This is a genomic window from Paenibacillus sp. FSL P4-0338 (genome assembly GCF_038002365.1).
Lineage (GTDB): Bacteria > Bacillota > Bacilli > Paenibacillales > Paenibacillaceae > Paenibacillus_AQ.
This window is the reverse complement of the sequence record NZ_JBBOCG010000001.1, coordinates 115,344-173,014: the sequence shown is the minus strand read 5'-3', so window position 1 is coordinate 173,014 and position 57,671 is coordinate 115,344. Positions and strand designations below refer to the sequence as shown.

Here is a 57,671-nt window from a genome sequence, read left to right as displayed (position 1 = left end):
TCCTCCTGCGGAGGCATGTCCCCGCTCATCATCCGCTGTTGCAGCTCAATCTGGCTCTGGCGGAAGTTGTCTAGCATCTGCTTGCTCTCCGGATCTGCTTCGATCACCTTCATTGCACTGGTAATATCCGATACCTCACTGCTGTCCTTAATAGCACGCGCCAATTCATGCGCCTTATCAATCACGTTCATTTTATTTCCTCCTCCAAGTTATGTTCGTCTCTGCTTCGCTTCAAAAGCCCCTGCTCATCCAGCAGGCAGCCCCAGGGGCTGTCTGAGCCCAAATTTGGCAACCGCCATAGTGCTGCCCGGGCATGCCTACTTCCTTCTGTGCTCCCGCCCTCCGGTCCAGGCGCGCCTGCCAGCCCATGGCTACCGGCGATATTAATCCGCCCGGCACGGCTTTTTCGGGAATAGGTCAATCACCAAGGGTCAGATGTCTCCATATGATGAATGATATGTAACCCTCAAGATTCATATTGCCGGCACCATGCTTGCCTACCGGAAGGAGATCCACGATGTCTAAGCTAAAGATCCCGGTTCAAACGGTCCACTCGGGCATCCTGCAGGAAAATGCTGTAATGCTAGGCGACAAATCCATGAAGAGGCTCAAAATACCGGCGCACGGAACCATTCAGCTGAACTTCGGCTCTTTCCGGCAGGAGGTTACTGTAATTCCTGTCCCCAAATCCGACAGCCTGCGTGTAAGTGAGGCACTCGGCCGGCGGCTTGGCTTAAGACAGCGCTTGACGCTTAACGCTTCCTACAGCGCCGGCAGCCGCATTCTGCGTCTGGGACCGATGATTGGCGTCCTGGTGAGCCGGGACCACCCCGAACAGCCGGAGCGGGTCTTCGGCCAGATCACCATGTTCTGCCGGGAGCTGACTCATGCCTGCCATGCACAAGGCGCCTATGTCTATTTCTTCACCCCGGAAGCGCTGGAATCACGCACCACTACCATCCAGGGCTGGGTCTACGATGAGGGCTGGCGGAAGCTGAGTCTTCCTGTTGCCGATGTGATCAACAATCGGCTGACCACGCGAAAGGTAGAGAATAAACCTAGCGTACAGCATTTTTTGGCAGATGTAAAATCCCGCTATGGAACCCACTTCTTCAACGAAAAGTTCCTAGACAAGACAGAGGTATTCGAGGCACTGGCCCAGGACCCCGCCCTGCAGCGGTATTTACCTGAATCGCATGCCCTGAACGGCTTCGCCATATTGAAAAGGATGTGCAGCAGCTACCCCAGCGTGTTCCTGAAGCCGGTACGCGGCAGCCTGGGCAAAGGCATTCTGCGCATTTCCAAGGAGGAAGGCGGCGGTTACCGGCTGCTGTCCACCACTGCGATGGGCACACGTAAGCAGAGCTATACCAGTCTGGCGAATCTTTTTGGGTCCATTGCCCCCAAGATGAAAACCACCCGCTTCCAGATCCAGCAAGGTCTCTCCCTGATGGAGCTGGGACGGCGGCCGGTCGATTTCCGGGCCCTGGTGCAGAAGAACGGCACCGGCAAATGGAGCGTCACCTCCATTGTGGCCCGGACCGCCGGAAGTAATCATTTCGTCTCCAATCTTGCCCGCGGCGGCACGCTCAGTACAGTCAAGGAGGCTGTCGGCAAAAGCAGTCTTCCCGCTGGTGTCAAAGAAAGCACCCAGGTTCAGCTGCCCAGAGCGGCGCTGGCCATTGCAAGAGGGGTTGAGACTTATATTCCCGCCCATTTCGGGGAGCTCGGCATCGACCTCGCGCTTGACCAGTCCGGCCGAATCTGGCTGCTGGAGGTCAACTCCAAGCCGTCCAAGAACGACAATACACCGCTGAATGACCAGAAAATCAGACCCTCAGTCAAACAAATGATTCTATACTGCCGCTATCTGGCCGGGTTATAAGGAGGACATCATGACCACAACAGCAATGGGGTTCCTTGGCATTATGACAGGCCGTCGCCACGGGATTCCTCCCATCGCAGAGCCGGAGTTCTGCAGTCAGCTCTGCCGGGCGGCCCCGCTGTATGATCTGAAGGTCCTGATCTTTCATCCGGAGGGGGTAGCGGCGGACGGCTCCTATGTCAGCGGATATCAATGGCAGAACGGACAATGGGAGCCTGTGCAGGCTCCGCCGCCCGACATTCTCTATAACCGCTGCTTTTACCGGTCACCGGAGGAGAAAAGAACTGCAGCGGCGGCTCTGTCTGTATTGACCCGCTGTCTGCCCTGGTCACGCGGACTTCCTGATAAATGGGGAGTCTACGAGATACTGCGGCGCAGCCCCGCCGCCGCTGCCCTGCTGCCGGAGACAGAGAACTACAGCAGCCGCGAAGCGCTTGGAAATATGCTCGCCGGATGGGAATACGGCGTTTTTCTGAAGCCCAGAACCGGCTCCCACGGCAAACGCACCGTACACGCTGTACTGCTCGGCAGACGCGAAGGCGGCGGAGTGAAGGTGCGGGGCAGAGACAGGAATAACGAATCTTTTCAATATGTTTTCGGTACGCTGGACGAAGGTCTGGACTGGATCGGCCGCTTCATCGGCCAGCACCGCTACATCATACAGCCTTACCTGCATCTCACCGGCAGCGGAGGACAGCCGTTCGATGTACGTGTGCTGATGCAGAAGAATGGCACTGGTGCCTGGACCCTGACCGGCATGGCCGTCCGGCTCGGCACCCGGGGATCACTGACCTCCAATCTGCATGGCGGAGGCACGGCCGTTCCCGCCCTCCCTTTCCTGCTGGATGAATATGGCGGGGCAGGTCGCGAGCTGCTGGAGGAGCTGACTCAGGCATCTGCACTCCTGCCTCCGCTGCTGGAAGAATCCTGCGGCAGACTCGGGGAGCTGGGCCTTGATTTTGGCATCGATGCCGGAGGAAGAATCTATCTGCTGGAAGCTAATTCCAAACCAGGGCGCACGGTATTCCGGCTGACGGGCGACCGCCGGGCTGCTAGACTCGCTGCCGAGAACCCGCTGCGCTATGCGCGCCATCTGCTGCTTACATCAAGCAGCCACCACAAGCTGTCTCACGGGCAGCTTCGTTCACACGGGAGAATGATATCTATGGTTCCAAAGGAGGATTCATAAATGGGTCTCACTTTTTGCAATGTACATTTCACCAAGCAGCCTGATCGAGTAGTATATGTCTCGGGTGAACTGATGAGAAGCCTGAAATTATCCGGCAAGAAAAATATCCGCCTGCGCCTCGGAAAAGATGCCATCCCCGCCATGATCAAGCCGATCAAGCGTGCCGGCAAGCATCTCTTCCTGGCCTCAGGCGTCAAAAGCGCCATCAAGGTCCCGAAGTCCGGTGGCATCTACCTGCGCAATCTGCAGAATGACGAGGTGCAGCTCGGACCGCTGGTCGGCGTGCTCTCAGATGGACCCGCTTCTGCTGGGCAGCCCTTCGGCTCCCGCACCGGCTTCATCAAGCAGCTGCTGCGCGAAGGCAGCAACAAATGCTACATCTTCGCCTTCATGCCTCGGGATATCGACTGGCAACAGGAGCAGGTCAACGGATATTTCCTGACGGCAAGCGGCCGCTTCGAGCGCAAGCTGGTGCCCCTGCCGGATGTAGTCTATAACCGCCTGCCCAGCCGCAGAGCCGAGACCTCCCCTTACATCAACCAGCTGCGCGAGCGCTTTGGACGCAAGAAGATTCCTTATTTCAACTGGAGCTTCTTCAACAAATCGGATATCTACAAGCTGCTGGAGAATGACGGGGCAGCGAACCGCTTCGTGCCTGAAACGCACAGTAATCCAAGCTCCGAACAAATGCGGGATATGCTGGACCGTCACCACTTCGTCTACTATAAACCCTCGGCCGGCAGCCTGGGACACGGCATCTACAGGCTGACCTACCTGCCGAAGAAAGGGTATTTCGCCCGGTACCGCAAGAGCGGCAAGAACGTGCTGCTGCGCTTCACCAGCTTCGACAGCCTGATGCGGATGCTGCGGGGCCGCCATGGACAGAGCATGCAGAACTATGTGGTCCAGCAAGGTATCCGTCTCATTGAGATTGACAACTGCCCAATTGATTTCCGCTTCCATATGCACAAGAACGGCAGCAATCAATGGGTCGTCGTCGGCATCGGGGCCAAAAAAGCTGGACGGGGCAGTGTCACCACCCATCTGAAGAACGGCGGAGCGCTACTGACCCCGCAGCAGGCCCTCGGCCGTGTGTTCGGGGCCAGATCGGATGAAGTGCTCCAGCGCGCCAAAACCACTGCCGTCAAGCTCGCAGAATCTCTGGAGATCCAGCACCGCCATCTGCTCGGCGAGATCGGATTCGACCTCGGTATTGATCAGGATGAGGATATCTGGATGTTCGAGGCTAATGCCAAACCGGGACGCTCTATCTTCCGCCACCCCTCCCTGCGCGCTGAGGGCAAAGCTTCCATTGAGCACATCCTGGAGCATTGTCTGTATCTCAGCAAATTCCGCAGGAGGGATGACTTGTGAACAGCCGGATACCCGATCCCAGCAAGCCTGTAATCGCCATTCTCACCACCAGTGACCGGCTTCAGCAGTTCCGCGGCAACCGCAGTAACTTCCGCGACATTATCCGTACCGGCAGAGAAATGGGCTACCTCGTCTATGTCATCACGGTCCGAGACCTGAAGCTGAATGAACAGATTGTGACCGGCTACGTGCCGTCCGCCAGCGGGAAGCTCTGGTATGCCATTCCGGTTCCGCTGCCCCAGGTCATCTATAACCGTATTCCTAACCGCGAGGAAGAGGAGAAGACACAGGTTGTGCGCAAAATTGCCGAGTGTCTGGAGCATCCCGAAATCTCGCTGTACAATCCGAGCTTCTTCAATAAATGGAATCTCTTCGAGTGGCTCAAGGAATCCAAGGCCACCTCAAGGCATGTGCCAAAAACCCGCCGCCTGCGCAGCGCAGCGACCCTTACCGCGATGCTGAAGAATCATGAGAGCCTCTATCTCAAGCCGGAGAAGGGCAAGGCGGGCAAAGGGATCATGCGGCTGAGATACCGCCCGGACACTCTGCTTCCCTACCGGCTGCAGATTCAGAGCGGCAAAAAAAACACGACCTACAAGGCCGCATCCGTAGAACGGCTCTGGGCCCGGATCGGCCGGGAAAAAGGGTCCGCCCGCTACATTGTCCAGCAAGCCATCGTGCTTGCCGGACACCACGGCCGCCCCTTCGATCTGCGGGTGCTGCTGCAGAAGAACGGCCGGGGCGCCTGGGCGGTAACCGGCATCGGTGCACGGCTGGCCGGGGCCCGCAGCATCACCACCCATGTGCCGCGCGGCGGCAGCATTGAAGACCCCTCCAGCATGCTGGAGGGAACCTTCGGGCCAGAGCAGGCGGAAACTATCCTGAAGAATGTCTCTACCACGGCGCTGCTGGTTGCCCGGCAGATTGAGCGGGCTTCTTCCAGCATGCTGGGCGAGATGTCGATGGATCTCGGGGTCGATGAAGAAGGCGGAGTATGGTTCTTTGAAGCCAATTCCCGCCCGATGAAATTCGACGAGCCGGCGATCCGCAAGCTGTCACTCGAACGTATTTTTCAATATGGCAATCATCTGTCCCGCCAATCCAAATAATCCATTACCCGTCAAAGGAAGTGACACCATGCAGATATCCTCACTCTATGACAGCAATCCCGTACAGTGGGAATCCAGGCGAAACGGATTGCTTGAGTTCCTGAGGGAGTATGGGGAGCAGCGGATTACACTTCGCGGATGCAGGAGGCTGGCCCGGCTGACACCGGATCAGCTCGCCCTGCCGGGGGTCTCCCTGCTCGTTGCCACTGTGCGGGGTCAGAACGGCCGCCAGCTCGCAGGCGTCAGCTTCGTGTCCGGCTTCGGCAAGGAGGCCTGTGTAGTCGCCGTTCATCCCCTGTACCGGAACAGGCATACGGGCACAGCCCTGCTTGCTGCACAGCTGGAGCGCCTTGGGCAGCTGGAATGCCATGTCGCCTGCGACAATGCAGCCAGCCTCAAGATGTGCTTCAACAGCGGGCTTGCCGCTGTTGACCTGGTTAGCGGCCCTACAGGCAAGCCCACCCTGCTCTTGCGTTCCCCGAGGAGCGCAGTTGATCCCGCCATTCTCCCGCAAGGAGGTGAACTCCTGTGCCAGAGCCCGTCCTAGGCATCCTCACCCTGTATCTGAACGACGCCAAGCAGCTCGAAGAGAAGAGTGTATACCGGAGGATGATTATAGAAGGCAGCCGGATGGGATTGGATGTTTTTGTATTCACCCCGGCAGATGTACATGTAAGCAAGGACCAGATTCATGCCATGGTCTATGATGTCAAAAGCGGAGTATGGTCGCGGAAATGGCGACCCTTCCCGAATATGATCTATGACCGCTGCCGGATTCAGCGCAGCCAGCGCTTCCAGCAGCTGCTGCGCTTCCGCGCGCGGTACGACCATCTGACCTTCCTGAACCGCCCGCTGCGCAATAAATGGACGGTGCACCAGACCTTCTCCCAGCGGAGCCGTTTCCGGTCCCATATGCCGGAGACGCTGCTCTACCAGTCCTCTACCGATCTGCACCGGATGCTGAAAGTAAGCCCCGTCGTCTATGTGAAGCCGATTAACGGCACCGGTGGGCGCGGCATCCTGCGGATCGAGCGTCAGCGTGAAGGCAAGTCTCTCTTCGATATCCAGGGACGCCGCCAGAGCCGCCAGATCATCGCCCCGCGCAAGGTGTCGCTGAACCGGCTGGAGACCATCGTCCGCCAGTGGTGCATCGGCGGTAAATTCCTGGTGCAGCAGGGCATCCCGCTGCGGCTGCCCAGCGGCCGGTTCCACGACTACCGGATGCTGGTGCAGAAGAACGGCCAGGGCGACTGGGAGTTCACCGGTATGGCCGGCCGGGTGGGCGCCGCCCGCAGCGTCACCTCGAATCTCCATGGCGGCGGTCATGCCATGAAGGCAGAGACGCTACTGAAGCAGTGGCTTGGCAGCGAAGAGCGGGCCGACAAGGCCATGCGTGCTGCCGAGAAGCTGGGGATCGAGGCGGCCGCCTATCTCGAAGACAGCTTCGGCGCCCTCTGCGAGCTGGCCCTGGATCTGGCCATCGACCGCGAGGGCAAGATCTACGTGCTGGAGGTCAACCCCAAGCCTGCCCGCGAGGTCTTCGCCCGCTCCGGCGACAACAGCACCTACCGCAAAGCGCTGGTCCGCCCGCTGGAATATGCGATGTGGGTGTATAAGAATAAGAATACGCCTAGTTCTTCTAAGGTGGTTGAGGAGTAGGGGTTTTATTTGATAGCAAAGAACCCCCTCTGGATCTGAGGGGGTTCTTTTTATGCGCAGATTTTACAATCCATCCACGTCTCTTGGAATTGTCTTTAATAATCGCTAAAAGTACACTTTAATCAATGTCAAATAACATATTTCTGACCATTCCGAAAATTCTTTTCATTGTAATAACCCCTCATTATTTCAAATTAACATCTTCTTTTCTTACTTTAATCAAATAATACAAGATCAAAATGAACTGAAATATAAAAATGCTAAATGGGAGCAGAATGAGCATTTCCACCTGATATTCAGGAAAGAATTTAATCTCAACCACTGCTTGCTCATACTCTCCGCTCCTTTGTATTGCTTTGGAAAATAAAATTAATAAAGAACTCGGTAAAACAGTTAATAGAAACCAGGTGATATGATATTTTATTCTCCGTGTTCTTACATATAAAAACGAATTAACTAAAAGTAAAGAAAGTGGCACAAGGTACATCTTTATTGAAAAATTCAATAGCTTAATTCCCCAACCCTCTATTCTTATCCTTAGAAAATAAATTAAGAATAGCTGTAGTCCAATAGCCAACAGTACATAGAGAATGGCTTGGAGTATTGTTTTTAATGCTCTCACATTTCATCACCCGCGCCTTCTTATTTACTTTTAGACAAAGCTTGTTTAATATCAAAGTCCTTAATTGAGATCATCCCCCTAATATGTAAGCGATTACAAAAGCTTAAAATCCATTAATTTGAATAAAAAAGATTAATATCCCTTTAATGTGATTATCGAGAATTCAAAGGATGAAGTGAATAGTAGGCGGTGCTTTTTATGAGAAAATCTCAAGGAATAGAGGAGAAGGTAATAAAATATCACATTTGATATTTCCCTATAACTTGTATTACCGCCTTTTATAACACTTGCCGGAGACGCTGCTCTACCAGTCCTCTGCCGATCTGTACCGGATGCTGAAATCCAGCCCCGTTGTCTATGTGAAGCCGATCAACGGCACCGGGGGGCGCGGCATCCTGCGGATCGAGCGTCAGCGTGAAGGCAAGTCTCTCTTCGATATCCAGGGACGCCGCCAGAGCCGCCAGATCATCGCCCCGCGCAAGGTGTCGCTGAACCGGCTGGAGACCATCGTCCGCCAGTGGTGCATCGGCGGTAAATTCCTCGTGCAGCAGGGCATCCCGCTGCGGCTGCCCAGTGGCCGGTTTCACGACTACCGGATGCTGGTGCAGAAGAACGGCCAGGGCGACTGGGAGTTCACCGGCATGGCCGGCCGCGTGGGCGCCGCCCGCTCCGGCGACAACAGCATCTACCGCAAAGCGCTGGTCCGCCCGTTGGAGTACGCGATGTGGGTGTATAAGAATAAGAACACGCCAAGTTCTTCTAAGGTGGTTGAGGAGTAGGGGTTGTTAATTATATAAATGACAAGTGCCCCTCCGTATATGACAGAGAGGCGCTTGTCGTTTACATTTTTCCGAATTTTAGTGCAACATGTAATTGCCTACATTTAAATCAGCATTTTAGTGAACGATTTTGAAAATATGCAGCATCATTCATAGCTACTTCTTTGAAATATGGTATTGAAAATAAGAAGAATTCACTAAAATCGACAGGTAATACATCAATTTCAATTAACTTCAAGCTGTCATTAAGATCAACAAATTCGATAGATAAGATCTGTTTACCAGGCACTGTTAGCGTTAAAGGGATCTCTGCAACACCATCATTAAAATGAACATCTATTTCCGTTGTTCCTGTAGCCGAGAGTTCTACATCACCGAATTGTCCGGAAGATTCTTTACTTGAAATTGTGTATCCCGACACCTTAACTTTAATATTTCCATCAAATAAATAAGCTTTAGCACCCTCATCTCCATAGACATTTCCATAGACGCTCAATTTAACAGTTGTTGGTTGATTGACTCGGATAGTTGATTGAGATAATTCAACAGAGGAATTAAGTTGTTTATTAACTCTAAGCATCATTCCCTTTACTTTGACCCAACCCCCACTGGACCACTCCGACCATAGGTGTTCATCATTCACCCTTACCTTCACTTGGAACACCTGTCCTGCTGGCAGTGGTGTACTTACCGTCCAAATGTTAGTGTCCCCTGTTGTCGGTTGCTTCACTTCACCCGAATCCACCACTACTACTCCATTGGCATCCAGAACCTGTACCTGGTATGCTGCAAAGTTTGTTCGCGCTGCATCTTTTTGCGTCCACTGGAATGCCGGATTACTCACGTTACTCTCAGACGGAGCACTTTGACTGCCCAGTGGATACGTCAAGTTTACTTGTGGCGCTGTATTGACCTGTACTAGCGCTGGGGTCGTTCGGTCCGTGGTAGTCCCATCTCCCAGTTGCCCTTGGCCGTTCCCACTCGCTTTTCCCCATGCATACACATTTCCATCTGCTCGAGATGCTACAACATGGTTTTCCCCTACCGCTACTGCTTGAATTTCACTTAATCCTGCTATCTGGACCGGTGCTCCATTCGTCCAGTTCCATACACTTCCGTCTTCTGCAATCGCATAGTTGCTTGAACCTCCCGCAATGCCTTGAATTTCACTTAATCCGTTCACCGGGGTTAAGGTTGCATAACTGCCTCCCCATACCGCCACACTTCCGTCTTTCTTCAGTGCTATGCCGTAATTCGGCATTCCGTTTGAAACAGCAATACTTGCTATTTCAGTAAAGTCCTTTATCTGTACTGCAGTACTTTGATAATCACTCTTCCCTGGTATTCTGTTGCCACCAGCATATCCCCAAGCCCATACTGTTCCTGCACTTGTTAACGCATAGGCATATCCCTTTCCAGCTACTAGTTGACTAACTCCGCTTAGACCAACTACCTGCACCGGTGTTGCTTGGTTCCTGCTTGCTCCATCTCCTAATTGGCGGGAGCCGTTGTCTCCCCACGACCATACCGTTCCATCGCTTTTTAGCGCATAGCTAGTGGACTCACGGGCTGCAATTCCAATGATTCCACTTAGATTCTTCACTTGAACAGGCACCAGGCTGTTGGTCTGGCTTCCATTCCCCAGTTGACCACTGCTATTATACCCCCATGCCCACACTGTTCCATCACTCTTCAGCGCCAGACTGTGTCGGTCACTTGCAGCTACGGAAAGCACATTTGTCAGCCCCGGAACCTCCACTGCTGTCGTTTTGTTTGTCGTTGTTCCATCCCCGAGTTGACCAATATAGTTACTTCCCCAGGCTAACACGTGTCCATTGGTGTTCACTTGCAGATTGTGATTTTCACCTGCGGATAAGGTCAACGGGTGGAGTTCCGTGCTATTCTTTACTTTGACCCAACCCCCACTGGACCACTCCGACCATAGGTGTTCATCATTCACCCTTACCTTCACTTGGAACACCTGTCCTGCTGGCAGTGGTGTACTTACCGTCCAAGTGTTAGTGTCCCCTGTTGTCGGTTGCTTCACTTCACCCGAATCCACCACTACTACTCCATTGGCATCCAGAACCTGTACCTGGTATGCTGCAAAGTTTGTTCGCGCTGCATCTTTTTGCGTCCACTGGAATGCCGGATTACTCACGTTACTCTCAGACGGAGCACTTTGACTGCCCAGTGGATACGTCAAGTTTACTTGTGGCGCTGTATTGACCTGTACTAGCGCTGGGGTCGTTCGGTCCGTGGTAGTCCCATCTCCCAGTTGCCCTTGGCCGTTCCCACTCGCTTTTCCCCATGCATACACATTTCCATCTGCTCGAGATGCTACAACATGGTTTTCCCCTACCGCTACTGTTTGGATTTCACTTAATCCTGCTATCTGGACCGGTGCTCCATTCGTCCAGTTCCATACACTTCCGTCTTCTGCAATCGCATAGTTGCTTGAACCTCCCGCAATGCCTTGAATTTGGCTTAATCCGTTGACCGGGGTTAAGGTTGCATAACTGCCTCCCCATACCGCCACACTTCCATCTTTCTTCAGCGCTATGCCGTAATTGTTTTGCAGTGATCCTTCCGAAGTTGCGATACCAGCAATGTTCGTCAACCCGGTCAGTGGTGATGCTGCAATATATCTAAAAGTATACCAGTCCGGAAAGCTCCAACCCGGCATATTGTTGTTAACAACAGATCCCCAACCCCATACCGTACCTGTGCTCGTTAAAGCATAAGCATGTCCCCAGCCAGCTATTATGTCACTAACCCCACTTAGGCCTTCTACCTGCACCGGAGTTGTTCGGTTCCAGCCAGTACCATCTCCTAATTGGCGGGTGCTGTTCTCTCCCCAAGCCCATACCGTTCCATCGCTCTTCAGCGCATAGCTAGACATTGAATTTGCATTAGCTGAAATTTTAATTATCCCACTCAAGTTCTTCACTTGAACAGGCACTAGGCTATTGTTCTGGCTTCCATTCCCCAGTTGACCACTGCTATTATACCCCCATGCCCACACTGTTCCATCGCTCTTCAGCGCTAAACTATGGTACGGACCAGCAGCTACGGAAAGAACATTTGTCAATCCCGGAACCTCCACTGCTGTCGTTTTATCTGTCGTTGTCCCATCCCCAAGTTGACCGTAATAGTTTCCTCCCCAGACCAGCACGTGTCCATTGGTTTTCACTTGCAGGTTGTGATACAGACCTGCTGCAACAAGGCTTTTGGGAGTTTGAACAACAAATATTCCATTAAATGAAGAGTTTGTTGCTTCATCTCTTGCAACAATAGTAAATGTGTAAGATCTATCAGAAATTAAATTACTAAATGTAAATTCAGTATTAGAAGTACTATTAATCAGTTCAGAATCTTGATAAATATCATAACTAGTGACACCTACATTATCTGTTGAAGGTAACCAAGAGATCTTAACTTGATTATAATTATATGATAAGATTTCAAACCCATTAGGTGTGGAAGGCTTCACCTTATCAACCTTAGCATCACCCACAACTTCCTCACTCTGGTTAAATGCATTATCTACCGATCTAGCAAATACATTATATAGACCATCAACATCAAAAATCACAGGAATGGTGTAATCCTTCCATGCTCCGTCATGCCCTATCTTATATTGGTACTTTTGAAATCCGCTGTTAGGAAATCCTTTATCCGTATCAGTTCCACCAGCTAAGGTAACAGTAACAAATTCATTAGTCCACTTTAAGGGTTTTACCGTCAATGTTGGTTTAGGCGGATTAGTTCTATCAATCTTCGCTTCCCCTGAAACTTCTTCGCTGAGATTAGAAGCAGTATCTACTGATCGAGCGGTAATCTTAAATAATCCCTCAGTATCGATAATAATGGGGGTGTTATAATCCTTCCACTCACCACTATCGATCTTATATTGATACTTTTGAAATCCACTATTCGGAAAACCCTTATCCGTATCGGCTCCACCGGACAAAGTTATGGTAACTAATTGATTCGTCCATTTTGACGGTGCTACTGTCATAGTTGGTTTAGGCGGATTGGTCTTATCAACTTTAGCCACACCTGTTACTTCTGCACTAAGGTTAAATACGTTGTCCACTGATCTTGCGTAAACATTATAAAGACCTTCTGAATCGATCACAAAAGGAGCAGTATAGTCTTTCCATTCCCCGTTTGAATTGATCTTGTATTGATATTTTTGAAAACCGCTATCTGCATCAGTCCCACCGTCTAATGTAATCGTGACAAATTTATTCGTCCATGTTGTTGGATCGACTGTCATTACGGGCACAGTAGGATTGGTAGTGTCTACCTTGACGGTTTCAGTTAGTACCTCAGAGTCATTTCTATTCTTGTCTCGAACATAAGATTTGAAATTATAAATCCCTGTATTAGGCAGTGCTAATGGTTCTGTGTATTCTTTGTATTCGGATTCGTTAAGGTTATAAAAGTATTTGTAAATACCGGAGGCATTATCTTCTCCTGATAAATTGTAATGAACATTCTTCCCATACCATTCATTTACGCCTTTAACTCCAGTAACGTGTGAGGTTAAGGTAGGAATTGTTTCGTCTTGGGTTCCTCCAAGATCCAGTTCAACAGTTGGGTTGATGCTACCTTCGAAGTTACCGTCACCATTTTGATCAATCTGAAGTATGACTTGCCCGTTCTGATTAACATCTGCTTTAAATACTGAAGTGGGAGTAACCGCAACATTATCAAAACGCAATGTTCTATTTTCAATATCTTTTTCGTTCGCCCATACAATGGAGAAAGTTAATTCACCATATCCTGTACCAACAATACGAACTTTATAGTCTTCTACATCATTCAATAAAGCAATTTTTGTTTCGCCGTCAGTAAAATAGTTGGCATCAGGGATATTTGATTCAAAGTTATCAGGACCAGTTGATCCTGTATGTTTTCCTGAAGAATCGTAGACATGCAGTTCTACAGGGCATTCAGCTTTAATTTTCAACGTTTTTGTTTCCTGTTTATTTCTGCGTATTTTATCTGATACAAGTTCATTCGGCCTGCCCTTTAAAATATTCAGAATTTGCTTCTGTACGTCTACACTTGTAGCAAGGCCTATATGAGATCTTTGAATATAAAAAGTTCGCGACGGATCAAGCATAAAACCAGCCGTTGCACTGGAAACAGGCACGGTATTATCACCTTGAACATTTTTCACATCACTGAGAATAATATTTGGATTCGAATGAGTATAAAAGGTAAGTGTACCTGCAGTAGGCTTCTGATCACCCACAAAATAATATGAATCTACTTGCTTAAGAGTATTTACCGGATCTAATGTCGAATGGAAATTAGTTGCTTTATCAAACAAAATATCATTTGACCAGCTTCGGCTATTCTTTAGAAAATTTGCTGTATCGTTAAAATTGGTGAACTTAGTAGTTTTAACTCTCGATCCTGTAGACTCTGGATATTCTTGCGTCTGTAAATATCCATTTGTTTGAGAGGTGAAATATTTTTTTGAAGGCAGTAATTCATAGAGGGATGGAATATTAGGCTCAATAGAACGGATTGAACTACTTATAGCCATGTTTTTATATTCATCATCTGTGATATTTCCAGTTTCAAACATATAAGCAGCCTGAGGGGTTCCTTGAAAAGGGGTCCCTAAAGTGATTAATTTTTTTATTAAGTGACCATTCCCTTGTCTTATGTATTCAGTAGCAACGATTCCCCCCATGCTATGAGCGACGATATAATAATTGCTATACGGAGAAGCTGCGCGCTCAATATCAATTCTAGCCTTTAATTCTTGTGCATTAAATGTTGAGCCCTTCCTCCAATCATAAGCAAAATCGACAACATGATATCCAGAATTCTTAAAAAAACTTATAATCCCACTATAATAATCTTTAACACTATTACCAATACCTATATTTTCAATACTTTGTCCGCTTGTGTTCATTTTCAAATTATTTATGTTACTCCATATATATTGTTTGCCACGAGAATCTGGCATCCAAATCTGTTCTTCACCATGATACAACTCGCTTCCCATTGTTCCTGGTAAAAATATTATTCTATCTTTATAAACAGTAACAGTACATTCATTGGTATAGTATTCTTGATCTGTCGGCTTTACAACAAATCTATATTTCCCTTCTTCTTTGGGTTCATAAGAAAAACTCCCCCCCCAACTCGATTGTTTATAAATATATTCCGATTGTTCTTCGCCATTTATGTATATGTTAATGAGTACTGGGTGGGCCTCATCATGAAAACTATAATTGATGTGTATTTTCTCTCCAAATTTCACAACAGCATCATCTGGATATACGGAAGTACTAAATATTCCGATTGATGATTCTTCGGATAAATTGTTACTATTTAATGATTTCTGGACTGATTCAGCATATATATAGTGTTGACCTATTCCCAATGAATTAAATAAAGAAAGGAAAACCACAATACATATGCTAATCGAAATTATTTTTTTCATAAAATTCACTACTCCTTTAAACTATTTTTTTCTATCTTAATTATTTAGTATCTATCTTGATCATTCCTACGCTCAACTTTCCAAACAAAAAAAAGAATAAATTGAATTAATATAAATATTTTAGGTAATAATGCAATTAATTGAAATTGATAACCTGATAAAAAATTCGAACTCGAATTATCAACAGTCACTTTAAAAATTATTAATAATAATAGCGTAGGAAATAGATTAACAAAAAACCATATCTTCTTATATTTCAATATATTGTCTTTAAAAGAAATAGTATGATTAAAAAACATAAGGCTCACAGGAAGGGCATAAGCTCTTATTATTTGCCCCAATATCTCATGATTCCAACCTTCAATACGGAGATCAAGAAGGTAAACAATTAGAAGATGCAGCAAAACAATTATTAAAGTATGAAATAATGCTCTGAGGATATGAGTAATAAACTTTTGCATATGATCCACCTTTCAAGAAAACACATTTCCATTTTTCATTCTCAATATCCTAATATCATACACTTAATAATATATGGTTTAAATTTAAAATTTTCCCTTTATGGTTTTTGTCAGTTTCTCTCCTTAATTATGTATATCTTTTCAAATAATTGATCACCCATAGCACAAAAATAAAAATTATTTGTACTACAATGTATATAACAGGAACGATAATTACTAATTCAAAAAAACCACTGTCAAAATTCAAATCTATAAAATTATTTTCAGTAGGTTCATATTCTTTACTGTTATAAAAAAGAATTAGAAGACTAACACTAGGGATTGTGCTTATGCAAAGCCATATTAGGTTATATCTAATCTTCTTTGTTATTAATGAAATCATGCAGGTTGCATACAAGAGGAGAATTAGAACGAAAGAAACAATATATGCTTGTCGTACCGCCTCTTCCTCCCATGCTTTTGATTTCAGATTCAAAAAACGAAAACGAATAACAAATAAATGTAAAAACACAATAAATATCACTTGTGAAAAAGCACTTTTTCAATTTATTCACACCTCACAATTAGGTAATATAGTTACCCTTATGCTGCCGTAATCCTCTAATCGGAACAGATTATCCCCTGGTGTGAAACGGTAATAATTATTCAGGATGCTGCCATGGAGGTGGTTGCAGAGCAGCTTGACAAATTCCGTTATAAATACCATCTTTTATTTAATTGATTATTTAATCTCTAACCCTAAGTCCTCGCATATTTTATAAGGTTCACAGTAACTAACACTTTTATCTATATCTATTACAAAATCTATCAGCAATCTTTCATTACTTTTCTCGCAAATTTTCAACCTAACATCTTCTCCATATGTTAAACCAAGTAACTCGTCGACATCTTTTTTCTTAATCTCTTCATTGGTAGTTTTATTCACTACGACAACGTTAATACTTCTTATATCCTTGAATCTCTCCCTACTCTTTTCAACATCAACTGAATACGGTAGTTTTTCTTGTTCAACCATAACCTCTACTTTTTCAATAAACTTTTCATTGTTCGAAAAGCTAATGTTAGAAAGTTCTTGCTGTACTGATGATTTTGATTCGATAATCCAAGGTGCAAGAAAAAAAAAGAGAAACGTAGTCCCAAAACAAATAAGAAGTAAAAGTGGTAATTTTTTTTCTATTAGGTGTTTTGCAAAAAAAAGATAGGCTATGATACATAACAACAAAAGGGTAGCGTAAAAAAATAAAGAATCATAGTGAGTTACAGTAAATAGATTGCCACCACCAATAGAAAAGGCAATCCCTATAACTAAAAACCAAATACCTACACCCATGACTGCGCTTAAGGCAACAAAAAATAAACTCATTATCATGGTATTCTCCTTTGGCGAGGTTACGCGGCTTTCTATCACCCCATGATAACTAATCTTGACCATATTTAAATTTGTACTGCTCTCCTTCCTCTAAATTCCTCATTCATCAACCAATTAGAAATATCGGGTTAAATTGAAATTTTTTCCTTCACTTAGAATTATCGGTTTTTCCCTATTAATCTTGTATATTAATGTTAAATTCCGGAGGTAGAAAAATTGAAAAAGACCCTTTTCCTACTGATACCGTTGTTATTATTGGTCCTTGCATTCTGCAGCACTAATAAACGCAATCCAAATCTTTATCTTATTCCAAACAATTATGTGGGTTGGGTGCAGATTATTTATAATCAAGAGGGGTTTAACGCTATCGAAAAGAATAACGGAAAAAATATTTTTACCATTCCTGAATCTGGAGTATTAAAAACATCCACCCCAGATCCTGAATACGGGATATCTTTCGAAGAATTTTACTACTATGATGAACAAAATAAGCAGCAAAAATTAGATGTCGATCAAATGATCCACCATCACACTATAGGCGACGGCGAGTCGGTTAGCAGTTCCGGTAAAATCGAGGGGCCTACGGTGCAGCGCTTTTTTGTAGGAACAGAAGCTGAGCTTCAAAATCATCCTGCTCCTGACTATCCTGTTGAACTAATGAAACCTGCTTCGTCTAATGGTCCAAGACCTTAAACGCTTTGATATTGAAATAGGACATTTCGATTGGTGATACGCAGTGCTCCCGAACGTTCAAGGGCTCCTTGTAGATAATCGCAGAGTTCATCGAACCTGCCCGTTAGGATACGTAACTGGTCTTCGCTAAAATAGGATGCAACATATAAAATAAGCGGTGCAGCCGATTGTATGACAATATCATTTTGCAATATGTATTGGGCTGTTACCTTAAAATATTTGCTGAGGATATCCTGGCCATTCTCCAGGTTGAAGTTTTGCACGGCTTCGTTAAAGAAAGACAGCCTGCCGTCAAACTCCAATATCAGCTGCAATAGTTCTCTATAATTGTTCGCGCTTACAGTTGAGGCGTATGCCGTTCCATCAGGCACCAATACACGGTTGATTTCAGAGAAAATCTTCTTGTGGTCCTGAAAATGGTACAGCAGGTGATTCGCAATCAAAACCTCAAATGAATGGTCCGGCCAAGGCATCTTCTCTGCATCTACGATTTCATATTGAAACCGCTCTAGCGGATCATGAATATTCCCTTTTGCCGTTTCTATCATCCCTCTCGAGGCATCAGTCAAGACAATTTCTGATCTAAGCGGAACTTCTCTCCGTTTTTTCGCCCACAACACACCGGTTCCGCAACCGATTTCTGCAATCTTCAGACCCTCGGTAAGTCCCAAATGCTCGAATACCCATTCATGCCAATCCACCTTATGCTCACAATACTGATATAGCTGTATCCTTGCATTCAAGCGGTGTTCATTGGAGTACTGGTCTTCAGAAAATTTTTGGACATGAGAAAATAATTCATCCCTGTTCATTATCGTATAAACCTCCCATTTTCTCTTTTCTCATTTTAAACAAATAATAGAGCGTTAAGATAAACTGGATAACATAGTTACTAAAAACCAGTTGATTTTGTACTTTATTCGCCGATTGCGTGAAATTATAATAGCATTTACACTGCATAATATCAGCGGTATGATGTACACCCTAATGGTTTCTTCTAATAATGCAGTTCCCCATCTCTCCATTTTTATCTGCAGATAATAAATCAGGATTAAGTGTAGTCCAATAACCAGCAGCACGTAGAGAATGGCTTGGAGTATCGTTTGTAACGCTTTCATCTTTCATCGCCCTTCATTGAGCTTTTCACTTTACTTAAGTGTTCGCTCAAACTCTCAGGATTAAATTCCCGCTCCTTACCGTCTGCATCAATCATAGTAATTTGCTCAGGCGGTTTCTCCAGACTTTTCCCTCTAACTAACAACTGTCCTTCCCCTTCGATCTCGTACTTTCTGATATACACTCCTGAACCGATATCCTCGAAAGCATACTTGTCAAAATCACTCCAATGTAGTGAGTCCACTCTTTCAGATAAGCTCTTTAATACATTTATTGGAATAGATCCGCTTACGCTTACTTCCGGGCCATACGTCTCCTTCCAATGCTCAAGCCACTGCGGATACTCCAACCCCTTGATCTCTTCTAGCGTCCTCCCTTCCATTGAATACTCGCCGCCTGCGACTACAAGATTCTTGGTTGTGCTTAGCGGAGCAGAGCTACCGCCTATAACCTCATGATCGGCGAGCATAACATTCACAGAAATTTTGTATTGATCTGGGGGATATTGCTGCGCCAGCGGATGATTCTTCACTATGAATTCATAGGTTGTAATCTCCTTTCCGAAGTAGATGCTGGCTTCTTCATCCTGTACTGCCCAGAGCTGCATATCTTGCAGGCTCTCGAGCCTCTGCGGCTCCAGCGTATATCTTGACGTCTCGCCTTCAGAGGCAACGTGGTATAGCCTAGCGCTTCAATATAACCGGCGGCGGTCTGCTCATCTGTCTGTTCCCCTCGAATGTTCTGGTTATTGCTACAGCCAACCACGGACAGCAGCACGAGACCTAGAACAAGGGATACAACGGCATAGGTAGTTAGTTTTTTCATGTAGATAATACTATCATAAAATACTTTATTTGGGATGTAGATTCAAAGAACTTGTCAATCATCTAATTACACACCTTGTATAACCAATACACCTATTGTATACTCCGATTAAAGGAGCGATGACATGCGAAAAATGAAGCGAATCACGTTAATCACAGGGATAGGACTAATGAGCCTGATTGGGATTGCTGTTCTTGCGGTCAACTCTTTTGTAATCCAAAGACCGGTCACTACAACCGCTGTCATCGCAGAAGTGAAGCCATACGAGTGGAATAAGGTCAAGCTGGGCGGGAATACCCTTTCCAGTGATGGATCAGAGTATTTCATCTGGACTAAGACCGGTGAGAGCAACAACTGGATCTTCTTTTTTTCCGGTGGCGGTGTCAGCTGGGATGCCCGGAGCGGTGCACATCCTATTAAGCTCATGAACTTTATTAAAGGCGGAGATACAGGCAACTATTTCGCTGATATTCCGTTCTATATGCTGACTTTGCTGGGCGGGATGATGGATACGGACAACCCGGATAATCCGTTTCACGGCTGGAATGTGGTCTACCTCCCTTATTCAACAGGCGACTTCCACATTGGTAACCGCACCGCTACGTATCCGCGTGAGGATGGGAGCAGCTTCACCATGCGGTATAATGGGCGTAATAATGTGCGCAGCAGCCTTGACTGGATCTATGCAAACGTGGCTAAGCCCGATAAGCTGCTGATTGCAGGGGAAAGTGCGGGGGGATTCGGGTCAGCCTTCTGGGCGCCCGAGATTGCTTCACATTACCGGGATGCTGAGATTTTCCATTATGCAGACAGCTCCTTCCTGAAGTCAGACAAGTGGCCGCAGGTGATGGAGCAGGAATGGGACTCGGATTTCACTGCAAACTTCGGGTATGCGCCAGAGGCAGATATTATCGGGGCTGCTTTTCGGGCGAATGGCCGGCTGCTGCCAGCAGGTACGGTGCTTTTACAAGCCTACTCGGTATATGATGAGATTCTAATCCACTTCCAGAACAAGATCAACGACTACAATGGCCCACGGAACCAGAGTCTTATTAAGGCATGGTCAGAGGAAATGCGGCAGTCGGTAGCTGCTCTAGCTGCAACGGTTCCTAATTATTATTACTATCTGACGGATTACGGGCTGAATGCTGAGAACGGGACGACCCCGCATACTTTTGCCACCCGGGAGACCTTTTATCAGGCGGAGCAGGATGGTGTGAAGCTTGTGAAGTGGCTGGGGGATGCGGTCAATCAGCAGAAGCGCTATTCGGTAGGCAGCAAGTTTCTGGAGACGCAGGCAACCGCGCAGGAGTAGGACCAGCAGCAATATTTTCGCAGGTAGACAGGAGAGAAGATCATTGAATTTACGTGAAAAGCAAATGCAAATGACCAAAGGGCTCATTAAGGAGGCCGCGCTGGGCCTGTTCTGTGCTCAGGGAATCGAACGAACGGATATGACGCAGATTGCCGGACAAGCCGGTGTCTCCCGCCGAACGTTATACCTTCATTATAAGGACAAGGAAGATTTAGCCGCTGAGCTCTATGTGGATAATCTGGAGCGGATGTTTGGCAGGCTGCTGTTTGATTTTGATTTTGCCCTGCCAGTTCCCTCCCTGGAGAAGATTCTGGATCAATATCTCGCGCTTAGAGAGCATGAGGAGGCGTTGATCTATTATGATGCGATTTTTGGAGTGTATTATAGCACCCTGTCCAAAGATCCGGCGGAGTTGCCTGATTTCAAGAGAGCTATGGAGGTCTGGTACTCCCGGTACATAAACCTTGAGACCGCAGCGGCGGCTCCAGAGTATCAAAAAAAGTGGCTGGATCTTCTGCAGAAGTCCACCCACCTGTATTTCATGTATTTACAAAAAGCCGTTATTCTATCCCATCAGCGGGGCGGTGCCGTGACGGAGGAAGACCGGGCAGCGGACCGGCAATTCAAGGATTTCATTATGGCTGGCGTGCGGGCAACCTGACGATAATCGTTGTTCCCTCTTTGGCCGCACCGTCTACCTCGATACTGCCTTGATGCAGGGAGATGATTTTTTTAACAATAGCCAGCCCCAGACCGTTCCCGTTGTTACTTCCATTGCGCGACTTGTCTACTGTATAGAATCTTTCGAATACGGCGCCCCACTCTTCCGGGGATATTCCGATGCCATTATCACTGATAGTGATTGCAACTTCCGCTGCACTGCTGTCTATACGGATGCGGATCTTCCCGCCTTCAGGCGTGAACTTGATGCTGTTGCCGAGCAGATTCATCCATACCTGCTTCAACTGGTCTTCATCCCCTATAATATGAACAGCTTCCGGCAGCTCCAGATCGATAACGATGCTCCGGGCGGACCATTGCGGCTCACAGGTCACCACGATTGTTCTGATCTGCTCGTCAAGCCGGAAGGAGACTGCCGCGAAGGGGTGATGCTCGGAATCCAGAGAAGCAAGCTTCAGCAAATTATCACTTAGCCGTGACAGACGCCCACTCTCCGCAATGATGATATCCAGATACTCCTTACGCTCTTCCTCCGCAATCAAATCATTGTTCTGCAGCGCCTTGGCAAAACCGGATATAGAGGTCAGCGGTGTCTGAATTTCATGAGAGACATTGGAGACGAAATCCTGCCTCATCTGCTCCAGCTGCTTCAGTTCTCCCGCCATCTCCACATAGCTCTGTGTCAGCTCCCCGATCTCATCCACACGGTTCCTCGGAAGATCCACTTCGAAATCACCTTTGGCCAGTCTTCTGGTGGCGTTGGTCAAAGCCTTGATCGGCTCTACCAGGTATCTGGCAGCCACAACAATACATACACTGCCCAGCACAAGCACAAGCAGCAGCACGAAAAGAACCAATCGGTTGACGATATTTTCGTTCTCGGCAGAGTACTGAAGGAACATCGCATGCCACTCCCCCTTGAGCATAAAGGGCATTCCGATGAACGTATCATTATCTTCTGTGGAGGAACGATAGACCTTGCCCTGCAATACTTGCCGGACAGCCTCTGGGGTGATGGTCACAGCCGGACTATCCGAGAGCCCGTAAAAGGTATGTTCTCCCGAAGGATGGTACAGGTGAATAGGATGTGCGGATACCTTAACCATACTATTCAGGAACTCGTCCGTATCTGTAGGCTTGGCGTCATCATAGCGGTGAATAATCTCCCTGCCCACTGTGAACATCTCGTTCTGTCCCTCATAGCTTATCTGCTTCTGAAATACATACAAACCAATGAAAAAGGAACAGATCAGACTAAAGACAATAATGCCGAGAAACGTGAGAATGATCCGAATATACAGGGTTTTGATCATGGCTCAGGGATCAGGCGGTATCCGAGACCCCGGGCGGTTTCGATTTGAAAACCCTCGCCATTGCCGCTGAATTTCTCCCTCAGCCGGCTGATATGCACATCTACAGTCCGGCCGTCCCCTTCATAATTGAGCCCCCAGATTTGCTGAATTAGCTGTTCTCTGGTGAAGATCTGCCTGGGGTGGCTGACCAGCAGAAACAGAAGATCAAATTCCTTCAAAGGCAGCGAGACCGGCACTTCACCGCGTGTAACCTGAAAAGTCCGGCGGTTAAGCACCACATTGCCAAGCTGCACGGACTGGGAAGTAACGACCAGCGAGCGTTTGAGCAGCGCTTTTACCCGCATGACCAGTTCAACCGGATCAAACGGCTTGGTCAGGTAATCGTCCGTTCCGAGCTGAAACCCTTTAATCTTGTGGGCAGACTCCGCTTTGGCCGTCACCATGAGGAGGGGGAGATTGGCATCCGAACGCCTGATTTCCCTGCACAGCTCCCAGCCATTCAGTCCGGGCATCATAATATCCAGGATGACAAGATCGATCTGTGTGTCCTCGATTATGGATAAGGCCTTAGTGCCGTCACTGGCTTCTCTGAGGTCGAACCCTTCCTTGCGCAGATATAGAGACATCAGCTTCCGGATATTGTCATCATCATCCGCGATAAGTATAGTAGCCACGATCACCCTTCTCTCTTAAGCGTTATCCAAACTGCCAGCCGAGCAGATTCCAATGATAGAAGAAGATCATCAGCACGACAGCCGAAAGCGTCACTAACGTATAATGCACCCGCCTAATGGCGGTCCAATACTTATTTCTCCAAACCTGTATAGTCGAGACCAGCAACGCTAAGGTCAAGCCCGCCAAAAGGATTGGCATCCCCAAACTGAGAGACAGCAAAGGACTGATACTGGTAAACTTCTGCATCGTGTCCATGGACATCACTACCATGAACAGAGTAATAAAAGATAACAGCGCCCAACCGGCAGTTCCTGAAGATAATCGGACGGCCCGCTTTTCTGCGAGCGTCATTGCCTTGAACCTGCGATTGAAGAGGATTGGTCCAAGCAATGCGGTGATGAAAAGGACTGCCAAGACCCCAACGACGATAAGCCAAAACTTACTCTGATCCAAGAGCGGCGTCCGCTCCAGCGGCATATCCGGGGCCATGTCCAGGAGCATATGAGTAACCTTGCCAGACTCATCCGTACGGAAGCCGATCTGATCGGTCCCTCCCTCAAGCTGGAACAGGTTAGGACTAATTTCTCTATACAGCTGTTGTTCACTGCCGCTTCCCAAGGATAACTTATTACCCGCAATCGAAACATTCAGCTGGGCAAAAAAATTGAAGAACTTGTCAATATCACTGCTGTTGTGGCGTGTAAATTGATAGGAGCCGGCATATTTCTGCACAGATTCCGCAGAAGCGGCGAACTCCGGCTGCTCCACCTCCGGAGCAGGATAATAACGGTTGAAGAAGGCCTGGAGCAGATTGGACGCAGCTTCGCTGCCTTGACCGCCATTGTAGGATAAGAAAATACCCAATTGCTTGGCAGGTGCAAGATAGAATTCTGTATTGAACATGGGATCGGAGCCGCCATGCGAGATTAATGTTACCCCGTTCACCCGCTTCTCTGCGAATCCGAGTGCTACACCCGGCAGGCGCTTATCAAATTGGAATGCTGTTGAATGCATCCGCTCTGCGGTTGCGGGCTTCAAAAGCTGCTGTTCGCCGTATTTCCCGTTCTGCAGATGCGCAATCATGAAGTGCGCCATGTCTACAGCGGATACGGTAGCCGAGCCGGCAGGACGAAAGCCGCCCTCGAACGTAGGTGTGCCAGGAATAAAGCTGCCGGTCTCACTATTGTACCCTACCACTTGGTAAGGGATGAATGACTTCGGCAGAGGCTCCACAACCGTCGAATATTTCATGTCCAGCGGATCGAAAATATACTTCTGAATATAATCATTATAGGGAATTCCACTGACGTCCTCCACAATCATACCTGCAAGCGTGGCTCCGTAGTTAGAATAGGAACTCATCACACCGGGCGGTCTGATCCGGGCGAGCATATGCTTATTGAGCGTTTCTGAGATGGACCCGGGCAATTCGGCAGGATCAGTGGTGATCTGATAACCGACTCCGCCCTCTTCAAATCCTGCTGTATGAGTCATCAAATGACGCATGGTGACGGGCTCAGGATAAGTGGCAGGAATCTTCACGGATTTCAGATAGGTGTTAATGTCCGTGTCCAGATCAATCTTTCCCTGCTCTACCAATTGCATCACCGCTGTCCAGGTAAACAGCTTGGTCGTTGAAGCGATTCGGAACATGCTGGTTGCAGGATCAACCGGTAGCGCTTGTTCCAGATTAGAGCTGCCATACCCCTTGGCCAAAATAATCCTGCCGTCCTTGACGACGGAGATAACCGCTCCCGGAATTTGCAGCCGGTTCATATACTCTTCCATCATCCCATCCACAAAGGCGGTCAGTCCTGCCGTATCCTCAAGCTTGGCGGGCGCTTCCATCCGGGAACCCGGTAAAGATGCTTGCCCTGTCTCCGCCTTGGCATGTTTCCCGGGAAATATAAGGCCTGTAGCTAATCCCAGCACAGCCAATATTGCCAGAGTAGCGATCAGCCTGTTTTTCATAGATATTAACATTATTATCCTCCGCATCATCTTTATATTGAAGGTTGAATTTCAACCACCTAACACTTATAGAGATTATCAGAGTAGTGTGAATGGAACGTTAACAGGATTTGCACAAAAACGCCCCTCAGCCAGTTGGCGGCTTGGGACGTTCTTCGTGTGAGTTAATGATTGTCTGCACATTAGGTCCTTTAACTCAATTGCATACTCGTAAGACAGGTATCATCACTCTCAAAAGTGGAAATCTCGGACTTGGCCTCTTTGCCGTCATGAGTAATGGTCATCTTATAGTTCTGATCACGCGGCAGCCATAGGTCGATGAAGCCGTTCGGCTGGGACTTGACGGTCTGGTTCATGATCTCCTTACCGTCCTCGTCTACGACTGTTACCCCGAAAGATTGTTCGACCATCTCTCCCTGACAGCCGGTCAGGCTGTGGGTCGCACAGGGATGTGTATTCTGCACATAAGGAGCAACCGACAGGAAGAACTCATCCTCCGGCAGCCTATAGACTGCTTCGTTAGAACCGCCGCTCTCCACGATCAGCTGGGTTGAGGTAATCGAAGCGGACTCCGCCGTCAAGGTGCGTGAGCTGAAGTCAGCCACCATTTGCTTGATGTCCTGGCTGCTGCCCGGAGTTGTAGCAACCTCCGTTGTCTTCCGTTCACCGCTACCCGAATACAGGTAGATTCCCAGCGCTGCAATAACCGCACAGGTGCCCGCTACTATTTTATTGTTCATGTAAGATTCATCTCCTTGTAGATGGAATTCAGCCCATTTCTTCCCGCAGATCATGCTCCATGAACAGAATATCACGTTTCATTTCCTTCATGCTAGCTCTGGAGATCCGTCCGGCCTCGAACATCAGCTGAATGTTATCACGCTCTAGCTGAATGCCCGCGCGTGACAACTCGTGCAGCGACTCTTCGAACTCCCGCTTCGTAGCAGAGAGAGACTCCTGCCGGGTCAGTCTTAGCCGACCCCGCTCATAACGAAGAATCAGGGAGCTAATGACCTCAGGCTCCATCTCCCCCGTATTCTGCAGCTCTCTCAGCTGTTCAAGAACGTAAGCAAAAATCCCGGACTGCAGCCGGTTCGATTCCTCACGCCGCTCCTGCGCGTTTAAGCGGACCTGCTGAATGACACCGGTAATTTCTTCCCAGCTTTTGAACGGAATCAGGTCGTTCTTGTACTGCGGATCACGGGTGTATATGAACAGCTGCCGGTTCAGCCGGTTCAGATAGCGGTAGGCCGTGTACGGGTTCACTTCGTGCTGCTTGAGCGCATGCATGATGTATTCCCGCTGCCACTTGAGTGCTGTCACCCCAAGCTGCCGTTCCATTTCCTCAGCGTCATCCTTCTTCTTCAGCAGGCGGATTCTGGCATTGTAGGTTCCGGTCAAATGATTCAAAGCCATCCGGGACTGGGACTGATCTGTAGCCTGCTCCTGCAGTCCGGCAACTACATTGCGCAGAATTTCGATTTTGGCCTCAGCCTCCTCGGCATTATGCTCCGCTTCATGATCGGAGCCAAGTAGCAGCGGCAGCAGGAAGTTAGACGCCAGCAGAGTCCAGAGAATAACACCCGCCGCCAGGAAAATAATCAGGTCTCTCGCGGGGAAGTAGGAGCCGTCATCCAGGAAAAACGGGAGTGACATCGTACTGGCCAGGGTAATCGTACCTCGAACCCCCGACAGCGTGAGAATGAGCGCCTTCCTGAACTCCAGCTTCCAGGGTCCCCGCGTCTCCTCCCCTTCGGGAATATCCATGACCAGCATCCAGACCAGCCTCAGACCGAGGACAGCAGCGGTTAATAGCAGGGTATACAGGATAACCTGGACATTCCCTATATCCGGGTTGTTCCAGACGGTCTTAATAATCTCCGGCAGTTGGGTACCGAGCAGCAGGAACACCAGACCGTTCAGGACAAAGATAATGACCGCCCAGGTACTTTTGGACACGACGCTCAGCTTGGCTACCTCAGGATTCATCTGCTTGTAGCTGAAGGAATGCGCGATCCCTGCACTGACCACTGCCAGAATGCCATTGACGCCCAGCTCCTCAGCGGCCATAAAAATAGCAAACGGCGTCAGGATCTCAATCAGCATATGTAGCGTGACATTCTCCATCCCGAGCCTGCGCAGCCACCGCACGATCCCGTATTTAATGAACGTCAGCACAAGGCCCAGCACCACACCGCCTAACGAGATGCCAATAAAGCTCAGACTGGCCGTTTTGAAAGAGAATGCTCCTGTGACCATAGCCGCAACTGCAAATTGAAAGGACACCAGACCCGAAGCATCGTTAATTAACGATTCTCCTTCGAGTATCTGCATCGTCTGATGGGGGATTTTCACTTTTTGCTCTAATGCGCCTACAGCAATCGCATCCGTAGGGGCCAGTGCCGCCGCCAGCGCAAACGCAGCCGCCAGGGGCAATACCGGCAGCAGCCAGTGCAGGAAATATCCCAGCACCCCTACCGTTAGAAAAACCAGTCCCAGCGCCAGCAGCAATATCGGCTTTTTCAGCTTCCATAAGGCCACTTTATCGGCAAGTCTGCCGTCATTGAACAGCAAGGGGGCAATGAATAATAGCAGGAACAGCTCCGGGTTCAGCTCCAGCTCGAAATGCAGGGGCAGCCAGGTCAAGGCCATACCCAGCACAATCTGAATAATCGGCACGGAGAGCGAGGGGATGAACCGGTTCACCAGATTAGACAGCGACACAGCTGCCAGCATCAACAAAATATACTCAAATAATTCCAATCGGACAAACCTCCATCTCTGCACTTGCTTGTGCAGATCCTAAATTACGTTATGTATTTAAACTCAGTATAAACGATCTGGGAGGAAATATCCTCTTGGCGGCTGCTATAGATAACGATTAAACGGGTAATGGACAGACATCGAAAAACCATTTATTGCCGCCTGTCCATATGCCGGCGTATAATTAGCTCAGACGAAGAACGTCCCAAGCCATCGCTGGCAGAGGGGCGTTCTTTTTTTGTTAACATGAAGGAGGGAATACATATGGAGTTTGAAAAAGCGCATCAATTGCTATTGGACCGGCATCTAACTGTCCGAACAGGGGAGCGCAGAGGGCGTCTCTCACGGGGGCACCAGTATGCTGAGAAACTGATGCTGCGCAATGTCTGGTGGCCGCTATTCGGCAACCTGGATGACCTGCATCCTGAATATGAAATCTATGACTGGAACCGCAAATCACAATTTCTGGATGTTGCCTTTCTCCCCTCCTACGGAAAATTCGGTCTGGAGTGTGACGGTTACCAGAGTCATGTGAAGGATATGGACCGGGAGAAATTCAGTTACTCGCTTAACCGTGATACATTCTTGAGCGGAATGGGCTGGAGAATCATCCATTTCTCCTTCGATGATGTACAGAACCGCCCGGAAATCTGCCGGATGCTGCTGCAAATGGTCATTACTCCCGCCTTGCTCCGCAACCCGTCCGGGCAGTCTCTCTCACCGCTGGAACGAGAGATCCTAAGACTATCCTGGAGTCAAAAGAAGGGCTTACGCCCCAAAGATGTGATGCTCCAATACGATGTGAGCTTTCGGACAGCGCGTAAACAACTGCAGGAGTTAGTCCGTAAAGGCCTGCTGCGCCCAGTGATCCAAAACACTTATGTATGTTATTACGAGCCGGTAGAAGGATTATCCGATTGGTTTCTGTAATGTTGAGGTTAGCAACTCCTCCGAACAGCAGAGTAGGTCTGTTAAGTAGAGTAGATCGGTGAGCTGTGGGCTTGAGGGGTGCGGTGAGGGGTGCGGTTCAGACGCTGAAGACAAACTGAAAGTGTTGCAGGAAATGCAACTTGGCTATCTAAATACTGGGGTGTGCGGCAGAATTGTTGCAAGAAATGCAGGAATCTTAACGCAAAGTTGCTCAAATGCGAAGTAATCCTGCCTTTTGTACAACATTTCCCGATAATTTCCATATCAGCGTCAAGCATGTTGTATAATGCGCAGGAATTGAACGCTTAACAGAAAAAACCGCCTTCGCCCTCCTAAACGTGCGGGCGAAGGCTGACACATTGCCTACCTTATTAAAGTTTCTTCCCAGTAGTAAAGCTCACTCCTGCTCACTCCTTGCTTACTCCCTGCTTATTCCAGGTACGCCGGATTACAGGTCAGCTGCAACGCTGTTATCATATAGAGCAATCAATTCATCGAACGATGAGATAATGACATCCGAACCCTTCAGCTCATCCTGCCGCCCGAAGCCGGCATAGGCGCAGCCGATGACGGTCTGTCCGTTGCCCTTGCCCGCCTGTACATCGGAGGAACGGTCCCCGACCATCCAGGCGCTGCCGATCTTGTGATTGTCCAGCAGAAGGCCGAGCAGCTCGGTCTTGGTTGCCGTACCCGAGCCGCCTGCGCTATACAGCCCCTCGAACAGGTCCTTCAGCTCGTGCACAACTACAATGCTATGGATATAATCCTCCAGCCCGTTGCTGGCTACGAACAGCTTCACTCCGCGCGCGTGCAGCGCACGCAGCGTCTCGACTACCTTAGGGTACAGGACCGTCCCTCCGGCTTCCAGCCCCTCAATCTCAAGCTGCAGGAGCAGTTCATCCGCCCGGCGGTGTACGGCCTCATCCGCTTCCGGCATTACGTTCTTCCAGATATCCGCAAGCAGCATGCCTAGACTGCCCAGGATGCGCTCCTCCGGCGGAGTCGGGCCGGAATGCAGGCCTTCTTCCCGCAGGATATCAAACATTTTATGATAGGCGGGCAATAACAGGCTCTCTGTCTGGAACAGCGTACCATCCATATCGAATACGATGGCTTCCGGCTGGTTTAAGTTCGGTAGCGGTCTGTTGCCCACCTGTGTCTGTTCTTCGTTGCTCATGAGGTGAATCATCCCTTCCCAATTGTTCTTCGGTCACACGCCCTAATAATATAGGAAGCAGCAGATGTTGTCTACGAACCCCTAATTACAGAAAGGGACCGCAGTGCAAACACATAGCGTGCTTACACTGCGATCCCTTCTGTTCATACTGCATACTGCATACTGCCTCAGAACCTTGACTTATACGTTGTCGAAGCTTGAGATCAGTTCATCGAGAACATCTTTGCTGACCATTTTACCCTTGAAGTTGATCAGGTTCTCGGCACTTCCGGAGAAGATGCAAGTAGGTTCATATTTTCTGAGAATGATCTTTTCGCCGTCCACAAAAATTTCGAGCGGATCCTTTATGTCAATTCCCATTGTTCTACGCAGCTCAATCGGAATCACAATACGTCCCAGTTCATCTACTTTTCTTACTATACCTGTTGCTTTCATCATTATGCATCCTCCCTTGAAATAACACTTGGATCATCATTCGGTGTTAAAAGCTATCAAAGCTTCTAATAAGTAGAAATGATTACTCTATAATAGCATTGTAAAGTGCTATTTCTTTCCTGTCAATTTTATTTCTACATCTTTTGATATTTATCGACAAAAAATTCGACAAAGATTAGAGTTTTTTCGACAAATCTATAATCGAAACCGTTTTATTTCCATTTTATTCTTTTCATTCTATTTTTGCCCGAAATGCTCTAGGGTATTGGCTGAAGCGGTTCTGCTCTTAGCTTACGGCTGCTCCTTTGGAACTATGCTCTGCCTTCCTTACTTGACAATAAAGATATACAATCTATATATTTTACTTAATATACTATATTGGAGTGTTTCTATGAGCAAAGAAGCAGAGAAAGAACAAGCCGTCTATACTGTCATGGATCATATGGCAAGCGTGCAGCAGAAGTCGCAGGCGTTCATAGACCGGATTACCAAGAAAGGATCACTCTCGCAGAACCAAATCATGCTGTTGTTCCTGCTGCAGCTCACCGGCTCCCTTAATATTACGGATATTTCAGAGCGGCTAGTGATTACTCCAGGAGCCGCTTCGTTCATGTGCGATAAGCTGGAGGATCTGGGATACATCGAGAGAGTGCGCACGAAGGAAGACCGCAGAGTCGTCAATATTGTTCTCACCGGACCAGGCAAACAGCACATCCTTTCTCTGTTCGACAACTTTGCATTGACTGACCTCGTCAAAATCTCGGTGGCCCTCCAGAGAATCGATGAGCTGATGGGCGGAATGTTAGAATAATACTAACGTTATTCTTTAAACACTGATTGCATTTCCTTTAGGGAAGTGCAGTTTTTTTGTTGTACGATCTGCGATTCAGGCGAAACCCGATTGTTGCGGTTGATTATATATTTCATTTAATATATATTATAGTTACTTAAATATTATAAAACGGCGGTGAATGAACCTATGCCTACACGGAACCCGGCACCTGCGCCCAATAAACCTCTTAAAATCAACGGCTCCCGGATCTGCCGGGGGGATATGGACGCCTCCCGTGTGGAAGTGCTGGGCCACCTGCATGTCAGCGGGAGCTTGACCACAACGCGCCTGAGGCTTAGAGGAGAGTGCTCCATAGGGTTGTCATGCAATACGCAGGAGCTGAGCAGCTTCGGCAGTCTGCGCGTTCCTGAACTCAGAGGCGTGAGCATCACGTCCAATGGATACCTGTCTGTTACCGGTGAGGCTGCCGCAGAAGAATTCAAGGCTGAGGGCTGCGTACGTATAGACCGCTTGTCCTGCATCGGCACCATCCGCATCAAGCTGGGGGCCTTGTGCAAGATCAGACACATGACCTCTGAAGGTGATATTATCGTGTCGCCCTCCTCCAGGCTGCTCCCTATTCCGCTGAGCCCTTTCCGCAAGCTGCGCTGTGAGATCATTGAAGGGGCTGACCTCACCCTGTACCGGACGCAGGCAGACCTCGTGTGCGGACAGAATGTTACGCTCGGGCCGGGATGCTCCATCCGGGAGATCCGTTACCGGGAGACGCTGACAATTCATCCCCTTTCCCAGATAGGCAAGATTATTCAGATAAATACATAACGATGGAGGTACAAACATGAAATCTTCTTCCGCTGGTGCAATGCCTATATTGCTAAACTATTTGGCAAAAGGATTCGTCATCCTGTTTGCATTGCCCGTGCTGGGCGTCTGGTTGGCCGGGAGCTTCATCTGTGCCATCATCGCTCCTGTAGCAGGCTTGCTGCGGACCTTCGGAGTCAGTGCCATAGGGATGAATCTGACCCCGTCCTATTCAGTCCCGGTCTTTCTGAGCTTGCCCTTCAGCTTAGTTCTCGCGTCCCTCCTTCTCTTGTCCTTTTATTACACCCGCCGTTTGTTGCGGAAAAGCCTAAGCTTCATCAGGTAGCAAAAGGGGTATTTCAGCAGCCATCCTCCGGCGCAGAAATACCCCTTTTTGTATACAGAACACTCCATACCAGCTGTTCAGCCTCTTCTTGGTGTGCGAAGCTGGCCCTACGAACGAAGCTCGAAGAGCCTCGCAGTCTTGCCAGCGGGCAGCGTAACGGTCAAGCTGCCTTCCTCCGCGTTCCAGCTCCACTGCGACCCGTGTGTCTCAGGATACGTACACCGGGCCTCCGCATCGCGTCCCCTCAGCTCAGGAACAGGCAGCGTGACCGCAGCCGCTTCTCCCGCAATTCGCCATACAGCGATATAGCGGATGTCTCTATGACGCAGACCGAAGCTGACCCATTCCCCTCCACTGTCGGGCAGACCGAGCGGCCAGAAGGCGAAGGCTTGCGGAATGTGGGCGCGGATAGACTTGTAATAATCCAGCGCCTCCTTCACCAGCGCCCGGCGTCTTGGCGTTAGCTCAGCCAGATGGCCGCTCTGGTGGACGCGAAGCAGCAGCGAGTTAACCATATTGAAAATAACCTCTTCATCGTCGCCTTCGCGCAGCGGATATGACCAGACCGCGGATTGTTCGGGAGTCAGTGCAGCCGGAGAGCCTGCGGCAATGGCAGCATACTTCACGTAATCCTCCTGATCACTGGTGGACTGGATGCTGTGACGGCTGAGCATGGCGTAATCCATCCGCATCCCGCCGCTGGAGCAGTTCTCGATCACCAGCTGCGGATAACGGGCAAAGATGCTGTCGAGCCAAGCCAAATAAGCGCGGTTATGCTGCAAAAGGCCGTCCCCGAAGCTGTCTGCCTCCGTCTCCGTACCAATGCCTGCATTGATGTTATAGTCCATCTTGATATACCCGACGCCGTATTCCCCGACCAGCCGGGCAATCACGCTGTCGGCATGCTTGATGACCGCCGGATTACGGTAATCGAGCTGATAGCGGCTGCGGTCCTTGACCCGCTTGCCATGGCGCATGAAGAACCAGCTGTCGTCAGTCTCCGCAAGCTTCGGACTGTTGATGCCCATCACCTCCAGCTCCAGCCACAGGCCCGGAATCATCCCCTTGCTGCGGATCACATCCAGCACGTATTTGATGCCTTCCGGGAAGCGCTCAGCCGAAGGCTCCCACTCCCCGACCCCGTCCCACCATTCACCTGGAGCATACCAGCCTGCATCGATGCAGAAGTATTCACAGCCGACTTCGGCAGCAGCATCAATCAGCGGCAGCAGCTTCTCCGTGGTCGGGCTTCCCCACAGGCAATTCATGTAATCGTTGAAAATCACCCGCAGCCGCTCATTATCCTCATTCGGTCTGCGGATCAGCCGCCGGTATGCAGTTAGCTGCTCAGCCGCCTCTCCGAACCCACCCTCTACTACACCTGCGGCCACCGGCACAGAGGTGAACGCTTCGCCAGGGGCGAGCTTCAGCCACCAGTGGTTGTCATGCTCCGTAGGCCCGCTGACCAGCAGTGTAAGCTGATCTGCCTGATCCGTCAGCTCCCAGTGCCAGGAGCCGTTATGTTCAATCTGCCAGAACAGGCTGCTCCCGCTCTCCTGGTTGCTCAGCACGGCCATTGGCAGCAGCTCAGCCGCTGACCAAGACCCGGTATTGCTGGCCGCAATCCGCTTCGATCCACGGTCAGCGAGATGGGACATGCCCAGCTCTGGCAGACTGTAGCTTTTCCACTGCAGCTCACTCTGCCACCCGCTGTGAGCAATACTCACTTCAATCTTGTCGTTACGGTCTCCGTCGCCCTCCTTGTCCACTCCTGTAAGCGCGAACGAAGACAGATACTCCACACCCGCTTCCGCATCGCCTTCATTCCGTACCACTGTCCAGGAGCGAACAATCTGCACGCCAGTATAGAACTGATAATGCTGTACTGCCTTCACACCCGTCAGCGGGTCAGCCAGCGTAAGCTCCAGCTTCCGTCCCAGCGGATTCATCGTGTCCTTATGCCCGACATACACCATCCGTAATCCCGGATAAGACGCGCGGTGCGTCCGCCCGTGATATTCCGCCCGGTCTTCCCCCGACAGCTGCAGCTCCAGCAGCCGGAAGCTTGCCTTATGCTTGTCTTCTATGCTCCCTGCTTCCAGCGGCGCTGCGCCAAAATGCAGCAGCCGCACATCCAGCTCCCCCGAAATTTCAATCGTAAGATAAAGCCCGTTCTCGGCTATGTCTATAAGCCTGCTGTCCATGTCTGATTTGGCCTCCTTACAAATGATGTTGTTCTTGGTCTCTTGGTTACTTGGTTACTTGGTTACTTGGTTTCCTGTTTTTCTACCTCCCCTGATTAGGAGGCCATCTCTTGTATTCGTAACTCCTGATTTCCTGCGGTGCTCGTGTAAGTGGCGAAGTAACGGAGGGAGGTTTGGAATTGGAGGAGCGGTAGCGACCGCCTTTATGTTTGGATTTCTACTGCGGCGAGCAGTTTAAATCGGGAAATCCAAACATAACAGCGGCCGGAAATCCAAAGCTCACGCAGTTACGTCCAGCCACTTACACCCCCTCCCCCGCCGAATAATCTGTGTTACATAGAAAGATGGCCTCTCAGCAATCCTCAGAGGCCATCATTAAACCTTATTTTTATTCCGCAGACCCGAATTGAATCCAAGCCTTCTGAATTTCATCTATTGCCTGATCCTTCGTCTTGCTGCCGCCGATATAAGCCTGCATCAGCTCACCGAACTTCTGGTGGAACGTATCCAGGGAGTAGTTCACCGACAGGTCGCCGGATTTCTCCGTCTTCAGGATTTCTTCCATTTCCTTAGGCATTTGCAGGTCAGGCATCGGAGCGTCCTTGATCGGAGGAATAACCTTGGCTACATTAGAGAACCAGCTCTTCCCGTAATCGGAAGTATACAGCCAGTTGAAGAATTCAATCGTTTCCGCTGCTACAGCAGAATCCTTATTAATCCGCAGTGCCTGGTCGGCACCGGTGATAATCTGGGACTGCTCCGGTTTGTCACTGACAGGGTACCCGGCGATGCCGAGGTCAAAGTCAGGGGTAATTTTCTTAATCGCTTCTTCATCCCACGCGCCTTTACCGGTCATGAATGCTGTTTTGCCCAGGGCGAAATCACTGACCTCAGCGTTGCTGTCGCGTTCAAGCGGCTTGTCTGTTCCGTGCTTAACGGTTGTATCAATGAAGCTGAAGAAGTTGTCGTTCAGCACCGGATGATCTTTGAAGGTCGTCTTCCCGGCAATGAAGTCCGCTACGAGCGTCTTGGCATCGGTTCCGGCATCGGTCGCTGCGGCGTCTACGAAGTGCTGGAAGATATGCTTCCATACCCACCACTCTTTGTAGGCGTTGGCGAAGGGGGTGATGCCCTTGGCTTCAAGCTTGGTGATCGCATCATCCATTTCAGCAGTTGTCTTAGGCACTTCAGTGATGCCGGCATCCGCCAGCAGCTTCTTGTTGTACATCAGGACGAACAGGTTGCCCTTCACCGGCAGTCCGAGCACTTTGCCATCGGTAGAGCTCATGTTGGAGCGGACGGCATCCGTCATCGCGGCGGCCAGCGGCTCATTGGTCAAGTCAGCGCTGTATTCGGCAAAAGTATCGATATCCCCGCCTGCCGTGGTCTGGAACACATCCGGTGTGCTGCCGGCGGCAATCTTGGATTTCAGCACCGTATTGTAGTCTGCCTGCATGATTTCCAGATTGATCGTAACGTTCGGCTTCACCTTCTTGTATTCGGCAATATAAGCATTGAAGGCATCTGTGTATTCGGGAGAGGCGGTGAACATATTAATGGTGACGGGCTTGGCGGAATCCGTTGGTGTATTGCCTGCTCCAGCTGTTCCACCCGTGTTGTTAGCGGTATTATTGTTGCTATTTCCGCCGCAGCCGGCCAGCAGTCCGCCCACCAGCAGCAGACTCGCAGATAATGCCATGAATCGTTTTAACATGATGTTGCCCCCTTTTTCCTTATGCATCTTGTGGTCTTGCTCATCATTCTAAATAAAAAGAAAAAGGATAAGAATGTACATAAGTGAACTTCTGAGGGTAAAAAAGTGTCCATGTAACCGTTTCACTTTTCTACCCCTGGCAGCTGTAGCCGGAATTCAGAAGGGGAGCAATCATAGTAATTGCGGAACGCCTTGCTGAAATAGTTCTTGTCCTTATACCCCAGCATTTCAGAGATATCCTGAATTTTGAGGGCAGGGTCGGTCAGCAGTGCTTTGGCTTTGTCCATCCTTACCTTTTGCACATACTCGTGAATGCCGTAGCCGTATTGTCCCTTGAACAGCTTCATCAGATACTCTCTGCTCAGGAAATATTGTTCCGTGAACATTGATATCTTAATATCCCCGAAATAATGGTTATCAATATACGCCTTAATATTCTCCAGCACGCTGCTGCGGTCTCCGGCCACCGTCCGGCTGATCTCGCCCGCATAACGGTCAAAGATATCGTTAAGCACGCCCGCAAACTGCCCGAAGGAGGCGAAGTCGCTAAGGACGCCCAGGGAAGCCAGACTGCCGTCCTTTCCGCTGCGGGTCTGCGGCGGCATAGCATCCAACTCTGCAGCAATCTCGCCCAGCAGCAAAAGAAAACCATGTAGCGTCCTGTCCGCCTCCCCGAGCGTGAAGCCTTCCGTCTCCTGGCATTTACGGATGAATTCGCTGAGGATGCTGCGGGCATGGTTCACATTCCCGCCCTCCAGCGCGCTGCGGATCTGCGGCATCCGCCCGGTCAGGGAGGGATTATCCCGTGATACCGGATTCACTGCTCTGCCCTGTGCGATCAGGCTGCCCTTTAGACTGAGCAGGTCAATCGTATCTAGTGAGGCTTTGGCCTGCTCATAGGAGGCGGCAATGCTGAGCGAATCACTGCAAGGCTCCCCGATTCCGCCTGCACAGATGATTCCGAACAGCTCCTTCAAGGTAGAAGCTGCTTTCTTCATATGGTGCAGCGACAGGAAGGCCGCATCTGCTTCATAACCGCCCTTCATGGTGAAGATGGCAATGAATTCGCGCTCCCCCTTAGGGCTGGCGAAGCTGAACGACTCGAACTGCCCGTCCGTGTTCTCGTTCATCACATTCGTTACGGCAAAATGCAGCAGATCCCGGTCTCCATGGAATCTTTCCTTACGTACCTGCTCCAGATTAAGCATCCGCAGCAGGCCGACAGCGAAGTGGCTGGCCGCCCCATCCGCCCCGATCAGCGGGAGAAAGGCCTCATTGGACTGGGTCTTGAAGCTCCGGTCAATGATGGACAGGTACATCTTCTCCTTCAGCTTCGGCAGCGACATATTGAGTGTAATATTGCGGTTGATGAACTCGCTCTCCCGCTTCCGCTTGGCCTCCAGCACCCCCACTGCCTTGCGCAGCGCATGGTTAAGATCTGTGCGGTTCACCGGCTTCAGCAGGTAATCCACCACCTTCGAGCGGATGGCTTGGCGTGTATACTCGAAATCATTATAGCCGCTGATCACAATCAGCAGCAGGTCAGGGAATTCCTGCTCGGCTATCTGCAGCAGCTCGGCTCCGCTCAGCTCCGGCATTTTCATATCAACCAGCACCAGATCGAACCGTTCGCGGCGCAGCAGCTCGAGTCCCGCTTTCCCGTCTGTCGCCTCCCGCACCTCACTGACACCAAGGCCTTCCCAATCCCCCAGGATATGGATCGCTTCGCGCAGCGGCTCCTCATCATCAATAATCAGCACTCTATACATGTTGTCCCACTCCTCCCCGCGGCAGCCGCATATCCATTCGTGTTCCTTGCTCCGTGCTATGAATGACCAGACCCGACTCTTCTCCATACAAAAGCTTCAGCCGGGTATTCAGATTCTTCAGCCCGATACTTTCCATGCCGTCCTCTTCGTCCGTGTCCGCTGCGCGGTCCTCCCACTGCATCTGAAGTGAATTCAGCACCTGCTCCAGCCGTTCTCCGCTGATGCCCGGACCATCGTCCAGCACGGAGATCACGCTGTGTGTGCCGGTGATATGAGCCTCAATGGTGAGGGTAACCGTACTCGATACCTTTTCCAGCGCATGCTTGATGCAGTTCTCCACCAGGGTCTGGAGCGACAGCTTGGGGATTCTCAGCTCCATCAGGCTCTCATCCCAGGCGTACACCACCTGCATCCGGTTCCCGAACCGCGCCTTTTGCAGCGCCAGATAACGTTCGATATGCCCCAGCTCCTCCCTTGCCTGCACCACATCCTTGCCGCTAATGCAGTATCGCAGGGTCAGGGCCAGGTTGTCCACCATCTCGACAATGTCATCGTTGTTGTTCTTGAGGGCCTTGGTTGAAATCGCCTGGAGCGCATTGTACAGGAAATGGGGATTAATCTCGGCCTCCAGCGCTTTTAGGACGGCGTTCTTTTCAACGATTTTCATTTTATAGCGTTCATTAATCAGCTCATTCGTCCTCTCGACCATCTTGTTGAAATGGCGCGACAGGTAGGCGATCTCATCCTTGCCTGCAACCGCAGCCTGCGCATCGAAGCTCCCGGTGCTGAACCGCTGCATCTGGAGCGACAGATTCTTCAGCGGGTGGGTAATCCGGTTCGAGGTGAAGCTGACCAGCACCACAGAGACGATCAGGAACAACAGGCCAATCGCTACACTTAACGTACGCGTCGTTGTCGCCGCCTCATAGATTTGGGTGTAGGGAATCGGCTTGACGAGCTTCCAGCCTTCCTTTTGACTGATGTCATAGATTACGAGGTATTTCTGGTCCTTGCCGGACCAGGTTACGCGCCCCTTCTGCTCCGCTGTCAGCAGCTTCGCCAGCCCCGCCTCCTTGCTCTCCCGGTAGAATTCCTTATCGTCCACCTTGAAGGGCTCCCCGTCCGGGCTGATATACATCAGATGCTCTCCGGTGCTGAACGGGATATCCCGCATAATCTCATCGGTTACGGAGGAGTTCAAATATAGCGATAATACCGCCTGCGGCTCGCGTGACACGATGGAGCGGATCAGCCGGTGGTAGCCCATGAACACCTTGGCCCGGTTAACGGGGTAATCGGCGCTGTTCACGCTGGCCGGCTGCTCCTCCACGAACGACTGATAGGAACGGTTATACGGACTCTTAAGCGCCCGCTTATACCACGGCAGGTCATCAATAGGCGGATGCTCGGCTACCCGGACGGTGATATTATAGTTCTCCTTGGTGACATAATAATACTTCTGCTCCTTGATTACATAGAGATAGACAGCCTCCAGATCATTGCGTGAAAAATACAAATTCCGCAGATAATCCTCCACGTACATCCGGGAGCTGTAGTCTTCCGATTCATGCAAGAGCGCATAATTGAACTCATCATAGGAGATCTGAGGCAGAGACAACTGCTCAATCCCGCTCAGATAGCTCTCCAGATTACGTCCGACCAGGAGCAGGTTATTGCCTGTACTGGCAATGCTGTTATCAACCGATTCCCGCTGCAGCATGCTATAGGATATGTAGGTGAGTGAACTGACCACCAGGATGATGATAATCGTAAACAACAGAATCAGCTTGTTAGCCAGGCGGCGGGACACCCGCGCCAGTAAAGGCTCGATCAGCTTAAACCACACTTTTCTCATGATGCTCTCCGCTCTCCCCGCTGCCGGTTTTGGGGACTTGTCCGGCCTCCGCAGTCCGTTCACCTTTTTACCCTTAACTGTACTCTAAAATCCATTTTTGACGATAAGGGTCTGCTCTATAATACACAATATAGACTAACCGGAATGGTTAAGTGTGGCAAGCCAGGCCTAATACTCCCACCCTATAACTCAAGAAGAGGTGCATCCATGTTAAAAACACCCGGCAAAAGATGGCGCGAGAAATTCGAATTCGGAATCTTTACTCTCCCGGTTCTGATCTGTATCGCTGTAGCCTTCTATATCCCCTTCGCCATGACCATCCGCTATTCAATGACCAAGTGGAACGGGATCTCCAAGCACCCCAAGTTCGTCGGGCTGGATAATTTCAAGCAGATCTTCTCCGGCGATACCAACTTCTCGGATGCCGCCTGGTTCACGATTAAATACGCGGTGCTCTACATTATCATAGTCAACGTGCTGGCGATTCTGCTGGCGGTGCTGCTGGACATGAAGCTGAGAAGCACCTCCTGGCTGAGAGCAGCCTTCTTCATCCCTTATATCCTCAGTCTGGTCATTGTCGGCTTCATCTGGAAGTTCATCTTCATGCAGGGCTTCAACTCACTGGGCGAGAGCACCGGCTGGGCAATCTTCGATCTCAGCTGGCTCGGGACACCGGGACTGGCCTTCATCTCCATCCTGGGCGTATCCATCTGGCAGTCGATCGGGTTCTATCTGGTCATCTACATTGCCGGTCTGCAGTCTGTGCCTGAGGATCTCAAGGAAGCCGCTACAGTAGACGGTGCCGGGCCGCTGAGACGATTCTTCAGCATTACGCTGCCGCTGCTTGCCCCATCGATCACGATCTCTGTGTTCATGGCACTCACCAATTCGATCAAGGTATTCGATGTCATCCTGTCGCTGACCGGCGGCGGTCCCGGCGGAACTACGTATAGTATCGCTTATGATATCTACCGGGATACGTTCCAGAACAATCTGTACGGCTACGGTACAGCCAAAGCGCTCATTCTGTTCCTCGCCGTGCTAGTCGTAACGATCATCCAGCTGACCGTCTTTAAACGGAGAGAGGTAGAGGCCTAATGACAACCAACCACAACAAGGCAGGCAAGATCATCCTGGAGGTTATTCTGGTCCTCTTGTCTCTGCTGTTCCTGTACCCGCTGTTTCTGACCATTATCAACTCGCTCAAAAGCTTCGGCGAGGTCATGACCGATGTCATCGCCCTGCCGCAGAAGCTGACCTTCAGCAACTACTCCTATGTCTGGGAGTTCATCAACTATCCGCGGCTGTTCCTGAACAACTTTATCATTACAGGTGTCGGCCTGCTCGGTATCGTATTCATCTCCTCCATCGCCGCCTATAAGCTGGCCCGGACCAAGACCAGATGGAGCGGTGTCCTGTATTTCCTGTGCATTATGCCAATGCTGATCCCGTTCCAATCGATTATGCTGACGGTCCTCCAGACCGCTAAGAACCTCAACCTGTCGGAGAGCACTTGGGGACTGGGTCTCCTGTACTGGGGCTTCGGCGCTCCGCTGGCGGTATTCATCTATCACGGCTTCGTGAAGGGTATCCCGACAGAGATTGACGAGAGCGCGACGATTGACGGGGCTTCCGGCTTCCGCCTGTTCTTCAGCGTGATCTTCCCGCTGCTGAAATCGGTCACCACCACCATTGTGATCATCGATGTCATGTGGATCTGGAATGACTTCCTGCTCCCGCTGCTAATGGTCAATGGTTCACCGGAGACGAAGACGTTAACGCTGGCGGCTTACACCTTCGTGGGCCAGTATACCTCGGACTGGCAGTATGCCATGACCGCTATGGTAATGGCAGTGCTTCCTTCGATCGTGGTCTTCATCTTCCTGCAGAAATACATTGTGAAGGGCGTTGTGGCGGGGGCGGTTAAGGGCTGATCCTGTGATCACCGCAAAAAGGCGTCCTATAAGCCGTAACGGCTACATGGGACGCCTTTTCTTTTTGCCGCGGGATACCCTAATGAGCCTGCAGCCATTCATTCTTGATTTCTGGCGATAGCTCAAGCCCCAGCTCATTTTTACAAGCCGCTTCAAACTGCTTATAGAGTCTGTTGATATTGTCCATTGCGCCGCGTCCCCGGTACATACCGATTAACATGCAGCTTATTTCCTCCTCCAGCGGATACAGCGACAAGTATTGCTCAAGACGTAATTCTGCTGCTGCTCCATTTCCAGCTGTAAGCTCCGCAGCCGCCAATTCCCGGACCATTGCTGTATATTGCTTGAAGTAAGCTTCCTCTAACGGGATCTTCCATAAGTAATTCTTGCCTTCCAGCAGCGGCCCCTGATACAGCGAACAGAGCTCTTCGGCTTGTTCTGTGGTCAGTCTGCCCTCATTGTGGACCTGCTGCAGTTGATGATACAGAAGGAGATCATATTGTTTATTTGCCGTGTCCAGCCTGTAACCGTCATTAAGCTTCTGTATACTCATCGGAATTTCGTTCTCTTTCAGGACCTTTTTTAACAGGTACAGGGTATTATGCAGATTGGATAATCCCCGCTCTCCCTTCGCATCCTGCCACAACAAATCAATGAGCTTCCACTTGCTGATATACCGTCCAGGGTGGCACAGAAGATAAGCGAACAATTCCTCGGTCCGGCGGGTTCGGAAATGAACCGGGAGTCCCTCCGGATTAAGGACTTCAAATTCACCGAAGCAGCGGACAGAGAAGTTAGACTTGATGGTATCTGCGGGAATGAGGGTTGACCGGTGCTTGAACAGCCGCCCGGTGACCCGCTGAATCGCTTGTGGCGTGACGGGCTTAAGAATATAATCAAGTGCACTTACTTCAAATGCTTCTAGCGCATAATCCTTATAAGCTGTTGTGAACACAATCTCCGCCTGACCCAGCTGCTCATGAATATGCACTGCAAGCTGCAGCCCGTTCATCCTCGGCATCTCCACATCAATGAACACGATATCCGGCTGCAGCTCCTGCAGATTCGCCAAGGCCTCTACCGGATTCGTAAAAGCTCCTACAATGCTGTAATTGCTATTTTGGCCAACCAGCACCTTCATTAAATCCAGGATTGGCCGTTCATCCTCAACAATCATCGTCCGAAACATGGAAGCCCCCTCCTTCACGCAGAATTTTTTTACTCCTACTCCTCAGAAGCCCCTTGCCCGGAGCCGCCACCGCTGAGCGGCAGATAGATCGTAACCTTCGTACCGCTGCCTGCTTCCGAATGAATGCTTAAGCTGGCTCCCGGAATCGTATCCAGACGCTTGCGGATATTCTGAATACCAATGCTTCCTTGCAGCTCTCCTCGACTGTTCAATGTATATAACAGATCAGCGGGGATGCCGACACCGTTATCTTCAACTGAGATCTTCATATATCCGTCACCAGCCTGAATCCTTAAGACAACCTTACCTTGTCCCTCCTTCTCGAACAGTCCATGACGGATGGCATTCTCAATGAACGGCTGGATGCAGAGGGAAGGGATATTCACGGCCTTCAGGGAATCATCCACCTGGCTGCTATAGTCGAACCTCTCCCCGAAGCGGGCTTGTTCAATTTCCACATAGGCTTGAATCAGCTCCAGCTCCCGGTACAAAGGAATGACGAGTGTGGAGCGGTCCATATCCAGAATAAAGCGCATATATTGGCTGAGCATGGTTAACAGATAAGCAGCCTTGACGCCATCGGTATAACAGAATGAGATGATACTGCTCATCGCATTATACAGGAAATGCGGTTTGATCTGGGCTTGATGGAACGCCTGCTCATGCCGGATCGCTTCCTGGATCGACGATTTCATGGCCAGCAGATTATGAATCCGGGCCATCAGCGTCTCGCTCTCAAAGGGCTTGGTCACAAAATCATTCGCCCCGGCCCGGAAGCCCAGCGCAATATCGGAAGGCGCATCCTTAACTGTGGCGAACAGGATGGGCAGATCCAGTATAGAATGGCGGCTACGCAGTGTTTCGCATAATTCTATGCCCGATGTACCCGGCATCATGATATCCAGAATGACAAGATCCACTTGCTGATATTCCTGCAGTTTGGTCAACGCCTCCTTGGCGGAGAAGGCTATCAGCACATTATAATCATGACGGCGGAGAATATTCAGCAGTGTATGGATGTTGGAGGCCTCATCGTCTACAATCAGAATGGTCTGCCCTTCCCGGTCCAGTACATCAAGCACCGTATAATCAACATCAGCATGCAGCGCGTAAGGTCCGGATACGGCAGTCTGCTGATATTCGGGAATAGGGTCGACTACGGGCAGTGTAAATACCATGCAGGTTCCCTTGCCCTTCTCGGACCAATCCACCCGAATCACACCGCCCATACGCTCCACCAGCTTCCTGCTGATATACAGCCCTACCCCCATTCCGGTATATCCGTCCTCCGGCAGCAGCCTGTCCACCTGCTCGAAATATTCAAAGATCGCCGCATGGTTCTCTTCCGATATCCCCGTTCCGGTATCCTCCACTTCAATGGAGACCTCACTCCCGGCTGCTCTTGCTGTAATCTGAATCGATCCGTGACTGGTATGCTTGATCGCGTTATGAACCAGGTTATACATCACCTGCCGCAGCCTGCTCTCATCCGCGAGTACCCAGGTACCAGCTTCCACCTGGTTGAGCAGCTGCACCTCTTTGCCCGCCAGCTCGAACCGGAGAATATCATAGACGATTTGGACAGCCACTCTCAGATCAACAGCGGTCTGGTGCAGTCGCAGTTCTCCGTGCCTCAGCCGGCTGACATCGATCAGATCCTGGATCAGCATCGACAGCTTCGTGGATGTATCCTTGATCAGCCACAGGTTCTGCTTCTGGCCTGCATGCAGATTCTCTTCCTGATTCTCCAGTAGAAACGAGGTCATATTCATAATTCCATGGAGCGGAGTCTTGATCTCATGAGAGGTGTTCATCAGGAATTCATCCTTAAGCTGGTTCGCTGTCCATAGCTTACGGGATAGAATCTCTGCTTTGGCATACGCATTCGAGAACCTTACGGCCAGCAGGATATTAATGAGCACAATAAATGCAATAACCCCGCATCTTCCTGTAAAATTACTCTGCACAATATTCTCGGAATAGAGGCCGTCATTCATCAGATAGATTATCAGCGAGATGGCACCGCCAATGAACAGCATCAGCTCCGCACGGTCTGCCACTTGACTCTGCCTGCGGATATATAAATAGACCATTCTCGCTACAATGCCGAGCATAACGATCCAGAGATAGAATATAAAGAAATATTTCACACGAATATGCACCCCGTACGGCAAAAGCACAACCATAACAAGATACACCATAAACGGGGTAAGAATCAGCTTCAGCCTGCGCAGCGACATCAGGTGCGACTCTACGGTACAAAAGAACACAATAATCAGTATCGCGCTAAGGAAGTGGCTGACATCCAGCAGCTTATACGAAAAATCAAAGGGAACAGACGGCAGGAGACGCTGAAACACCTTCTCCCCGTACAAGGAGTTCTGCAAGGCCAGAAACAATAAGAAAAATCCGCTAAGCAAATACTCCTTCTCTTGGCGCCCAATAAAATAGAAGCTGAGGTGATAGGCACCGAACATGGCCAAGATCAAAATGACTCCAATATCCGCACCGATCTGTATCATGTTGCGCCGGGTGATGTCCTCTTGTGCTCCAAGCGTGAGGGAGTTCACAATTCCACCGGTGACAAAATTATAGTTAGAGACTTGGATCACAATCTCGAGCTTGCGGGCATCCGGGTGAAAAAATACCGAATAAGGTGTATTTCCGGGTTGAAACGCACCTTTGTCGGTAGAAGGAAGCCCGCTGGCCCCCTCCTCCTGTCCACCAATGAACAGACGGTGGGACATTCGGATGCTTCTTATTTTTAAGCCGAGTATTTCATTGGTATCCCTAAGCAATACCTGCAGACGGTAGGTGCCAGAACCCCTGCTGCTCATCCCGCCATCGGGATTCTTGCCGCGCCAGGTACCGGGAACCTTAAAATAGTCAAGCGGAGAATCATACTGTACTAGCCGGAAATCCTCAGGGCTCAGCAGCTCATCCGGATAGAACTCCCATTCACCATCCAACTTCACGGCTCCCTGCTGCTCAAGATTCCAATTGGACAGATCCAGTACTCCCTTGTTCACTCTTACCTCACTTTGAGGAGGGCGGGTCAGTGAGAAGATTATGAAGATTAAAGAAAAGATAATAAAGAAGAATATGCCGATTCCCGCAAGTCTGCGGATATTTACCTTTCTCACAAACAGCCTCCAGTTCAAATCATCGATGTTCTCATTCTAACTTAATGCACTTATAAAAATCTCACAAAATACTCAAACAGAAAAAAGCACCATCCAGCGGAACTTCCTGGACAGTGCTTCCTTCTTGCATTATCTTGTTAATCCGATCCGGTACACCGGGGTAGCGGTCACACTATGGAACGCGGCAACGGCTTCGCCCTCGAACACCTTCTCCACCGCCATGGCGGCATCGTCGGCCAGCTTGACGGCACCGGTGCGGCGCGGCGTGGTCTCCAGTACGATCTCGCCCCGGCGCAGCACCTCCCGGAACCGCGACAGGCCGATTTCCCAAGGCAAGCCGTTATAGAAATGGTCGTGGAACAGCTGTCCGGCAGCGAAGGCATAACCTACATTTCCGGTATAGTCGATGCTCAGCAGTACTTCTTCCGTACTCTCGAGGACATCCTCAGGCAACTGGAGGACAACCTTGTGGTCCTGAATCCGGCGCATGATAACCGCAACTTCCTTCTGCGGAACCAGCACATCATATGCCTGGAACCAGTCCTCCTGGCGGCCGCTGACCATGGCATCCGCCTGTGCCATATTCCACTGCGTTGCCGCTTCGGTTTCGCCCGTGTATTCACAGAAGGTGAATGCATGCTGCCCTTGGCTGATGAATTCCATCCCGCCTGGGGTCTGAACCGGAGGAGCCGGTGAGAAGATTAGGCGGCGGCGGCCGTTCTCTTCAAGCTCCCACATCGTCGCTGCTTCACGAGCACTCATGGCGTAGATACGGACTTCTCTGGCTCCGTCCCGCCGGATCACAATCATAGAAGACTGGTCATGCGGAATCAGCACATTGTAGCCGTCAATCTCTGCTACGTCCCCGGTCTCCGCGCTCACCTCCAGAATACCGGCACTCGCGTCAATCTGGAACTCGCCGTCAACACCCTCTGGCACAGAGAAGAAGTAGGTCGCTGCTTCCTCCGTTTCAATAACTGTTACAGGCTGGGCTGTAGCAAATTTAAGATTCAGGCCATCCAGCGCGAAGTTGAACGGCAGCAGGAAGGAAGCCTTGGGCTGAACCGTCAGCTTGCTCCGCTGCGGGAAGCTCAGCGTCTCCTCTCCCAGTTCTACCGCAAATACAACCTCCTCATGTGTATCCATCTCCACATGGTCCTGATAATTATTGACGAACACAAAACCCGACTTGCCGTCCGTGCGGACAGCATAACGCAGCGTATGCGCATCCTCCGGCGTAACTGCTTCCGCCCCCTCGGGCAGCACAGTCGCCATCGGTGCCAGCCGGTCTGCGAACCGGCGCAGGAAATAATGAAGCGGACGAAGCAGATGATTCGACTCGCGGATCTGGCCGAATTCGCCAATCGGCGCCTGGAAGTCATAGGTCAGCTTCGGGGTGGTGCTCTCATTCAGGTATCCGGTTCTTCCCACCGGATTCGTTCCGCCATGGAACATATAATACCCGATGAAGTTGCAGCCTCCGGCAAGATTCATTAAGGTCATGGCGATGACACTTTCCGGCTCCACCTGGAACCGTGACAGGTACCAGGTCTGCATGCCGCCGCCCATCTCGCAGCAGGCGAACGGGTATTTCGTCCGCGGATACGGCGGATTGAATTCGCCGCCCGGCGCCTGCTCATCATGGAAGTTCACGAATACATATTCCGGCGTTGGCTTCTGGACCTGGTTCGGATCACTGATGCTCCATGGAGTATAGGCATACCCTCCATACAGCGGAAGTACCTCATCCTCCAGGAACGGCGCCTCGCCCCAGCCGGTGCTGGTATAGATCGGGGCGATCAGACCCGAATCCACCGCATACTGTTTAAGCAGACGCATATGCTCCGATCCCGCTTCACCGCTAACGCCGCCACTCAGGTATTCATCACCCTGCTTGGCGGTTTCTTCCCAGAGTGCGGCAGCAGCATTTAGCTCATTCTCCAATTGAATGCCGATCACCGGACCGCCATCCTTGAACATCTGCCCGGCAGCCTGTTTGCCGATCTCCTTGAACAGCCGGTTCACATACTTCAGGTAGCCCTCATCATTGGAGCGGACCGCGAATTCGCGCCCAAACAGCCAGTCCGGCAATCCGCCGTTACGGACCTCGCCATGACAGAACGGACCCACACGCAGGATAACGTATAGGCCATTATCCCGGCACAGCTCCACGAACCGCCGGAGATTGCGGTTGCCCGCCCATTCGAACACCCCTTCAAGCTCTTCGTGATGATTCCAGAAAATATAGGTCGCAACCACATTGATTCCCGACAGCTTCAGCTTGCGGATCTCACTCCCCCATTCCGCCGCAGGATAACGGGAATAATGGAACTCGCCGCAGATGGCGAAGTAGGGCTTGCCATTCAGTTCCATATAATAATTGGTGAAGCTGAGCTCATCCCCTTGAGGACTGGTTCCGCCCAGCCGCAGCGTAGACGGGTAGATATTCTTGGGAGACACATGAGCCTGAATCGTATACTTCATGAGAATTGCTCCTTTGCCGAAATGTATGATTCATGTACAATCTATACCTATAATTTCACAAAAACTGCCCCAAAGCTAATGCTTTGGAGCAGCCCGTAAGCTTATGCTGTTATTTCTGCGCTGCGAGGAACGCATCGATCTGTGTCTGCATTTCAGTCTGAACCTTATCGAGACCTGCTGATTTCAACTGCTTGATCAGATCTGCCTGGCCTTTAGCCAGATCTTCGATCAATCCGTACTCCAGTGGAATCGCATAACGCAGCATCACGTTGCCGATGTTAGCTACTTCGTTCTTCACTGGCGTAGTGTCGAAGACGAAGGTTTCGAGCGGGAAGTGATAGATGCTGGACTGCCAAGTGTTGAACATATCGTCCGCTTCCTTAGGATACGCTGCATCCTGACGGTTCAGCGGGGAATTCCAGCCCCAGTTCGAGAAGCCCGTGTAGTTAGCGGCAGCAGGACCGGCGGTGAACTTCTTGTCGCCTTCCGGATTGTAGTTGCTTCCAGCGATACCGTACATCGTCAAATCGTGAATCTCTTTGTCATTCTGCAGTAAATCGAGCAGCATCAGTGCGCGCTCAGGATTCTTGGAGGTAGCATGCACAGACATCCCGTTCTGCGTTGAGATCGCAGCAATTTTCTTTTTGTCCGGGGTAAGGTCAGCAATAGCCAGCTCAACATCCGGTTTGTCACGGCGCATTTCAGCCAGGTTAGCAGCTACAGTACCCAGGTTGTGTGCATAAGAGGACACCTTGCCTGCTTTAATATCCTGCCATACATCGTTTTTGTTGCTGACTACGTTCTTGGACCATGCGCCATTATCGGCCAGGTCTTTGTAATATTGAAGCAGGGAAGTGAATTCCGGTGTGTCATAGATATTGAAGACTTTACCGGAAGCATCATCCAGCTTATACGCCAGCGGCAGCAAGCTTCTGTCTACGACCTTGAAGTTGTTGTTCTGCTCCAGCAGCGTTTGATCCAGCTCATGGAATTTCCAGCCGTCTGCCGGCTTAGCTCCATAGGCAGTAATCCCTTTTTCATCCTTGGCAATCGCCTTCAGGTACGTTGCGTACGATTCAGGACTGTTGATTTCAGGCAGGTTATGCTTTTTGCGCAGATCCTCACGGTACAGCACTACTTTGTCGGTTACTTCAACATTGTTGTTCGGAACCATGAACAGCTTACCGTCCACTTTTGCCTGATCCCAGTTCACTTTCGGCATAGCTTCCCAGGTCTGCGGCATATACTTGGTCAGCATATCATCCGTCAGTTCCAGGAATCCGCCCTTCAACGCCTGATCGTTATAGAAGGCCCAGTTCGCTGTATACACGAGGTCGAAATCTTCGTTCGCCGCGAACTTCAGCGGGTATTTCTGGGTCCAGTCGGACCAGTCGAGGAACTCAGTTTCTACGGTAGCATTGATTTTCTCCTTGAGCTTGGTGTTCAGTTCTCCGAAGACCTTATCATAATCCCCAGGCTGTGGTCCGAGCAGAATCATTTTGAGCTTCACTTCTTTGGAGGTGTCCGGAGCGCCCGAATTTGTTGCTCCTTCCGATGTCGCCGGAGCCTTAGTGGCCTCCGCTCCTGTATTAGCGTTATTATTGCCGCCACCGCATGCACTGAGGACCGTCCCTAGTGCCATCATCGTTGCAAGCGTTACTGTAAGTTTCTTTTTCTTGTTCATCATGACCGATATTTCCCCCTTAAGTAATAGTTGCCTCAAGTCTTGTATTGATAACCAGGTTACCCTGTGATCATCCTTTAACTGCACCAATCGTAAGTCCTGTTACAAAATACTTCTGGATGAACGGATATGCCAGCAGGATCGGACCTGTAGCTACAATCGTCATGGCCATCTTCAGACTTTCGGTTGGCAGGTCCGTGTTGACTACCGCACCGGAAGCCATCATCGCCTTACGCATTCCATCCATGTTACCTAACATTTTGTAGAGATAATACTGGAGCGGCATCAGCTCCGACTTGGAGATGAAGAGCAATGCGTTATACCAGTCATTCCAGTAGGCCAAGGCAATGAACAGACCAATGGTCGCCAGAGCGGGCTTGGACAACGGTACAATTAACTGCATGAAGATCCGGAAATCGCCGGCTCCGTCAATTTTGGCGGATTCTGTAATCGCATCCGGGATGCTGCTCATGAAGGACTTCATGACAATAATATAGAAGACGTTCATCATCATCGGCAGAATCAGTACCAGAAGCGTATCCTTCAGATGCAGATAGTTGATGATCATCAGATACCATGGAACCAGACCGCCGCTGAACAATGTAGTGAAGAAGAAGAAGAAGGAGAAGCGGCTGCGCCATTTGAAATCTCTCCGGGACAGCACGTAGGCTGTCATTGATGTCAGGAACAATCCGACGATCGTACCGATGGCTGTAACGGAGATCGTCACGCCATACGCTCTGAGCATCTCAGCCGGATACTTGAACAGCAGGCTGTACGCTTCTGTCGAGAAGGCGGTCGGGAAGATCTGGAACCCTTTCTCGATAATCGCGCTCTCTTCACTCAGAGAGGAAGAGATAACCAGAATGAACGGGAAGATACAGAATATGGCCAGTATCGTAAGGGTTACGTATCCGATAACGGATAGCACCATTTTGTCCCGGTTTGCAGGCTTTCTGCGTACTTCCGGTGATTTAATATTAGCAGTGGTTGAACTCATCGGGCATTACCTCCTTGTCCTAGAATAGAGCGCGATCCTTGTCGTATCGGCGTACTGCATAGTTGGCCAGCATGATAGTTGCGAAGCCGAGCAGAGATTGATAGAAGCCGGCTGCTGCAGACATCCCGATTTCATTGGATGTGGTCAGCGAGCGGAAGACGAAGGTGTCGATTACGTCTGTGGATGAGAACAACAGGCCGTTGTTGCCGACCATATTGTAGAACATCCCGAAGTCTCCGCGGAAGATATTACCGATCGCCAGCAGCACCAGAATAATGACGGTCGGCATCAGGTTCGGAATCGTAATTTTCATAATACGCTGGAAAATATTCGCGCCGTCAATTTCGGCGGCTTCATACATCTCGGTGTCAATGCTGGTAATCGCGGCCAGATACATGATCGTTCCGTAGCCGAGTGTCTTCCACGCGGATACGATAACCAGAATGAACGGCCAGTAGGCTGCCGTATTATAAATATCGATTGGCTGCATACCCAGTCCCTTCAGCAGCACATTGACCGTACCTACATCGAAGTTGAACAGGTTGTACGCAATCGCGCCCACAACAACCCAGGAGATGAAATAAGGCAGGAACAATACCGTTTGGGTCAGCTTGCGGAACCATTTGCCCGCTACCTCGAACAGCAGGATAGCTGCGAAGATCTGAAGCCCGTTGTTCACAACGATGAATGCAATGTTATATAGCGCTGTATTTCGGGTTACGCGCCAGGCGTCGCCGGAATCAAAGAAGAATTTGAAGTTATCCAGCCCGTTCCACGGACTGCCGAATACCCCGCCCGTATAATCAAATTGCTTGAATGCCAGCACAATGCCCGACATAGGCAGATAAGCAAAGAGCAGAAAGAACAATACTGCCGGTGTCAGCATAAGAAGCAAGGATCTGTATTTCTTGACGTCATCCCAGAATCCATGTTGTTTCTGTTTCATCTTGAATCCCCTTTCCCATTCCCATTTCTCTATAGACTTATTATAAATAAGCGTCCATCCGGTGTGGATTAGGGCTATCAACTAAAAGTAATACTTTTTCAACGATCCGTTTAAATATATATACTTTCCAAAAAACAAAAAACGTTGCCCTCTGATTTGAAAACCAGAGCTGGCAACGTTTGGTAAGCAAAGCCTATATCTTCTGCTTCTTGCGGTATTCCCCGGGCGTCATGCCGGTGATCTGCTTGAACTGACGGTTGAAATAGATGATATTCTTATAGCCCATCCGTTCAGCTATCTCATAGATCTTAAGCGTCGGATCACTGAGCAGCTCGAACACTCTGCCTGTCTTGCGTTCGTTGACGTATTCACTGAAAGGAACCCCGTATTCCTCCTTGAACAGGAAGCCCAGATAATTCGGGGTGAAATCGAAGTGGGCGGCTACCTCCTTCAGTGTGATCTTCTTCTCCAGATTCTCCTCGACATAATTCATAATCTCGTCGATCAGCTTGCGCTTCTGCCGTTGCCGCTTCACATACAGCAGCTCTGACAGCTCGAAGAATCTCCGTCTCATCCACGACAGGATATCATGAATCGTCTCGAACTGGAACAAGATATCCGGCTGATGGGACTCCCACTGGAGCAGCTCATACAGATTCTCATTCTGCTGCTGAAGATCCGCATGCAGCTTGGAGGTGATACGGATAATCAGCTCATAGACATCCTTCTTGCCCGCATTCGTGAACAGCTCCAGGAGATGATCATCAATCGCCACCAGATCGTACTGGATGATCGCCTCCAGCAGTTGCACAACAGTCTGTTCAATCCTTGCCCCCGGCGTCCCGCGCGGGGAGGACTCCAGATTGTCGCGGATCAGCCGGTTCTTGCCCAGCAGCCACTTCGCACTGAGTGCAGCCGTTGCCTGCTGGTAGGATTCATGCAGCCCCGCCTCATTCTGGGCGTAACGCCCGACCCCGATGGTTAAGGTGCAGGGTGAACTCCCGGCCATCTGCTTAATCAGCTCATCCAACAGACTGAGGAAGCTGTCCGGCGGAAGGCTGCACAGAATGACGAACCGGTGATGATGGACAGGAATCAGCGTTCCCAGCTGGGCGCTCTCTACGAACGCTCTAATCTGTCCAGCCATCTGCCGCGTCTTGACACGCGCATCCTCCTCGGACAGGTCGCGCATTTTCCATTCCAGATCATCAATCTCAATAATCGCTGCAGCCGCCCCCTTCATGAGCAGCGGATTCAGGGCACTGCGCAGATGCTGCTCCGCCGGCTCAGGCGATGCATCCTCGAACCAGCGCAGAATCAGCTCCTTGTTCACCAGGGACAGCGCCTCGGTGAAGGAGCGGTTCTGCTCCCGTTCCTGCTCCAGAGCGGCAGACAGAGATTCCAGCATGTCATAGAGATCCTTGTCTTCTACAGGCTTCAACAAATAACCGGAGGCATTGATCTCAATTGCTTCCTTAGCATAGCTGAAATCCTCATGGCCGCTGATGAAGACAATTTTGACCTTCGGATGGATGACCTTGGCCCGCCGCGCGAATTCCGTCCCCGTCATAATGGGCATCCGTATATCGGACAGGATGATATCCACCCGCTCCTGTTCCATGATCTTAAGCGCATTGAAGCCGCTGTTCGCCGTTCCTACCACTGCAAGATCCAGCGGGCTGGCCAGCACTCTGCGCCGCAGCCACTCCAGATCGATCGCTTCATCGTCAACCAGCAATATATTGATACTCATCGCAATCTTGTCCTCCTGTATGTGTAACTGACCCTATGTCCCTCAGCTATTCGAATTATAGCGCCCTTGGTTTACAGCTCCTCATCGCCCTGGAGCCCAGCGGGGAGCAGCAGCCGCACGGTTGTGCCGCCACCGTAGAAGCTGGCAATTGTCACTCCGTACGCATCGCCGTATCTGAGCTTAATCCGCTCGTCCACATTTTTCACACCGTACCCGCCTGACTGGCTCGGCCCCTGCATCATACGCTTGACCACCTCAGGGCGCATGCCGATCCCGTTATCGATTACCTTAAGTTCAATATTGTCCCCTACCCGCTTGCCGGTCAGCCGGATGGCAATGGTCTCACCGAACCAGGCATGCTTGAATATATTCTCCACAAAAGGCTGAAGCAGCAGCTTAATCACCTGCATATGCAGAATCTCCTCGTCCACATCCACGTGCAGCGTGAAGGCATCTGCATATTTGACCCGCTGGATCTCCAGATACGTAGCCACCTGATCCAGCTCCTTTTCCAGTTCAATATAGACATTGCCCTGATTGAGCGTCAGCCGGTAGAACCGGGACAGCCCCTGGACCATCTCCGTAACTTTACCAATCTCACCGAGATTAGCCAGGCTGCTGATCGTAGACAGTGTATTATAGAGAAAATGCGGATTGATCTGTGCCTGCAGGGCTTCCAGCTCCGCCTGCTTCTTCTGGATTCCCTGCACATACACGCTGTTGATCAGCCCCTGGATGTTGGAGGCCATATCATTGAAGGAATCCGCGATCTGCACGAATTCATCATTGCCGGAGAAGCGGATACGCTTCTGGAAGTTCCCGTCCTGGAAGGAGCGCACCAGGCCTACGATCCGGCTCATTTTGCGGCCCGATATCCGTGCCACCACATACCCGATCAGGGTCATGACCAGGAAGCTAAGACTGCAGACCGCGATAATCACACGGCGCAGGCGTCCGGCATCCTGGGTGAGATATTTATGCGGAACCATCGCTTCAATAATGAAGTTACTGCCCGGAATCGGTTCCTGCAGCCTGAGGAAGCTCCCCTCTGCACTGCTATTATTGGCCGGACCCCGCTGGAACAGAACGTCACCGGTGGTCTCCTCCACCAGCCGCAGCGTAATTCCTTCCTCCAGCGGAAAGGTATCGAAGCCGCCGAACAGGTCCTCCAGCGATACCGTAATCCGCACATACCCGATCAGCGACTTGTAGTCACTGAAGTTGACGAGTCTGCGCACATGCGAGAGATTGCCCAGCTTCTGGTCCGTATCAATCTGCAGCCACAAATTATCACGCTTGGAATCCTTCAGTGAGCGGTACCATGAACTGCCTGTAATATCGTCCAGCGGCAGAATGTAGTAATCGCTGGTAATAATCGGCTCATCCAGATTATCGCCCGACACAATGTTCAGATCAGCGTTCGGGGTGTAGAGCATAAAGCGGATCTTGTTCCCGAACAGCTGCAGCGGCGCGGTAATCTGGGGGACAATCTCGTCAAGCATCGTCAGATAGATCTCAAACGGCGTCCCCTTCTGCTCAAGCGCACGCTGGAATGGCTGGCTGCCGAACAGGTTGTCCGACATCCGCTGAATCTCGTCCATCTGATAGCGGATATTGTTCCTCGACTGCTCCATGCCGGTACGGATGTTGGACTCGGCCATCTCTGTCCGGGAATCGGTCAGCATGGAATAGGAGATATAGCCGATGAACACATCCGTAAGCAGAACCAGCAGCAGATAAGGAATCATCATTTTATAGGTGAAAGGCATGTACTTCTTAAGCTTGGGCATCATTCACTGGACATCCTCTGCATGGAATTCGTTATAGCTATTCTACTCCGAAACGGTCTTTATGATAATACCAGGAACACGCCAAATAGCCCAGGGAGGATTAGGAAACAGCTCCCCGGGCTTATAGGTTATGGCCTCATACAAAACGATTCATTAAGGCTTACTTCACAGTTTCTCGCTGACTGCCCCGCCCGCTGTAATCTTCGCATTGAAGGAGAGCTGGTTCAGCTTCTTGATGGTCTCTTTATTGTAGGCATCCCCCATGAAATTCGGCTGGCCGCCAATGATTTTGACCGGCGTAATGCTGCTGGTTACCCCTGACGGGATAATGGTGAAATTAACCAACATGGAATGCAGGGTCTTGTCTCCGCCCCGTGTAGAACGGTTGAACACAAAATTGCCCAGTGAATAATAGATCGGCTTATGCTTGTAATATTCAATGCCCATCAGGCAATGACTATGCGCACCCAGGATGATATCTGCTCCGCTGTCGATCATCTGCTTGGCCAGCTTCCGGGCATACGCTTCCGGGTAATCCTTGAATTCCTGATTCCAGTGAATATATACAACCGTATAATCATTATCCTTGGCAGACTTCTTAATTGCACTCATCAGCGGCTCTGCCGTATAAGCGGAAGCTGCACCCGGACTGTTCTTGCCTGCATACCACGAAGGATCTGACAGCACACGGCTTGTACCCAGAACGGCGATCCGCTTGCCCTTGACGGTCTTGACATACGGTTTGAACGCTTCAGTGATATTGGCACCCGCACCGGTGTGCCCAATGTTGTTCTTATCCAGATGAATCAGCGTATCCAGCATCGCGGTCCGGCCGTAATCCAGAATATGATTATTGGCTACGGTCACGCCGTCGATCCCCGCTTTGCTTAATCCCTCAAGGGCCGCCGGCTTGGAGCGGAAGGCGAACGTCTTACTGGCCGCAGCCCCGCGCACAGAGACCGGAGTCTCCAGATTGGCAAAAGCCATATCTGCCTTCTGCAGCACCGGCGCTACCTTGGCGAACGGGAAATCAACGCCATACTTGGCAATCTGGTCGCCGACAAAGCCGTCCAGCAGAATATCCCCGGCAAACGTAAGGCGGATCTCCTCCTGCGGGGCAGCCCCCTTGGCGCTTATCCCCGCGGCAGGGACCAGTAGAAGAAGAATTATGAATATAACAGCATATCTGCGCAAAGTTCTCTAGCCCCTTTTTCTAATGTAATATAATAATGACTGTGGCTAGGAAATATAGAACACAACGCAGGATGCGCTCGCACTTGCCTGCTGATAGAACTCCCGGATGGCCTCGAAATAAGTATAGATATAATCAAAAAATTCATCCGCCTCATCATCATCCATCAACGGATAGATTCCTTCCTCCATCATCTGCCGGAACGGGTAGTGTTCCCGGAGCCAGGCTTCTTCTATTTCCTCCAGAGCCTCTGCGGTTAGC

General features: G+C 50.1%; 43 protein-coding genes (2 of these 43 cut by a window edge). 16 read left to right on the top strand and 27 right to left on the bottom strand.

The window, feature by feature from the left end; translation table 11 throughout:
- Window positions 1–191, bottom strand: partial view of a YlbF family regulator gene (locus MKZ07_RS00705; protein ID WP_036691219.1) — the 5' portion only. Its footprint begins 151 nt before the window's first position; 191 of the gene's 342 nt are visible here — the first part of the coding sequence; it begins with the start codon at window positions 189–191; its stop codon lies beyond the left edge, outside the window.
- A gap of 326 nt (window positions 192–517) precedes the next feature.
- Between MKZ07_RS00705 and MKZ07_RS00700 the strand changes: the two genes are divergently transcribed.
- The 7 genes from MKZ07_RS00700 (at window position 518) to MKZ07_RS00670 (ending at window position 8,617) form a co-directional block, all read left to right on the top strand.
- Window positions 518–1,885 carry a YheC/YheD family endospore coat-associated protein gene (locus MKZ07_RS00700; RefSeq protein WP_036691218.1) on the top strand — a complete coding sequence of 456 codons (1,368 nt, stop codon included), beginning with the start codon at window positions 518–520 and terminating at the stop codon, window positions 1,883–1,885.
- Between the two features lie 10 nt (window positions 1,886–1,895).
- A complete protein-coding gene (locus MKZ07_RS00695) occupies window positions 1,896–3,074 on the top strand; it encodes a YheC/YheD family endospore coat-associated protein (protein WP_051493190.1) in 1,179 nt (392 codons plus the stop codon).
- The gene (locus tag MKZ07_RS00690; RefSeq protein ID WP_036691216.1) at window positions 3,075–4,448 is read left to right on the top strand and encodes a YheC/YheD family endospore coat-associated protein; all 1,374 of its coding nucleotides are present in this window, start codon (window positions 3,075–3,077) and stop codon (window positions 4,446–4,448) included. It abuts the gene before it with no gap.
- Window positions 4,445–5,557: a YheC/YheD family endospore coat-associated protein gene (locus MKZ07_RS00685; RefSeq protein WP_036691214.1), complete on the top strand. Its 1,113-nt coding sequence runs from the start codon at window positions 4,445–4,447 to the stop codon at window positions 5,555–5,557. Before MKZ07_RS00690 ends, MKZ07_RS00685 begins: the two co-directional genes overlap by 4 nt.
- A gap of 28 nt (window positions 5,558–5,585) precedes the next feature.
- Window positions 5,586–6,104 carry an N-acetyltransferase gene (locus tag MKZ07_RS00680; protein WP_036691212.1) on the top strand — a complete coding sequence of 173 codons (519 nt, stop codon included), beginning with the start codon at window positions 5,586–5,588 and terminating at the stop codon, window positions 6,102–6,104.
- Window positions 6,086–7,216, top strand: coding sequence for a YheC/YheD family endospore coat-associated protein (locus MKZ07_RS00675; protein WP_341024005.1), 1,131 nt, complete (start codon window positions 6,086–6,088; stop codon window positions 7,214–7,216). Before MKZ07_RS00680 ends, MKZ07_RS00675 begins: the two co-directional genes overlap by 19 nt.
- Before the next feature lie 909 nt (window positions 7,217–8,125).
- Window positions 8,126–8,617, top strand: coding sequence for a YheC/YheD family protein (locus MKZ07_RS00670; protein ID WP_341024004.1), 492 nt, complete (start codon window positions 8,126–8,128; stop codon window positions 8,615–8,617).
- A 109-nt stretch (window positions 8,618–8,726) separates the two neighbouring features.
- Here MKZ07_RS00670 and MKZ07_RS00665 read toward each other — a convergent pair whose 3' ends face one another.
- From MKZ07_RS00665 to MKZ07_RS00655, 3 genes are all read right to left on the bottom strand, one after another.
- Window positions 8,727–15,089, bottom strand: a complete 6,363-nt coding sequence (locus MKZ07_RS00665) for an RCC1 domain-containing protein (protein ID WP_341024003.1) — start codon at window positions 15,087–15,089, stop codon at window positions 8,727–8,729.
- Window positions 15,090–15,133: 44 nt separating this feature from the next.
- A complete protein-coding gene (locus tag MKZ07_RS00660; protein ID WP_036692913.1) occupies window positions 15,134–15,550 on the bottom strand; it encodes a hypothetical protein in 417 nt (138 codons plus the stop codon).
- Between the two features lie 721 nt (window positions 15,551–16,271).
- A complete protein-coding gene (locus tag MKZ07_RS00655; RefSeq protein WP_156949558.1) occupies window positions 16,272–16,913 on the bottom strand; it encodes a hypothetical protein in 642 nt (213 codons plus the stop codon).
- A gap of 222 nt (window positions 16,914–17,135) precedes the next feature.
- Here MKZ07_RS00655 and MKZ07_RS00650 point away from each other — a divergent pair, with 222 nt between their 5' ends.
- Entirely contained in the window at window positions 17,136–17,612 is a 477-nt protein-coding gene (locus MKZ07_RS00650; RefSeq protein ID WP_036692910.1) for a DUF6843 domain-containing protein, read from the top strand.
- On the opposite strand, the gene MKZ07_RS00645 is transcribed toward MKZ07_RS00650, so the two are convergent.
- Entirely contained in the window at window positions 17,609–18,424 is an 816-nt protein-coding gene (locus MKZ07_RS00645; RefSeq protein WP_036692907.1) for a class I SAM-dependent methyltransferase, read from the bottom strand. The genes MKZ07_RS00650 and MKZ07_RS00645 overlap by 4 nt on opposite strands.
- A 302-nt stretch (window positions 18,425–18,726) precedes the next feature.
- Window positions 18,727–19,335 (bottom strand): hypothetical protein, encoded by a 609-nt coding sequence (locus MKZ07_RS00640; protein WP_341024001.1) that lies wholly within the window; start codon window positions 19,333–19,335, stop codon window positions 18,727–18,729.
- A gap of 342 nt (window positions 19,336–19,677) precedes the next feature.
- Between MKZ07_RS00640 and MKZ07_RS00635 the strand changes: the two genes are divergently transcribed.
- Together MKZ07_RS00635 and MKZ07_RS00630 are read left to right on the top strand one after the other, a co-directional pair.
- A complete protein-coding gene (locus tag MKZ07_RS00635) occupies window positions 19,678–20,868 on the top strand; it encodes a pectin acetylesterase-family hydrolase (RefSeq protein WP_341024000.1) in 1,191 nt (396 codons plus the stop codon).
- A 43-nt stretch (window positions 20,869–20,911) separates the two neighbouring features.
- The gene (locus tag MKZ07_RS00630; RefSeq protein WP_051493287.1) at window positions 20,912–21,529 is read left to right on the top strand and encodes a TetR/AcrR family transcriptional regulator; all 618 of its coding nucleotides are present in this window, start codon (window positions 20,912–20,914) and stop codon (window positions 21,527–21,529) included.
- Here the strand turns inward: MKZ07_RS00630 and MKZ07_RS00625 are convergent.
- The 5 genes from MKZ07_RS00625 to MKZ07_RS00605 all read right to left on the bottom strand — a co-directional run bounded on the left by MKZ07_RS00625 (window position 21,504) and on the right by MKZ07_RS00605 (window position 28,271).
- Window positions 21,504–22,862, bottom strand: a complete 1,359-nt coding sequence (locus MKZ07_RS00625; protein ID WP_036692902.1) for a HAMP domain-containing sensor histidine kinase — start codon at window positions 22,860–22,862, stop codon at window positions 21,504–21,506. The two genes, MKZ07_RS00630 and MKZ07_RS00625, sit on opposite strands and share 26 nt — an antisense overlap.
- Window positions 22,859–23,536: a response regulator transcription factor gene (locus tag MKZ07_RS00620; RefSeq protein ID WP_036692899.1), complete on the bottom strand. Its 678-nt coding sequence runs from the start codon at window positions 23,534–23,536 to the stop codon at window positions 22,859–22,861. The genes MKZ07_RS00625 and MKZ07_RS00620 overlap by 4 nt, the downstream gene beginning before the upstream one ends.
- 22 nt (window positions 23,537–23,558) lie before the next feature.
- The gene (locus MKZ07_RS00615) at window positions 23,559–25,520 is read right to left on the bottom strand and encodes a serine hydrolase domain-containing protein (RefSeq protein ID WP_235218368.1); all 1,962 of its coding nucleotides are present in this window, start codon (window positions 25,518–25,520) and stop codon (window positions 23,559–23,561) included.
- 179 nt (window positions 25,521–25,699) lie between these two features.
- Complete coding sequence (locus tag MKZ07_RS00610; RefSeq protein ID WP_036692896.1) at window positions 25,700–26,248, bottom strand: CueP family metal-binding protein; 549 nt, start codon at window positions 26,246–26,248, stop codon at window positions 25,700–25,702.
- A gap of 28 nt (window positions 26,249–26,276) precedes the next feature.
- A complete protein-coding gene (locus MKZ07_RS00605) occupies window positions 26,277–28,271 on the bottom strand; it encodes a Na+/H+ antiporter (RefSeq protein WP_036692894.1) in 1,995 nt (664 codons plus the stop codon).
- A 264-nt stretch (window positions 28,272–28,535) separates the two neighbouring features.
- Between MKZ07_RS00605 and MKZ07_RS00600 the strand changes: the two genes are divergently transcribed.
- On the top strand, window positions 28,536–29,201 hold the full coding sequence (locus tag MKZ07_RS00600; protein WP_036692892.1) for a hypothetical protein: 666 nt from the start codon (window positions 28,536–28,538) through the stop codon (window positions 29,199–29,201).
- 448 nt (window positions 29,202–29,649) lie between these two features.
- On the opposite strand, the gene MKZ07_RS00595 is transcribed toward MKZ07_RS00600, so the two are convergent.
- Entirely contained in the window at window positions 29,650–30,378 is a 729-nt protein-coding gene (locus MKZ07_RS00595) for an HAD family hydrolase (protein WP_051493286.1), read from the bottom strand.
- A 180-nt stretch (window positions 30,379–30,558) separates the two neighbouring features.
- Window positions 30,559–30,816: an AbrB/MazE/SpoVT family DNA-binding domain-containing protein gene (locus MKZ07_RS00590; RefSeq protein ID WP_036692891.1), complete on the bottom strand. Its 258-nt coding sequence runs from the start codon at window positions 30,814–30,816 to the stop codon at window positions 30,559–30,561.
- A gap of 388 nt (window positions 30,817–31,204) precedes the next feature.
- Here MKZ07_RS00590 and MKZ07_RS00585 point away from each other — a divergent pair, with 388 nt between their 5' ends.
- The 3 genes from MKZ07_RS00585 to MKZ07_RS00575 all read left to right on the top strand — a co-directional run bounded on the left by MKZ07_RS00585 (window position 31,205) and on the right by MKZ07_RS00575 (window position 32,753).
- On the top strand, window positions 31,205–31,624 hold the full coding sequence (locus tag MKZ07_RS00585) for a MarR family winged helix-turn-helix transcriptional regulator (protein WP_036692889.1): 420 nt from the start codon (window positions 31,205–31,207) through the stop codon (window positions 31,622–31,624).
- A gap of 168 nt (window positions 31,625–31,792) precedes the next feature.
- Window positions 31,793–32,428 (top strand): hypothetical protein, encoded by a 636-nt coding sequence (locus MKZ07_RS00580; RefSeq protein ID WP_143804241.1) that lies wholly within the window; start codon window positions 31,793–31,795, stop codon window positions 32,426–32,428.
- 16 nt (window positions 32,429–32,444) lie between these two features.
- Window positions 32,445–32,753, top strand: coding sequence for a hypothetical protein (locus MKZ07_RS00575; protein ID WP_036692885.1), 309 nt, complete (start codon window positions 32,445–32,447; stop codon window positions 32,751–32,753).
- A gap of 107 nt (window positions 32,754–32,860) precedes the next feature.
- Here MKZ07_RS00575 and MKZ07_RS00570 read toward each other — a convergent pair whose 3' ends face one another.
- The 4 genes from MKZ07_RS00570 to MKZ07_RS00555 all read right to left on the bottom strand — a co-directional run bounded on the left by MKZ07_RS00570 (window position 32,861) and on the right by MKZ07_RS00555 (window position 40,295).
- A complete protein-coding gene (locus MKZ07_RS00570) occupies window positions 32,861–34,957 on the bottom strand; it encodes an alpha-galactosidase (protein ID WP_341023991.1) in 2,097 nt (698 codons plus the stop codon).
- Between the two features lie 388 nt (window positions 34,958–35,345).
- Window positions 35,346–36,671 carry an ABC transporter substrate-binding protein gene (locus tag MKZ07_RS00565; protein ID WP_036692881.1) on the bottom strand — a complete coding sequence of 442 codons (1,326 nt, stop codon included), beginning with the start codon at window positions 36,669–36,671 and terminating at the stop codon, window positions 35,346–35,348.
- Between the two features lie 122 nt (window positions 36,672–36,793).
- Window positions 36,794–38,440, bottom strand: coding sequence for a response regulator transcription factor (locus tag MKZ07_RS00560; protein WP_076155035.1), 1,647 nt, complete (start codon window positions 38,438–38,440; stop codon window positions 36,794–36,796).
- The gene (locus tag MKZ07_RS00555; RefSeq protein WP_051493285.1) at window positions 38,433–40,295 is read right to left on the bottom strand and encodes a cache domain-containing sensor histidine kinase; all 1,863 of its coding nucleotides are present in this window, start codon (window positions 40,293–40,295) and stop codon (window positions 38,433–38,435) included. Before MKZ07_RS00555 ends, MKZ07_RS00560 begins: the two co-directional genes overlap by 8 nt.
- A gap of 207 nt (window positions 40,296–40,502) precedes the next feature.
- Between MKZ07_RS00555 and MKZ07_RS00550 the strand changes: the two genes are divergently transcribed.
- Both MKZ07_RS00550 and MKZ07_RS00545 read left to right on the top strand, forming a co-directional pair.
- On the top strand, window positions 40,503–41,393 hold the full coding sequence (locus MKZ07_RS00550) for a carbohydrate ABC transporter permease (RefSeq protein WP_036692876.1): 891 nt from the start codon (window positions 40,503–40,505) through the stop codon (window positions 41,391–41,393).
- Window positions 41,393–42,229, top strand: a complete 837-nt coding sequence (locus tag MKZ07_RS00545) for a carbohydrate ABC transporter permease (protein ID WP_036692874.1) — start codon at window positions 41,393–41,395, stop codon at window positions 42,227–42,229. The genes MKZ07_RS00550 and MKZ07_RS00545 overlap by 1 nt, the downstream gene beginning before the upstream one ends.
- Before the next feature lie 79 nt (window positions 42,230–42,308).
- Here MKZ07_RS00545 and MKZ07_RS00540 read toward each other — a convergent pair whose 3' ends face one another.
- The 10 genes from MKZ07_RS00540 to MKZ07_RS00495 form a co-directional block, all read right to left on the bottom strand.
- On the bottom strand, window positions 42,309–43,418 hold the full coding sequence (locus tag MKZ07_RS00540; RefSeq protein WP_036692872.1) for a response regulator: 1,110 nt from the start codon (window positions 43,416–43,418) through the stop codon (window positions 42,309–42,311).
- 35 nt (window positions 43,419–43,453) lie between these two features.
- Complete coding sequence (locus MKZ07_RS00535; RefSeq protein WP_235218367.1) at window positions 43,454–46,561, bottom strand: ATP-binding protein; 3,108 nt, start codon at window positions 46,559–46,561, stop codon at window positions 43,454–43,456.
- 129 nt (window positions 46,562–46,690) lie between these two features.
- Entirely contained in the window at window positions 46,691–49,045 is a 2,355-nt protein-coding gene (locus MKZ07_RS00530; RefSeq protein WP_341023984.1) for a beta-galactosidase, read from the bottom strand.
- A gap of 109 nt (window positions 49,046–49,154) precedes the next feature.
- Window positions 49,155–50,729, bottom strand: coding sequence for an extracellular solute-binding protein (locus tag MKZ07_RS00525; RefSeq protein ID WP_076155158.1), 1,575 nt, complete (start codon window positions 50,727–50,729; stop codon window positions 49,155–49,157).
- A gap of 70 nt (window positions 50,730–50,799) precedes the next feature.
- The gene (locus MKZ07_RS00520) at window positions 50,800–51,729 is read right to left on the bottom strand and encodes a carbohydrate ABC transporter permease (protein ID WP_036692868.1); all 930 of its coding nucleotides are present in this window, start codon (window positions 51,727–51,729) and stop codon (window positions 50,800–50,802) included.
- Between the two features lie 19 nt (window positions 51,730–51,748).
- Entirely contained in the window at window positions 51,749–52,675 is a 927-nt protein-coding gene (locus tag MKZ07_RS00515; protein ID WP_036692867.1) for an ABC transporter permease, read from the bottom strand.
- Between the two features lie 193 nt (window positions 52,676–52,868).
- Complete coding sequence (locus MKZ07_RS00510) at window positions 52,869–54,428, bottom strand: response regulator (protein WP_036692866.1); 1,560 nt, start codon at window positions 54,426–54,428, stop codon at window positions 52,869–52,871.
- Window positions 54,429–54,499: 71 nt separating this feature from the next.
- On the bottom strand, window positions 54,500–56,221 hold the full coding sequence (locus MKZ07_RS00505) for a sensor histidine kinase (protein ID WP_036692865.1): 1,722 nt from the start codon (window positions 56,219–56,221) through the stop codon (window positions 54,500–54,502).
- A gap of 162 nt (window positions 56,222–56,383) precedes the next feature.
- Window positions 56,384–57,373: a CapA family protein gene (locus MKZ07_RS00500; protein ID WP_442792422.1), complete on the bottom strand. Its 990-nt coding sequence runs from the start codon at window positions 57,371–57,373 to the stop codon at window positions 56,384–56,386.
- 84 nt (window positions 57,374–57,457) lie between these two features.
- Window positions 57,458–57,671 carry the final stretch of a DUF1877 family protein gene (locus MKZ07_RS00495; protein ID WP_036692861.1) on the bottom strand. The gene runs 251 nt beyond the window's last position, so only the last 214 of its 465 coding nucleotides appear in the window; the start codon falls outside the window, past its right edge; it ends in the stop codon at window positions 57,458–57,460.

Excerpts from the sequence above, each read along its gene's own strand:
- MKZ07_RS00700 (WP_036691218.1), top strand. The coding sequence starts at position 518 with ATGTCTAAGCTAAAGATCCCGGTTCAAACGGTCCACTCGGGCATCCTG.
- MKZ07_RS00695 (WP_051493190.1), top strand. The coding sequence starts at position 1,896 with ATGACCACAACAGCAATGGGGTTCCTTGGCATTATGACAGGCCGTCGC.
- MKZ07_RS00690 (WP_036691216.1), top strand. The coding sequence starts at position 3,075 with ATGGGTCTCACTTTTTGCAATGTACATTTCACCAAGCAGCCTGATCGA.
- MKZ07_RS00680 (WP_036691212.1), top strand. The coding sequence starts at position 5,586 with ATGCAGATATCCTCACTCTATGACAGCAATCCCGTACAGTGGGAATCC.
- MKZ07_RS00665 (WP_341024003.1), bottom strand. The coding sequence starts at position 15,089 with ATGAAAAAAATAATTTCGATTAGCATATGTATTGTGGTTTTCCTTTCT.
- MKZ07_RS00660 (WP_036692913.1), bottom strand. The coding sequence starts at position 15,550 with ATGCAAAAGTTTATTACTCATATCCTCAGAGCATTATTTCATACTTTA.
- MKZ07_RS00655 (WP_156949558.1), bottom strand. The coding sequence starts at position 16,913 with ATGAGTTTATTTTTTGTTGCCTTAAGCGCAGTCATGGGTGTAGGTATT.
- MKZ07_RS00645 (WP_036692907.1), bottom strand. The coding sequence starts at position 18,424 with ATGAACAGGGATGAATTATTTTCTCATGTCCAAAAATTTTCTGAAGAC.
- MKZ07_RS00640 (WP_341024001.1), bottom strand. The coding sequence starts at position 19,335 with ATGCAGCTCTGGGCAGTACAGGATGAAGAAGCCAGCATCTACTTCGGA.
- MKZ07_RS00635 (WP_341024000.1), top strand. The coding sequence starts at position 19,678 with ATGCGAAAAATGAAGCGAATCACGTTAATCACAGGGATAGGACTAATG.
- MKZ07_RS00625 (WP_036692902.1), bottom strand. The coding sequence starts at position 22,862 with ATGATCAAAACCCTGTATATTCGGATCATTCTCACGTTTCTCGGCATT.
- MKZ07_RS00615 (WP_235218368.1), bottom strand. The coding sequence starts at position 25,520 with ATGTTAATATCTATGAAAAACAGGCTGATCGCTACTCTGGCAATATTG.
- MKZ07_RS00610 (WP_036692896.1), bottom strand. The coding sequence starts at position 26,248 with ATGAACAATAAAATAGTAGCGGGCACCTGTGCGGTTATTGCAGCGCTG.
- MKZ07_RS00600 (WP_036692892.1), top strand. The coding sequence starts at position 28,536 with ATGGAGTTTGAAAAAGCGCATCAATTGCTATTGGACCGGCATCTAACT.
- MKZ07_RS00595 (WP_051493286.1), bottom strand. The coding sequence starts at position 30,378 with ATGAGCAACGAAGAACAGACACAGGTGGGCAACAGACCGCTACCGAAC.
- MKZ07_RS00590 (WP_036692891.1), bottom strand. The coding sequence starts at position 30,816 with ATGATGAAAGCAACAGGTATAGTAAGAAAAGTAGATGAACTGGGACGT.
- MKZ07_RS00585 (WP_036692889.1), top strand. The coding sequence starts at position 31,205 with ATGAGCAAAGAAGCAGAGAAAGAACAAGCCGTCTATACTGTCATGGAT.
- MKZ07_RS00580 (WP_143804241.1), top strand. The coding sequence starts at position 31,793 with ATGCCTACACGGAACCCGGCACCTGCGCCCAATAAACCTCTTAAAATC.
- MKZ07_RS00575 (WP_036692885.1), top strand. The coding sequence starts at position 32,445 with ATGAAATCTTCTTCCGCTGGTGCAATGCCTATATTGCTAAACTATTTG.
- MKZ07_RS00570 (WP_341023991.1), bottom strand. The coding sequence starts at position 34,957 with ATGGACAGCAGGCTTATAGACATAGCCGAGAACGGGCTTTATCTTACG.
- MKZ07_RS00565 (WP_036692881.1), bottom strand. The coding sequence starts at position 36,671 with ATGTTAAAACGATTCATGGCATTATCTGCGAGTCTGCTGCTGGTGGGC.
- MKZ07_RS00560 (WP_076155035.1), bottom strand. The coding sequence starts at position 38,440 with ATGTATAGAGTGCTGATTATTGATGATGAGGAGCCGCTGCGCGAAGCG.
- MKZ07_RS00555 (WP_051493285.1), bottom strand. The coding sequence starts at position 40,295 with ATGAGAAAAGTGTGGTTTAAGCTGATCGAGCCTTTACTGGCGCGGGTG.
- MKZ07_RS00550 (WP_036692876.1), top strand. The coding sequence starts at position 40,503 with ATGTTAAAAACACCCGGCAAAAGATGGCGCGAGAAATTCGAATTCGGA.
- MKZ07_RS00545 (WP_036692874.1), top strand. The coding sequence starts at position 41,393 with ATGACAACCAACCACAACAAGGCAGGCAAGATCATCCTGGAGGTTATT.
- MKZ07_RS00540 (WP_036692872.1), bottom strand. The coding sequence starts at position 43,418 with ATGTTTCGGACGATGATTGTTGAGGATGAACGGCCAATCCTGGATTTA.
- MKZ07_RS00530 (WP_341023984.1), bottom strand. The coding sequence starts at position 49,045 with ATGAAGTATACGATTCAGGCTCATGTGTCTCCCAAGAATATCTACCCG.
- MKZ07_RS00525 (WP_076155158.1), bottom strand. The coding sequence starts at position 50,729 with ATGAACAAGAAAAAGAAACTTACAGTAACGCTTGCAACGATGATGGCA.
- MKZ07_RS00520 (WP_036692868.1), bottom strand. The coding sequence starts at position 51,729 with ATGAGTTCAACCACTGCTAATATTAAATCACCGGAAGTACGCAGAAAG.
- MKZ07_RS00515 (WP_036692867.1), bottom strand. The coding sequence starts at position 52,675 with ATGAAACAGAAACAACATGGATTCTGGGATGACGTCAAGAAATACAGA.
- MKZ07_RS00510 (WP_036692866.1), bottom strand. The coding sequence starts at position 54,428 with ATGAGTATCAATATATTGCTGGTTGACGATGAAGCGATCGATCTGGAG.
- MKZ07_RS00505 (WP_036692865.1), bottom strand. The coding sequence starts at position 56,221 with ATGATGCCCAAGCTTAAGAAGTACATGCCTTTCACCTATAAAATGATG.